At 39.2% G+C, this 57,671-nt stretch carries 56 protein-coding genes, 4 tRNA genes and 2 pseudogenes (1 of these 62 running past the window's edge); 34 read left to right on the top strand and 28 right to left on the bottom strand.

Translation table 11 applies throughout. The annotated features are described in order from the left end of the window. Both AMD27_RS11570 and AMD27_RS11565 read left to right on the top strand, forming a co-directional pair. Window positions 1-1,209: the 3' portion of a vWA domain-containing protein gene (locus AMD27_RS11570; RefSeq protein WP_416202818.1), read on the top strand. It extends 483 nt beyond the left edge of the window; 1,209 of the gene's 1,692 nt are visible here — the last part of the coding sequence; the start codon falls outside the window, past its left edge; it ends in the stop codon at window positions 1,207-1,209. Window positions 1,210-1,354: 145 nt separating this feature from the next. Further along, on the top strand, window positions 1,355-1,666 hold the full coding sequence (locus AMD27_RS11565) for a DUF5713 family protein (protein ID WP_067660637.1): 312 nt from the start codon (window positions 1,355-1,357) through the stop codon (window positions 1,664-1,666). Window positions 1,667-2,051: 385 nt separating this feature from the next. On the opposite strand, the gene AMD27_RS11555 is transcribed toward AMD27_RS11565, so the two are convergent. Beyond that, a tRNA-Leu gene (locus tag AMD27_RS11555) sits at window positions 2,052-2,137 on the bottom strand. Between the two features lie 206 nt (window positions 2,138-2,343). On the opposite strand from AMD27_RS11555, the gene AMD27_RS11550 reads away from it, so the two are divergent. After that, window positions 2,344-4,110 (top strand): alkaline phosphatase D family protein, encoded by a 1,767-nt coding sequence (locus tag AMD27_RS11550; RefSeq protein WP_067660631.1) that lies wholly within the window; start codon window positions 2,344-2,346, stop codon window positions 4,108-4,110. A 77-nt stretch (window positions 4,111-4,187) separates the two neighbouring features. On the opposite strand, the gene AMD27_RS11545 is transcribed toward AMD27_RS11550, so the two are convergent. The 3 genes from AMD27_RS11545 to AMD27_RS11535 form a co-directional block, all read right to left on the bottom strand. Then, window positions 4,188-4,919 carry a hypothetical protein gene (locus AMD27_RS11545; RefSeq protein ID WP_067660629.1) on the bottom strand — a complete coding sequence of 244 codons (732 nt, stop codon included), beginning with the start codon at window positions 4,917-4,919 and terminating at the stop codon, window positions 4,188-4,190. Window positions 4,920-5,034: 115 nt separating this feature from the next. After that, window positions 5,035-5,120: transfer RNA gene (locus tag AMD27_RS11540), tRNA-Leu, on the bottom strand. 12 nt (window positions 5,121-5,132) lie between these two features. After that, window positions 5,133-5,206 (bottom strand) — tRNA-Cys (locus AMD27_RS11535). 152 nt (window positions 5,207-5,358) lie between these two features. On the opposite strand from AMD27_RS11535, the gene folD reads away from it, so the two are divergent. Beyond that, a complete protein-coding gene (gene folD / locus AMD27_RS11530; RefSeq protein ID WP_067660626.1) occupies window positions 5,359-6,207 on the top strand; it encodes a bifunctional methylenetetrahydrofolate dehydrogenase/methenyltetrahydrofolate cyclohydrolase FolD in 849 nt (282 codons plus the stop codon). A 133-nt stretch (window positions 6,208-6,340) separates the two neighbouring features. Further along, complete coding sequence (locus AMD27_RS11525) at window positions 6,341-7,021, top strand: class I SAM-dependent methyltransferase (RefSeq protein ID WP_067660623.1); 681 nt, start codon at window positions 6,341-6,343, stop codon at window positions 7,019-7,021. Window positions 7,022-7,098: 77 nt separating this feature from the next. Here the strand turns inward: AMD27_RS11525 and AMD27_RS11520 are convergent, their stop codons facing one another. From AMD27_RS11520 to AMD27_RS11510, 3 genes are all read right to left on the bottom strand, one after another. Beyond that, the gene (locus tag AMD27_RS11520) at window positions 7,099-7,530 is read right to left on the bottom strand and encodes a hypothetical protein (protein WP_067662992.1); all 432 of its coding nucleotides are present in this window, start codon (window positions 7,528-7,530) and stop codon (window positions 7,099-7,101) included. 143 nt (window positions 7,531-7,673) lie between these two features. Beyond that, window positions 7,674-8,999: an MFS transporter gene (locus AMD27_RS11515; RefSeq protein WP_171254803.1), complete on the bottom strand. Its 1,326-nt coding sequence runs from the start codon at window positions 8,997-8,999 to the stop codon at window positions 7,674-7,676. A gap of 359 nt (window positions 9,000-9,358) precedes the next feature. Next, complete coding sequence (locus tag AMD27_RS11510; RefSeq protein WP_067660620.1) at window positions 9,359-11,188, bottom strand: phosphoenolpyruvate carboxykinase (GTP); 1,830 nt, start codon at window positions 11,186-11,188, stop codon at window positions 9,359-9,361. 405 nt (window positions 11,189-11,593) lie between these two features. On the opposite strand from AMD27_RS11510, the gene AMD27_RS11505 reads away from it, so the two are divergent. From AMD27_RS11505 to groL, 4 genes are all read left to right on the top strand, one after another. Continuing rightward, entirely contained in the window at window positions 11,594-12,532 is a 939-nt protein-coding gene (locus AMD27_RS11505) for a diacylglycerol/lipid kinase family protein (protein WP_067660617.1), read from the top strand. Next, window positions 12,513-13,283, top strand: a complete 771-nt coding sequence (locus AMD27_RS11500; RefSeq protein WP_067660614.1) for a metallophosphoesterase family protein — start codon at window positions 12,513-12,515, stop codon at window positions 13,281-13,283. Before AMD27_RS11505 ends, AMD27_RS11500 begins: the two co-directional genes overlap by 20 nt. 200 nt (window positions 13,284-13,483) lie before the next feature. Beyond that, window positions 13,484-13,774 carry a co-chaperone GroES gene (locus tag AMD27_RS11495; protein WP_067660607.1) on the top strand — a complete coding sequence of 97 codons (291 nt, stop codon included), beginning with the start codon at window positions 13,484-13,486 and terminating at the stop codon, window positions 13,772-13,774. A 79-nt stretch (window positions 13,775-13,853) separates the two neighbouring features. Further along, window positions 13,854-15,488 carry a chaperonin GroEL gene (groL, locus tag AMD27_RS11490; RefSeq protein ID WP_067660603.1) on the top strand — a complete coding sequence of 545 codons (1,635 nt, stop codon included), beginning with the start codon at window positions 13,854-13,856 and terminating at the stop codon, window positions 15,486-15,488. A 426-nt stretch (window positions 15,489-15,914) separates the two neighbouring features. Here the strand turns inward: groL and AMD27_RS11480 are convergent, their stop codons facing one another. Then, on the bottom strand, window positions 15,915-16,292 hold the full coding sequence (locus AMD27_RS11480; RefSeq protein WP_067660597.1) for a hypothetical protein: 378 nt from the start codon (window positions 16,290-16,292) through the stop codon (window positions 15,915-15,917). A gap of 337 nt (window positions 16,293-16,629) precedes the next feature. Between AMD27_RS11480 and AMD27_RS11475 the strand changes: the two genes are divergently transcribed. After that, window positions 16,630-16,899, top strand: a complete 270-nt coding sequence (locus AMD27_RS11475; protein WP_067660594.1) for a YadA-like family protein — start codon at window positions 16,630-16,632, stop codon at window positions 16,897-16,899. A 95-nt stretch (window positions 16,900-16,994) separates the two neighbouring features. Here the strand turns inward: AMD27_RS11475 and AMD27_RS11470 are convergent, their stop codons facing one another. After that, on the bottom strand, window positions 16,995-17,372 hold the full coding sequence (locus tag AMD27_RS11470; protein WP_067660591.1) for a diacylglycerol kinase: 378 nt from the start codon (window positions 17,370-17,372) through the stop codon (window positions 16,995-16,997). Window positions 17,373-17,478: 106 nt separating this feature from the next. Between AMD27_RS11470 and AMD27_RS11465 the strand changes: the two genes are divergently transcribed. Next, window positions 17,479-18,873 carry an MBL fold metallo-hydrolase gene (locus AMD27_RS11465; RefSeq protein WP_228140661.1) on the top strand — a complete coding sequence of 465 codons (1,395 nt, stop codon included), beginning with the start codon at window positions 17,479-17,481 and terminating at the stop codon, window positions 18,871-18,873. Between the two features lie 60 nt (window positions 18,874-18,933). Here the strand turns inward: AMD27_RS11465 and AMD27_RS11460 are convergent, their stop codons facing one another. Then, window positions 18,934-20,067, bottom strand: coding sequence for a glycerophosphodiester phosphodiesterase (locus AMD27_RS11460; RefSeq protein WP_067660588.1), 1,134 nt, complete (start codon window positions 20,065-20,067; stop codon window positions 18,934-18,936). Window positions 20,068-20,348: 281 nt separating this feature from the next. On the opposite strand from AMD27_RS11460, the gene AMD27_RS11455 reads away from it, so the two are divergent. The 3 genes from AMD27_RS11455 to AMD27_RS11445 all read left to right on the top strand — a co-directional run bounded on the left by AMD27_RS11455 (window position 20,349) and on the right by AMD27_RS11445 (window position 24,720). Next, window positions 20,349-23,447 carry a multidrug efflux RND transporter permease subunit gene (locus AMD27_RS11455; protein WP_067660585.1) on the top strand — a complete coding sequence of 1,033 codons (3,099 nt, stop codon included), beginning with the start codon at window positions 20,349-20,351 and terminating at the stop codon, window positions 23,445-23,447. A gap of 294 nt (window positions 23,448-23,741) precedes the next feature. Continuing rightward, window positions 23,742-24,314, top strand: a complete 573-nt coding sequence (locus tag AMD27_RS11450; protein WP_067660582.1) for a DUF4112 domain-containing protein — start codon at window positions 23,742-23,744, stop codon at window positions 24,312-24,314. Window positions 24,315-24,348: 34 nt separating this feature from the next. Continuing rightward, the gene (locus tag AMD27_RS11445) at window positions 24,349-24,720 is read left to right on the top strand and encodes a hypothetical protein (RefSeq protein WP_067660578.1); all 372 of its coding nucleotides are present in this window, start codon (window positions 24,349-24,351) and stop codon (window positions 24,718-24,720) included. 126 nt (window positions 24,721-24,846) lie between these two features. Here AMD27_RS11445 and htpX read toward each other — a convergent pair whose 3' ends face one another. Further along, on the bottom strand, window positions 24,847-25,752 hold the full coding sequence (gene htpX / locus AMD27_RS11440; protein WP_067660575.1) for a protease HtpX: 906 nt from the start codon (window positions 25,750-25,752) through the stop codon (window positions 24,847-24,849). A 122-nt stretch (window positions 25,753-25,874) separates the two neighbouring features. Further along, on the bottom strand, window positions 25,875-26,750 hold the full coding sequence (locus AMD27_RS11435; protein WP_067660572.1) for a lytic transglycosylase domain-containing protein: 876 nt from the start codon (window positions 26,748-26,750) through the stop codon (window positions 25,875-25,877). Window positions 26,751-27,246: 496 nt separating this feature from the next. On the opposite strand from AMD27_RS11435, the gene ttcA reads away from it, so the two are divergent. Next, window positions 27,247-28,170 carry a tRNA 2-thiocytidine(32) synthetase TtcA gene (gene ttcA, locus AMD27_RS11430; protein ID WP_067660569.1) on the top strand — a complete coding sequence of 308 codons (924 nt, stop codon included), beginning with the start codon at window positions 27,247-27,249 and terminating at the stop codon, window positions 28,168-28,170. 357 nt (window positions 28,171-28,527) lie between these two features. Then, window positions 28,528-28,911 carry an SCP2 sterol-binding domain-containing protein gene (locus tag AMD27_RS11425; RefSeq protein ID WP_067660566.1) on the top strand — a complete coding sequence of 128 codons (384 nt, stop codon included), beginning with the start codon at window positions 28,528-28,530 and terminating at the stop codon, window positions 28,909-28,911. Between the two features lie 64 nt (window positions 28,912-28,975). Here the strand turns inward: AMD27_RS11425 and AMD27_RS11420 are convergent, their stop codons facing one another. Then, window positions 28,976-30,088, bottom strand: a complete 1,113-nt coding sequence (locus AMD27_RS11420) for a transglycosylase SLT domain-containing protein (RefSeq protein ID WP_067660563.1) — start codon at window positions 30,086-30,088, stop codon at window positions 28,976-28,978. 367 nt (window positions 30,089-30,455) lie between these two features. Here AMD27_RS11420 and greB point away from each other — a divergent pair, with 367 nt between their 5' ends. The 9 genes and pseudogenes from greB to AMD27_RS11370 all read left to right on the top strand — a co-directional run bounded on the left by greB (window position 30,456) and on the right by AMD27_RS11370 (window position 36,448). Further along, a complete protein-coding gene (greB, locus tag AMD27_RS11415; RefSeq protein ID WP_067660560.1) occupies window positions 30,456-30,950 on the top strand; it encodes a transcription elongation factor GreB in 495 nt (164 codons plus the stop codon). A 90-nt stretch (window positions 30,951-31,040) separates the two neighbouring features. Beyond that, window positions 31,041-31,130: transfer RNA gene (locus tag AMD27_RS11410), tRNA-Ser, on the top strand. Between the two features lie 228 nt (window positions 31,131-31,358). Then, the gene (locus tag AMD27_RS11405; protein WP_067660558.1) at window positions 31,359-31,769 is read left to right on the top strand and encodes a hypothetical protein; all 411 of its coding nucleotides are present in this window, start codon (window positions 31,359-31,361) and stop codon (window positions 31,767-31,769) included. A 7-nt stretch (window positions 31,770-31,776) separates the two neighbouring features. Beyond that, the gene (locus tag AMD27_RS11400) at window positions 31,777-32,106 is read left to right on the top strand and encodes a DUF2513 domain-containing protein (RefSeq protein ID WP_067660556.1); all 330 of its coding nucleotides are present in this window, start codon (window positions 31,777-31,779) and stop codon (window positions 32,104-32,106) included. Continuing rightward, window positions 32,069-32,796, top strand: a pseudogene (locus AMD27_RS19295) (IS3 family transposase); the annotation flags it as partial. The gene AMD27_RS11400 and the pseudogene AMD27_RS19295, both read left to right, overlap by 38 nt. Continuing rightward, window positions 32,782-33,544 (top strand): annotated as a pseudogene (locus tag AMD27_RS18460) (hydrolase or metal-binding protein); the annotation flags it as partial. The pseudogenes AMD27_RS19295 and AMD27_RS18460, both read left to right, overlap by 15 nt. Window positions 33,545-33,821: 277 nt before the next feature. Then, window positions 33,822-34,586, top strand: coding sequence for a hypothetical protein (locus AMD27_RS11380; RefSeq protein ID WP_067660553.1), 765 nt, complete (start codon window positions 33,822-33,824; stop codon window positions 34,584-34,586). A gap of 2 nt (window positions 34,587-34,588) precedes the next feature. Beyond that, window positions 34,589-35,380 (top strand): hypothetical protein, encoded by a 792-nt coding sequence (locus AMD27_RS11375; RefSeq protein WP_067660550.1) that lies wholly within the window; start codon window positions 34,589-34,591, stop codon window positions 35,378-35,380. Between the two features lie 120 nt (window positions 35,381-35,500). Next, entirely contained in the window at window positions 35,501-36,448 is a 948-nt protein-coding gene (locus tag AMD27_RS11370) for an IS5 family transposase (protein WP_067660547.1), read from the top strand. A gap of 277 nt (window positions 36,449-36,725) precedes the next feature. On the opposite strand, the gene AMD27_RS11365 is transcribed toward AMD27_RS11370, so the two are convergent. Beyond that, complete coding sequence (locus AMD27_RS11365; protein ID WP_067660527.1) at window positions 36,726-37,616, bottom strand: LysR family transcriptional regulator; 891 nt, start codon at window positions 37,614-37,616, stop codon at window positions 36,726-36,728. 153 nt (window positions 37,617-37,769) lie between these two features. On the opposite strand from AMD27_RS11365, the gene AMD27_RS11360 reads away from it, so the two are divergent. Further along, the gene (locus AMD27_RS11360; protein WP_067660524.1) at window positions 37,770-38,192 is read left to right on the top strand and encodes a GlcG/HbpS family heme-binding protein; all 423 of its coding nucleotides are present in this window, start codon (window positions 37,770-37,772) and stop codon (window positions 38,190-38,192) included. Then, complete coding sequence (locus AMD27_RS11355; RefSeq protein WP_067660521.1) at window positions 38,189-38,968, top strand: SDR family oxidoreductase; 780 nt, start codon at window positions 38,189-38,191, stop codon at window positions 38,966-38,968. The genes AMD27_RS11360 and AMD27_RS11355 overlap by 4 nt, the downstream gene beginning before the upstream one ends. Before the next feature lie 300 nt (window positions 38,969-39,268). Here AMD27_RS11355 and AMD27_RS11350 read toward each other — a convergent pair. The 5 genes from AMD27_RS11350 to AMD27_RS11330 all read right to left on the bottom strand — a co-directional run bounded on the left by AMD27_RS11350 (window position 39,269) and on the right by AMD27_RS11330 (window position 43,960). Beyond that, window positions 39,269-40,020, bottom strand: a protein-coding gene (locus tag AMD27_RS11350) for an IS5 family transposase (RefSeq protein ID WP_416202790.1) whose coding sequence is annotated in 2 segments (ribosomal slippage) — window positions 39,269-39,807 and window positions 39,807-40,020 — 753 coding nt in all. Because the reading frame shifts where the segments join, the coding sequence is not laid out codon by codon here. A gap of 242 nt (window positions 40,021-40,262) precedes the next feature. Next, window positions 40,263-41,222, bottom strand: a complete 960-nt coding sequence (locus AMD27_RS11345; RefSeq protein WP_081405971.1) for an IS5 family transposase — start codon at window positions 41,220-41,222, stop codon at window positions 40,263-40,265. Window positions 41,223-41,430: 208 nt separating this feature from the next. Then, on the bottom strand, window positions 41,431-41,616 hold the full coding sequence (locus AMD27_RS11340) for a hypothetical protein (RefSeq protein ID WP_067660516.1): 186 nt from the start codon (window positions 41,614-41,616) through the stop codon (window positions 41,431-41,433). A gap of 210 nt (window positions 41,617-41,826) precedes the next feature. After that, a complete protein-coding gene (locus AMD27_RS11335; RefSeq protein ID WP_067660513.1) occupies window positions 41,827-42,516 on the bottom strand; it encodes a pirin family protein in 690 nt (229 codons plus the stop codon). Between the two features lie 208 nt (window positions 42,517-42,724). Further along, window positions 42,725-43,960: a L,D-transpeptidase family protein gene (locus AMD27_RS11330; RefSeq protein WP_067660510.1), complete on the bottom strand. Its 1,236-nt coding sequence runs from the start codon at window positions 43,958-43,960 to the stop codon at window positions 42,725-42,727. A 204-nt stretch (window positions 43,961-44,164) separates the two neighbouring features. On the opposite strand from AMD27_RS11330, the gene hemE reads away from it, so the two are divergent. Next, window positions 44,165-45,238, top strand: coding sequence for a uroporphyrinogen decarboxylase (gene hemE / locus AMD27_RS11325; protein ID WP_067660507.1), 1,074 nt, complete (start codon window positions 44,165-44,167; stop codon window positions 45,236-45,238). Window positions 45,239-45,264: 26 nt separating this feature from the next. Continuing rightward, window positions 45,265-46,062 carry a DUF817 family protein gene (locus tag AMD27_RS11320; RefSeq protein ID WP_067660504.1) on the top strand — a complete coding sequence of 266 codons (798 nt, stop codon included), beginning with the start codon at window positions 45,265-45,267 and terminating at the stop codon, window positions 46,060-46,062. A 103-nt stretch (window positions 46,063-46,165) separates the two neighbouring features. Here AMD27_RS11320 and AMD27_RS11315 read toward each other — a convergent pair whose 3' ends face one another. Beyond that, window positions 46,166-47,113 carry an IS5 family transposase gene (locus AMD27_RS11315; protein WP_067662984.1) on the bottom strand — a complete coding sequence of 316 codons (948 nt, stop codon included), beginning with the start codon at window positions 47,111-47,113 and terminating at the stop codon, window positions 46,166-46,168. A gap of 354 nt (window positions 47,114-47,467) precedes the next feature. On the opposite strand from AMD27_RS11315, the gene AMD27_RS11310 reads away from it, so the two are divergent. Genes AMD27_RS11310 through AMD27_RS11300 form a run of 3 tightly spaced genes read left to right on the top strand, consistent with a single transcriptional unit; the run spans window position 47,468 to window position 49,301 of the window. Continuing rightward, window positions 47,468-47,887 (top strand): YeeE/YedE family protein, encoded by a 420-nt coding sequence (locus tag AMD27_RS11310; RefSeq protein ID WP_067660502.1) that lies wholly within the window; start codon window positions 47,468-47,470, stop codon window positions 47,885-47,887. Next, window positions 47,884-48,324, top strand: a complete 441-nt coding sequence (locus tag AMD27_RS11305) for a DUF6691 family protein (RefSeq protein WP_067660500.1) — start codon at window positions 47,884-47,886, stop codon at window positions 48,322-48,324. The genes AMD27_RS11310 and AMD27_RS11305 overlap by 4 nt, the downstream gene beginning before the upstream one ends. Window positions 48,325-48,356: 32 nt before the next feature. Then, the gene (locus AMD27_RS11300) at window positions 48,357-49,301 is read left to right on the top strand and encodes an MBL fold metallo-hydrolase (RefSeq protein WP_081406020.1); all 945 of its coding nucleotides are present in this window, start codon (window positions 48,357-48,359) and stop codon (window positions 49,299-49,301) included. Here the strand turns inward: AMD27_RS11300 and AMD27_RS18185 are convergent. The 8 genes from AMD27_RS18185 to AMD27_RS11265 all read right to left on the bottom strand — a co-directional run bounded on the left by AMD27_RS18185 (window position 49,183) and on the right by AMD27_RS11265 (window position 55,108). Continuing rightward, a complete protein-coding gene (locus tag AMD27_RS18185) occupies window positions 49,183-49,647 on the bottom strand; it encodes an IS1 family transposase (protein WP_067656583.1) in 465 nt (154 codons plus the stop codon). The genes AMD27_RS11300 and AMD27_RS18185 overlap by 119 nt on opposite strands. Then, on the bottom strand, window positions 49,640-49,921 hold the full coding sequence (locus AMD27_RS11295) for a transposase-like zinc-binding domain-containing protein (protein ID WP_067656586.1): 282 nt from the start codon (window positions 49,919-49,921) through the stop codon (window positions 49,640-49,642). Before AMD27_RS11295 ends, AMD27_RS18185 begins: the two co-directional genes overlap by 8 nt. A gap of 386 nt (window positions 49,922-50,307) precedes the next feature. After that, complete coding sequence (locus tag AMD27_RS11290) at window positions 50,308-50,754, bottom strand: hypothetical protein (RefSeq protein WP_067660494.1); 447 nt, start codon at window positions 50,752-50,754, stop codon at window positions 50,308-50,310. A 357-nt stretch (window positions 50,755-51,111) separates the two neighbouring features. Further along, the gene (gene folE, locus AMD27_RS11285) at window positions 51,112-51,660 is read right to left on the bottom strand and encodes a GTP cyclohydrolase I FolE (protein WP_171254849.1); all 549 of its coding nucleotides are present in this window, start codon (window positions 51,658-51,660) and stop codon (window positions 51,112-51,114) included. Window positions 51,661-51,754: 94 nt separating this feature from the next. Then, the gene (locus AMD27_RS11280; RefSeq protein WP_067660488.1) at window positions 51,755-52,441 is read right to left on the bottom strand and encodes a Smr/MutS family protein; all 687 of its coding nucleotides are present in this window, start codon (window positions 52,439-52,441) and stop codon (window positions 51,755-51,757) included. A 193-nt stretch (window positions 52,442-52,634) separates the two neighbouring features. Continuing rightward, entirely contained in the window at window positions 52,635-53,441 is an 807-nt protein-coding gene (gene trpC, locus AMD27_RS11275; protein WP_067660485.1) for an indole-3-glycerol phosphate synthase TrpC, read from the bottom strand. Between the two features lie 19 nt (window positions 53,442-53,460). Continuing rightward, entirely contained in the window at window positions 53,461-54,507 is a 1,047-nt protein-coding gene (gene trpD, locus AMD27_RS11270; RefSeq protein ID WP_067660482.1) for an anthranilate phosphoribosyltransferase, read from the bottom strand. A 16-nt stretch (window positions 54,508-54,523) separates the two neighbouring features. Next, window positions 54,524-55,108, bottom strand: a complete 585-nt coding sequence (locus AMD27_RS11265) for an anthranilate synthase component II (protein ID WP_067660479.1) — start codon at window positions 55,106-55,108, stop codon at window positions 54,524-54,526. 581 nt (window positions 55,109-55,689) lie between these two features. On the opposite strand from AMD27_RS11265, the gene AMD27_RS11260 reads away from it, so the two are divergent. Then, a complete protein-coding gene (locus AMD27_RS11260) occupies window positions 55,690-56,634 on the top strand; it encodes a hypothetical protein (RefSeq protein WP_067660476.1) in 945 nt (314 codons plus the stop codon). A 110-nt stretch (window positions 56,635-56,744) separates the two neighbouring features. Next, window positions 56,745-57,269, top strand: a complete 525-nt coding sequence (locus AMD27_RS11255) for a GTP-binding protein (RefSeq protein WP_067660474.1) — start codon at window positions 56,745-56,747, stop codon at window positions 57,267-57,269. Window positions 57,270-57,671: the final 402 nt, after the last annotated feature.

Raw genomic sequence — 57,671 nt, 5'->3', positions numbered from 1 at the left:
GTCAAATCTGTACATCCTTTTACTCTAAACACCGAAACAGTGGATTCGCCTTGGCAACCCAATGCAAAGTTGATCCGCATTGGAATCAAAGCTACTGACGTAGAGTATAAGAAACTGCCGCCTGCAAATTTGGTCTTTTTGGTTGATGTATCAGGCAGTATGGATGAACCCAATAAGCTACCTTTGGTTAAAAAAACCTTAAGGATTTTGACGGAGCAACTCAGACCTCAGGACAAAGTGACCATTGTTAGTTATTCAAGTGGTGAGCAATTGGTGTTGGCGCCCACATCAGGAAGTGAAAAGGATCAAATTTTAAAAGCGATTAATCAATTGACTGCGGGTGGTGCGACCTCGGGTCAGCGCGCAATTCAAATGGCGTATGATCAAGCCAAGAAATCATTTTTTAAAGAAGGCATTAATCGCATCTTAATCGCAACCGATGGTGATTTTAATGTCGGAATTACCAACTTTGAGGCCTTAAAAGGTATGGTCGCTGAAAAGCGCAAGTCTGGAATTTCTTTTACCACATTGGGATATGGTACTGGAAACTATAATGAGCAATTGATGGAGCAGTTGGCAGATGCAGGTGATGGTAATTACAGTTATATCGACAATGAAAAAGAAGCGAAAAAAGTGGTACAGCGTCAACTAAACTCAACACTCGCTACCGTTGCACAAGATGTCAAAATTCAAATGGAGTTTAATCCAGCTACGGTCAAGGAGTACCGCTTGGTGGGTTATGAAAACCGCATACTGAAACAGGAAGATTTTAACAATGATCAAGTGGATGCAGGAGATATTGGCGCAGGGCATACAGTGACGGCATTGTATGAAATTATTCCTGTAGGTCAAGTTGGTTGGTTAAACGATTCACGCTATCAAAAAACTCAAAATGTTGACACAAAGTCTGGTGAATTTGGCTTTTTAAACTTGCGTTATAAGTTACCGGGTCAAAGTAAAAGTATTTTGTTCAATCAAGCGATTTCTAAAGTCAGTAAACCTCTGAGTCAAGCGACGCAAGATACACAGTTTGCAGTGGCGGTTGCAGCCTATGGTCAGCAGCTGAAAGGCGGTCAGTACAATGCAAAAATGGATTGGAATGAAATTCAACATTTAGCCAGTAAGAATGCCAAATCTGACGACTTCGGTTTAAAGGCGGAGTTGTTAGATCTGATTAAAGTGACAAAAAGTCTCAGTCAGGGAAAATGAGTATTTTAAGATTATGATTATGATAAGAATGACTTAGTTATACTGATTTTTTTTAATACGCGCTAAATCTTGTTTTGGGTTGGTTAATTGTTCACATTATGTTATACAAGCTCGGTTTTTGTTATTGCTACGTGTGAGCTTTAATATGTTTAATGATTTACTCCTCCCGATGTTTGATGATGAATATTATCCCGATATTCTTGTTGCTGAAGTTAAACAACTGATTGTGCAGTTTGCTAAAAAAATCGCGAAAGTGAATTCAGATTTTGATATTTACAAACTTGCCAGAGAAACAGTCTCTGAAATTAATGAAATGAAGCCTCAGTTTGAGGATTTAGATTCATCACTCGATGATACTGCTGCAGATTATATTGCTGAAGCTTTGATGATGGTGGTGCAAGATGAAGGTTATCTTGAAATAGAGCTTGAAGAATTGGTATCAAATAGAGAGTGGTAAGTCACTCTCTATTTTTTTTGTCTCTTAAAATTTTATAACTTTCGTTAATTGAATCAATATAAGATTGTTCCGTGTATATGTGTTGATTAAGTATGCTTTGAATTGAATATAAGTAGACCCTGATAGAGATAATACTATCATCTAGAGTGGGGAGTCGACTTAGGGGGTATTTAAAGTCATTAGCCTTCGAGTCAGTACGAGGGTTGAAGCTTAAGGTAAATTGTACAAAGCTATCATGTTGATATTTTTGGGGAATATCGATATTTTCAAAATCTCTAGTGTCAATTGTTCGCATTTTAGATCTTCTTTTTTTTATGAATTGTAAATAGAAAAAAACCAGCCTAAGCTGGAAATTTTATTGCACCATTTTTCTGTAGTAGAAAAATGGTGCCCGAGGCCAGACTCGAACTGGCACGCTTTGTGGGCGGGGGATTTTAAATCCCCTGTGTCTACCGATTTCACCACTCGGGCATGTGCGCAATCATAGAGGACGAAATAAAGCTTGGCAAGTCAAAATGTAGTTAAATGCTTTGTTTTTATTCAATTTGCGTATTTAGGGTTGAAATTTAATTCATTTAAAAGCAGTCTGAGCTGAATTGTCATCATATATTCATTAATTTGATATCAATCTTAAATAAATTTGCCCTAGTTTAAATGAAAATTAGGGGATAATTTTGATGACCATTAAACTTTCACGTCGAGCACTTATTCAAAAAACATTGGCCAGCTTTGGTGCTTTGTCTATACCTGTGGGTCTTACGGCATGTGGTGATTCAGAAAATGAAAATTCAATATCAAAGTTGAATATCCAGTTTTTACATGGTGTTGCTAGTGGTGATCCGCTTAAAGATCGAGTGATCTTATGGACTCGAATTACTGTGGACGATCAAACTGTCAGACCTGAAGTGATTTGGGATATTTCTTTAGATCAGAATTTTACCCAAATCATCAATACAGGGAAGGTGCAAACATCACTTGCTCAAGATTTTACAGTTAAGGTGGATGCCAATAAGCTAAGATCAAACCAAAAATATTTCTATCGTTTTCGTTTTGGTAATGTCATTTCAGCGATTGGTCAAACTAAAACACTCCCAGAAACAACCTCCTCGGTAAAATTTGCGGTGTGTTCGTGCTCCAATTATCCAGCGGGTTATTTTCATGTTTATCGCGAAATGGCGAAACAAGAGGTGGATGTGGTTATTCATCTTGGGGATTACATTTATGAATACGGTCAAGATGGTTATGCCACAGAAGATGCAAAAAAATTAGGGCGTTTATTGGCTTCCGATAACAATAAAGAAATAATTAAGTTGGATGATTATCGTAAACGTTATGCACTGTATCGAAGGGATGTTGATTTACAAGCACTACATCAACGCCATCCCTTTATTGTGATTTGGGATGATCACGAATTAACCAATGATACTTGGAAAGAGGGCGCTGAAAATCATCAAGCCGATGAGGGGAGTTTTGTTGATCGTAAGTTGGAGGCATTACAGGCGTATTTTGAATGGATGCCGATTAGACCGATTGCCCAAAATGATCATTTGAATATTTATCGCCAATTTGATTTTGGTTCGCTGGTACAACTGAGTATGCTCGATACTCGAATTATTGCTCGAGATAAGCAGTTGGAATATTCCAATTACATGACTGCAGCAGGTTTAGATGTGCATAGATTTCAGACGGATTTAACCCTCCCAACACGGACTTTAATGGGCTATGCGCAACGTGAATGGTTACAGAAAAAATTAGAACAGTCTACCGCGATGTGGAATGTACTGGGACAGCAAGTATTGATGAGTAAAATGTTGGTTCCTGCTGAATTATTGATGTCTTTGGCAGCCATTACCTCAGGGAATGCAAGCGCTGAAGCTTTGTCTAAAATGAGTGCTCAAATTGCGGAACTGGTCAATCTAAAAGTTAGGTTGTTGAAAGGAGACCCAACATTAAGTGTGGGGGAAAAAGCACGTATCACCACAGTTGCTCCTTATAATCTGGATGCTTGGGATGGTTATTACGCTGAGCGCGAAATAATTTACGCAACTTTAAAAAAATTGAATAAAAAAGTCGTGGTTTTATCTGGGGATACGCATAATGCATGGTCTTCAGATTTACATACGCAGTCTGGTGATAAAGTGGGTGTAGAGCTGGCGACGAGTTCGGTTTCTTCGCCGGGAATGGAGAAATATCTCAATATTCCTTTAGCGCAATTACAACAATTCGAAATGGCATTTACCACCTTAATTGATGAGCTGAATTATACCAATTTGAATCAAAGAGGTTATTTAAAAGTGAGTTTCACAGAGCAAAGAATGCTGTCTGAGTGGATCTTTGTAAATACGATTAAAGATCAACAATTTCAGGTGGACACCAGTCGGAATTATATTCTGATTACTGACCCAAATTTAGTACAGATTCAAGATGTACGGAAAATCGCATAAATACCCTATTTATCAGGTGACTCTGCACATAAGCTTGGGGTTAAAACCAAGTTTAAACCCTTGGTTTTTTGTATGGGTCACATGATGTGATCGAGATATTGATCAATATCTAAATGCTTATGCGCAATACACAGGTTGTTTTCATAATTCATTAGTTCAACATGGAGGTCTACCAGTTGATTGCGCTCGTTGATGAGTGTCGTGTATTTTTCAGTGTCTTTTGGGGTGATCAAAAGTCGAGTATTGAGCTTGATGGATTGTTTGTAGGTCCAATAACAAATTCGGCGAATCTCTTGTAAATAATGATATTGCTCGGACGTGGTTTTCTCCTTAAACATATTTTCTTTATAGAATTTAATAAAGCCAAAACTCATTGCAAAGAAAAATAAAATCCCTTGCATGATCCAGCTTTCAATCCAGGCGATATTAACTGCTTGAAGTAAAATCAGGGCAGTGATTTTAATCGGGGTGTTTTTCAGTTGCGCATAAAAAGAAACACTGCTGTGTTTAATCTGTTTGAGCACCAAGGGGCAGACCAGCATCAAAAACAACATCACTATTAAACTGGCAATTGCACTGGCTTGAAAGGAGTCAAATTTTGGAAATAAACCGCCAATCCATTCAGACAGAACATAAGAGATGGGCACGAAAATCATTAAAGCCAAACCAAAAGGAATCAGCTCTTTGAGTTCATCGAGCAAACCCTTGGTTTTGATTTGCCCATAAAGAATAAAATTTCTTTTAAAAGCAGAAGGGTGGCGTTGTTGAAGCTGTTCAAGATAAAGCGCGGTCTGTTTATTGCTGATCATTCAGGGAGGAATATTTAAAAAGTAACTGTAATATATATGAATTATTAAATTTTAGGCATAAAAAAACCAGCATAAGCTGGAAATTTTATTGCACCATTTTTCTGTAGTAGAAGAATGGTGCCCGAGGCCAGACTCGAACTGGCACGCTTTGTGGGCGGGGGATTTTAAATCCCCTGTGTCTACCGATTTCACCACTCGGGCATTTTAACAAGATGGAGGCGGAGGTCGGAATCGAACCGGCGTACACGGAGTTGCAGTCCGCTGCATGACCACTCTGCCACCCCGCCATGTCTTGTTGATGCGTATATTAGCAAGCTATGAAAAAAAAACAATACTAGTGGCCGTGTATATGCACATAAAAACGGCATATAGAAGAAAATTGTTCAAATAATCATGTATTATTTGCAAAATTGTTTCATATCTACTCTGGAGATGTGCCGTGGCATTAGTTTTAGATGGTCGTGCATTAGCAAAACAAATTGAAGCTGACTTATTAATTCGCGTTGAAGCGTTAAAAGCGAAAACAGGTCGTACCCCAATCCTTGCGACAATTTTGGTCGGTGATGATGGTGCATCTGCAACTTATGTCCGTATGAAAGGTAATGCTTGCCGCCGTGTGGGTATGGAGTCGATTAAAGTTGAACTTCCGACTGAAACCACCACTGAGCAATTACTGGCTGAAATTGAAAAACTCAATGCCAATCCAGATGTTCACGGGATTTTGTTGCAACATCCAGTGCCTGCGCAAATTGATGAGCGTGCATGTTTTGATGCAATCTCGCTTGCAAAAGACGTCGATGGTGTAACTTGTTTAGGTTACGGCCGTATGGCGATGGGCGAAGCTGCTTATGGTTCTGCAACGCCTGCAGGCATCATGACGATTTTAAAAGAAAATCAGATTGAAATTGCAGGTAAACATGCAGTGGTCGTGGGTCGTTCTGCGATTTTAGGTAAACCTATGGCAGCAATGCTGCTTGAAGCCAATGCAACGGTCACCATCTGTCATTCACGTACTCAAGATTTGGCAAGTTTTGTTAAACAAGCGGATATTATTGTCGGTGCAGTCGGTAAAGCTGAATTGATTCAAAAAGATTGGATTAAAGAAGGCGCTGTTGTTGTTGATGCAGGTTTCCATCCACGTGATGGCGGCGGCGTAGGTGATATCCAGCTTGCAGGTATTGAAGAAATTGCTTCTGCGTATACACCTGTTCCAGGTGGCGTGGGTCCAATGACCATTACGACTTTGATTCGTCAAACGGTAGAAGCTGCTGAGAAAGCACTGGTTTAATTAAATCCTCCCCCAACCCTCCTTTTTAAAGGAGGGAGCTTTAACTTCTAATTTAGATGCAAGTTCTTCTCTTTCATAAAGAGGGGCTAGGGGAGATTCTTTAAAGATCTATATCTGAATTAAAAGAAAACCAATGAGCTGTACTTTCCAATTTCCTAAAGCCCCTGATCATTTGCTGAAAGCTTTGCATGATGTGATCCCTCATTGTCAGCTTCAAGCGCAGCAACTGCCTGAAACCCCGATTTCTCTGTGGCTGATTCCGCCTGTATTTCCTTCAGAACGCCTTGATGATGAAGTGATTCGTCGTATTTGGAATGATACACCGTATTGGATCTTCTGCTGGGCATCGGGTCTTGCAATGGCGCAGTGGCTGCTTGCTGAGCCATTGCATGTCAAAGACAAGGTTGTACTCGACTTTGGTGCGGGTTCTGGCGTGGTGGCGATTGCCGCGAAATTGGCAGGGGCTAAGCGTGTGATTTGTTGTGACATAGACCAAGTGAGTTTGGATGCTTGTCGTGCCAATGCAGAACTCAATGAGGTTGAGCTGGAATATTTAGATGATTTATATCAATTGGAACATACCACAAAACAAGTCGATGTATTATTGGCGGCAGATGTACTCTATGACCAGTGCAATCGCTTTTTCTTGGATGAATTTTTAAAATTTGCGCCAGATGTGTGGGTGGCAGACAGTCGGGTGAAAAACTTTAGTCATCCAAAATATCAAAAGCTGGATGAACGCAGTGCCACCACATGGCCGGACTTGGATGAGTCTCAAGAGTTTCGAAATGTGAGTTTTTATAAGACGCTATAAATAGCGTCTTTTTTATTTAAGCGATTTTGATCGTTATTTAAAGTATTTAGCACTAAGTAAGCATTAAGAACTCTTTATTAAGAACAAGAATAGCGAACCACTTGCAATGAACTTGGTCGACTCTCTAAAGCTTGGCGCGTGGCAAAATCTTCACTGCTGTTTAAACTTTGTGTATTGGATAATCCAAATGAGGTACGAGATTGGCCCAATTGCACCGCCTGCTGATTTTTTTGACCTCGGGACGGGTTCATAATTTCATTGATGCTCAAAATACTGATTTTATAGTTTTGTGTACTGCTCAGTACCTTTTGACAGGCGCGCTGTAATTTACTTTCATCAATTTTTTGATCAGAACGCGCTGCTAAGGTATACGCAAGTGTTGCGCTATTGGCGCTTTTATTTTCAATTTGATATCCAGTCATTCCATTAAATTGGCGGGGTGTAGTTTGACATGCTGCAATTGCAAGGGTCATCACAGTTAATCCGATAAGGCGCTGTATTTTTTTCATGATTAAATCTTCCTGACTGGCTAAATTTAAGTATGCCATAGCTGTGGCTATTTTTCGGTGCTTAAAAATGAAAAAAAGCTTTCCATATGTAGAACATATGGAAAGCTGAGTAAGTTTTAAGTTAAAGAGAATGAGTCGGATGTTTAGTCGTCCGTGATCATGCTGTGTTTCTTGGTGTCTTTCATGAAGATATAAGTGAGCAGTGAGAGTCCAATCATAAAGGTAATGTAGTAGAAGAAGTAATTTTCATGACCTGCATTTTTAAAGCTTAAAGCCACAAGCTCTGCCGTACCACCGAACAGTGTATTGGCAATTGCATAAGGAAGTGCAACACCCAGTGCGCGAATGTGCGCAGGGAAGAGCTCGGCTTTGACTACGGCATTGATTGCGGTATAACCCGTCACAATCACCATGCCACTCATACACAGCATGAATGCAGTGGTAGGATTGGTTGTAGAGCCAAGACCATTGAAAATCGGAATGGTAAATAAAACACCCAATACACCAAAGGCGATCATAATCGGTTTGCGACCAATTTTATCGGACAATGCGCCAACAAGAGGTTGTAATAGCATGAAGATAAAAATTGCAGCAGTGGTGATTTCGGTAGCGGTGGTTTTTTCAAAACCAGAGGTATTCACCAAATATTTCTGCAAATAAGTGGTAAAGGTGTTAAATGCCAAAGTACCACCCGCAGTCAACATAATTACAGTGAATGCTTGTTTTGGGTATTTGGTAAACAGTGCCAGCGCCCCTGATTTAGGGCCGCCATTTTTTGCTTGTTCTTGGGCTTGTTTAGATGACTCTGTTTCGACTAAACCGCGGCGAATCCAGAACACCACAATTGCCAGTAAAGCACCAATTGCAAATGGAATACGCCAACCCCATTCAGTCAATTGACCTTCAGTGAGCGTGCGCTGTAAAACAATCAGTACACATAGCGCAAGCAATTGACCTGAAATTAAAGTCACATACTGAAAACTTGAGAAGAAACCACGATGGTTCTTACCCGCCATTTCAGTCAAATAGGTAGCACTTGAACCATATTCACCGCCCACACTTAAACCTTGTAATAAGCGTGCAAATAAAAGCAAGGCAGGAGCAAGCATACCTACAGATTCATAAGTAGGTGCACAAGCAATAATCAATGAGCCGATACACATCAAAGATACAGATATGGTAAGCCCTGCTTTACGTCCTCTACGATCCGCATAAATACCCATAATCCATGCGCCAATAGGACGCATCAGAAAGCCGAGTGCAAATACGGCAGCGGCTTGAAGTAGCTTTACGGTGTCGTCGCCTTCAGGGAAAAATTGCGATGCGAAATACAGGGTAAATGCCGCGTAAACATACCAGTCGTACCATTCGACTAAGTTTCCGGCAGACCCGCCGAGTATAGATTTGACACGAGTTTTTCTATCAAGCTGCGGTGCTGCATCTTGAGGCAATGAGTTTGACACAACCATTCTCCAAAAGAATGTTGTTAAAACACATCCTTTTAAATTCCTTAGAGATGACAAAATTTAAAAAAATATATTTTAAAAATGGGGAGATAAAATTTATCTGGCTGTTATACGCCGATGCTTTCATGATTTTTATACGACTTTAGTCGAGTAAAATTACGCTCGTAATTTAAAGTATTTTAAAAACAATAATTTATTATTATTTAATTGGAGTTTAATGAGGATTCTGAATCTATTTGGTTGAATTTTACCAACTAAATAGTTTTTAGCTTAGATGTATAAGATCTTAATGAAAAGTTTAAGTATTGATTTTGAGATATAAAAAAAGGTCACCGAGGTGACCTTTTTGAGTGAGTTAAAGCTTAAACCGCTTTAACTGCTTCAAGTAATTCATTTTGACGTGTTTTAAGTGCAGCAGGTAAACGCTCACCTAACTTGTCAAATAATTCAGTGTGGCTTTCAAGTTCTTTAATCCACTGGTCTTTGTCTTGTGCAGTCACCAGATCAAATTGCGCTTTAGTGAAGTCAGAACCTGTCCAGTTTAACTGCTCATACGTTGGAACCAAACCAATTGGGGTTTCAACTGCATCAGCACGACCTTCACAACGATCAATGATCCACTCAAGAACACGCATGTTTTGACCGAACCCAGGCCATACGAAGTTGCCTTCAGCATCACGGCGGAACCAGTTTACGTTGTAGATACCTGGAAGTTTGTTGCCAGCAGCTTCAGCTTTGGCAGCAAGTTCTTCACCCATATCTAACCAATGAGAGAAATAATCAGCCATGTTGTAGCCTGCAAAAGGAAGCATCGCGAACGGATCACGACGAACAATACCTTGTTGGCCTACAGCAGCCGCGGTCGTTTCAGAACCCATGGTGGCAGCTTTATAAACGCCATCTATCCAATCAAATGCTTCAGAAATCAATGGCACAGTGTCCGCACGACGGCCACCGAAAATGAAGGCAGAAATTGGAACGCCTGCTGGATTTTCCCAGTCAGCATCAATAGAAGGGCATTGACCAGCAGCAACAGTAAAGCGCGCATTTGGATGCGCAGCTTTTTCCTCACCCGTGTGCGGTTGACCTTTCCAGTTAGTAAGGTTAGCAGGCACTTCCTTGGTCAGACCTTCCCACCAAACTTCACCATTATCAGTCACGGCAACGTTGGTATAGATCACGTCTTTAGTTAATGTTGCCATACAGTTTGGATTGGTTTTGGTGTTTGTACCCGGTGCTACACCGAAGAAACCAGCTTCAGGGTTAATCGCATATAAGCGACCGTCTTCACCTGGTTTGATCCAAGCAATATCGTCACCTACAGTTTCAATTTTCCAACCTTCATAACCTGCTGGTGGAATCAACATTGCAAAGTTTGTTTTACCACATGCAGATGGGAAAGCAGCAGCGATGTAATGTTTTTCACCTTGAGGGTTGGTTACACCCAAGATCAGCATGTGTTCTGCTAACCAACCTTGTTGACGCCCCATAGAAGATGCAATACGTAATGCCAAGCACTTTTTACCCAATAATGCATTACCGCCGTAACCTGAACCGTAAGACCAGATTTCACGTGTTTCTGGATAATGAACGATATATTTTTCAGGGTTGCACGGCCAAGCAACGTCTTTTTCATCGGCAGCAAGTGGAGCACCTACTGTATGTACACAAGGTACATATTCACCATCAGTACCCAATACGTCATAAACAGCTTTACCCATGCGCGCCATTTTAGACATGCTCACTGCAACATAAGGAGAGTCAGTGAGTTCGATACCGATATGTGCAATATGAGAACCTAAAGGACCCATAGAAAATGGCACAACATATAAAGTACGACCGGCCATTGAACCGTCAAACAAACCATTTAAGCGAGCACGCATTTCAGCAGGTGCTTCCCAGTTGTTGGTTGCGCCTGCGTCTTCTTTATTTTCTGAACAGATATACGTACGACCTTCAACACGAGCAACGTCAGAAGGATCAGAATTCGCTAAATAAGAACCAGGATGTGTTTCTTGGTTCAGCGCTTGCATGGTGCCGTTGGCGATCATCAAGTTAATATAACGTTGATATTCTTCTTCGCTTCCGTCACACCATTCAATTTTCGCAGGTTTTGTCAATTTTGCAATGTCTTCAACCCATGCAATAAGCTTTGGGTGACGAACGAATTCTGGTGCGTTCACTTGGGTCATGGTGAGGCCTATATCAAATGTGTACAATGTGCGTACAAATAACAATCCCAATATTGGATGACAATACCGAGATTTAAGTATGAAAAAAGTGGCTGTATTAAAGCATATTTTGATAAAAAAAATAAGACTAAAGGCTAAATAGCCAAATAGCCACATTATTTGATTAAGTTTTTGTTTCTTATCAGGTTAAATGTGGTTTTTGTGGTAAATGTTTATTATTGATTATATTGATGTTTAGTATTCATTATTTAAATAGATAACTAAATGAATGATTTAATAGTCACTTTTCAATAAAAAATTACATTGGAGTATTGAATCGCTGTGATTCGAATTTTACATAAATCTGCTATTAATTGTCTAGATATTCGACGAAATTAGAGTGATTACTTTAACGTAATCAAAGATATGACCAGATTCTTAAAACCACTTTCAATGATTTACAATGAAAAATCTGGCTTTCATGCAACTCAGAATGACGATATTTATGAGCAGCTTATGACAATTTGGTCTGAGCATGGTTTTGAAATTCAGGTTTTTGATCTTGCCTCTGAACCCAATATTCAGACTCTCATGCAAAAAGTTCTAACGCGTCATCAACAATTTAATGATGTCGGGGTTATTGTTGCAGCGGGCGGTGATGGCACACTCAACGCAGTGGCTTCACAGTTGCTACATCAAGATATTCCCTTAGGGATTCTACCGCTCGGAACCTTTAATTATGTGGCACGTGTCCTCAATATTCCGCTTGATCTGTTGGCCGCAGCTAACGTCATTGCGACAGGAGAGCCACGCTTATCGCATGTGGCAAAGATCAATGATCAAATTTATTTGAATAATGCCAGTCTTGGTCTTTATCCCCTATTTATCAAAAAAAGAGAACTCTATAACCAAAAATTCGGACGCTTTCCTTTACATGCTTATACTTCAGGTTTGGATGTGCTAATTCGAGATCGTAAAGAATTGAAACTGGAAATAGACGTCGATCAGAAGCGTTATCCAGTGAAAACACCTTTACTCTTTTTTGGAAATAATCAATTGCAGCTAAAGGAGATGAATCTTAAGATTGCTCAATGTGCTGCGCTAGGTGAAGTGGCCGGCGTTATTTTAGCAAAAACCGATAAACTGAGTTTGTTTAAAACCTTGGTTCAACTGATTCGCGGCAAGCTAGAACAAGCTGCAGATGTATACAGCTTTAGTGGGAATCTGGTGAATGTATATTCAAAAAAAGCAACATTAACAGTGGCCATTGATGGTGAAATCAAAGAGATGAGCACGCCTTTGCATGTTCATGTTGAAAAAAACGCTTTAAAAATTATGGTGCCTTATGATTCTGCATCTGTCTGATTTACATTTTGGTACCGAAAAGCCCGAATGTATTCGAGCGATTCAAAAATTTTGTCTTGATCATCAGCCTGAAGCGGTTATTGTCAGTGGGGATTTGACTCAGCGCGCACGTTATCAACAGTTTTATCACTGTAAACAATTTTTAGACAGCTTGAAAATCCCGTATTTGGTCGTTCCAGGAAATCATGATATTCCGCTCTATCATGTATGGAATCGGATTTTTAGTCCGTTTGCACGTTACCGTTTGTTTTTTGGGCAGCTTGAAGATGTGCTAGAAACTGAACATTTTTATATTGTGGGTGTGAACAGTATTCGTCGTCGTTATCATACCAAAGGGCATATTTCTGTTGAGCAGATTCAGCAGGTGAATTTGGCTTTAGAACGGGCACCACCCAATAAAATTAGGGTAATTGTGGCGCATCAACCTTTCTATACTCCGCCTGATCAAAATCATGGGGTAAAGGACTGTCCAATTTTGGGAAAAATGGCGTTGGAAACGTGGTCTAAAAATGGCTTAAATGCACTTTTGCATGGGCATCTGCATCAATCAGCGGTGTATGATTTAAATCAAGTCTATCAGTTAGATTCGCCTCATCCTGTTTTAGAAATCCATGCAGGTACAGCGACTTCTTATCGTTTGCATCATGGTTTACCCAATGGCTTTAACGTCCTTTTAAATGATGTCGATGTACAACACTATTATTTTTCAGAACCAGACCAAGATTTCAAAATAGATGAACGATGCGCATAAGCGACTGAAAATGAGAATATTGATTTAAAAAGATACAAAAAAACCATTTTTTTTTGATTTTCCCCTTGAAGCGTTTTTTTCCATCCCCACAACAGTGTCATCGAAATTAATTTCTTGATGATGACCCATGGAACAATACGCATAGAACCAGAAGTCATCGTCAATTCACTATATAAAGACTTAGTCTGTTGGAGTTTTCAATGAGCAATATTCGTCCATTACATGATCGCGTAGTTATTCGTCGTGTTGAAGAAGAAACTAAAACTGCTGGCGGTATTTTACTCCCAGGTTCTGCTGCTGAAAAACCAGCGCAAGGGGAAATCATTGCAATCGGGAATGGTCTTGTAACTGAAACTGGCGTTCGTCCTTTAGATGTAAAAGTGGGCGACAAAGTTTTGTTTGGTACATATGCAGGCACAACTGTGAAAGTACAAGGCGAAGAGCTTCTCATCATGAAAGAATCTGACATTTTAGCGGTACTTGAAGCTTAAGCTTTTAGACCTGCATACAGAGCTGTGAATAAGTAACAGTCTAAATTGTTTATAAATTTAATAAAATTCGGAGTTGAGCATGTCAGCTAAAGAAGTAAAATTTGGTGATTCAGCGCGTTCAAAAATGATCGCGGGTGTAAACATTCTTGCAGATGCTGTAAAAGTCACTTTAGGTCCTAAAGGCCGTAACGTTGTTATTGACCGTTCTTTCGGTTCACCGCACATTACTAAAGATGGTGTAACGGTTGCGAAAGAAATTACCCTTAAAGACAAGTTTGAAAACATGGGCGCTCAATTGGTTCGTGAAGTTTCTTCAAAAACCAATGATATCGCGGGTGACGGTACAACGACTGCGACTGTGCTTGCACAAGCAATCTTAAACGAAGGCATCAAATCAGTGACTGCGGGTATGAACCCAATGGACTTGAAACGTGGTATTGATCTTGCAGTTAAAGCAGTTGTTGAAAACATTAAAGCAACAGCTAAACCTGCATCTGATACTAAAGCCATTGAACAAGTTGGTTCGATTTCTGCAAACTCTGACACCACTGTGGGTAAGCTGATTGCTGAAGCAATGGAGCGTGTGGGCAAAGAAGGCGTGATCACGGTTGAAGAAGGTTCAAGCTTCGAAGACTCACTTGATGTTGTTGAAGGTATGCAGTTTGACCGTGGTTATATCAGCCCGTATTTTGCCAACAAACAAGAGACTTTAACTGCCGAACTTGAAAATCCATTCATTCTTCTTGTTGATAAAAAAATCAGCAACATCCGTGAATTGATTTCTGTCCTTGAAGCTGTGGCTAAAACGGGTAAACCGCTTTTAATCATTGCTGAAGATGTTGAAGGCGAAGCACTTGCAACTTTGGTTGTGAACAATATGCGCGGCATTATCAAAGTATGTGCTGTTAAAGCACCTGGTTTTGGTGACCGTCGTAAAGCAATGCTTCAAGACATCGCGATCCTAACGGGTGCGACAGTGATTTCTGAAGAAGTGGGTATGTCTTTAGAAACAGCTTCTATTCAAGATTTGGGTACTGCGCACAAAATTACCGTATCTAAAGAAAATACCGTGATTGTTGATGGTGCAGGTGATGCAGCTCAAATTGCAGAGCGCGTTCAACAGATCCGTGCTCAAATCGAAGAATCTTCTTCTGAGTACGACAAAGAAAAACTTCAAGAACGTGTCGCTAAACTTGCGGGCGGTGTGGCTGTCATCAAAATTGGTGCAGCGACTGAAGTTGAAATGAAAGAGAAGAAAGACCGTGTTGACGATGCACTTCATGCAACACGCGCTGCGGTTGAAGAAGGTGTGGTTGCAGGTGGTGGTGTTGCACTTGTTCGTGCAGCTAAAGCACTTGATGGCTTGGTTGGTGCGAACGATGACCAAAACGTGGGGATTAACATTCTACGCCGTGCAATCGAAGCGCCACTTCGTCAAATCGTATCAAATGCGGGCGATGAGCCATCTGTTGTGATCAACGCGGTGAAGAACGGTGAAGGTAACTTCGGTTATAACGCTGCAACTGGCGAATATGGCGATATGCTTGAAATGGGTATTCTTGACCCTGCAAAAGTAACTCGTTCAGCGCTTGAACATGCTGCATCTGTTGCTGCACTTATGCTGACGACTGAATGTATGATTACCGACATTCCAGAAGATAAAGCTGCAATGCCAGATATGGGTGGCATGGGTGGCATGGGCGGTATGATGTAAGTCATACTGATCTTAGGATCATCATAAAAAACCCTCGCTTCAAGCGGGGGTTTTTTATGTAACTAAAATTTGATGTAATAGTGTTGTAATTTGATTTGTAGAGTAAGATACTCATCCAATAATTAAATAAATTTATAAAATACAATGACTTGTATTTAATCATTAATGCAATAAATAGTAAATTAAGGTTTTCTTATTAAGGTTGTGTAGAAGAATAGTTTCTAGTTGTATCAACTAGAAATTTAAATTGAAACATGCAAAATTTAATAAAAATTGATAATAATCTACAGGGCTCTAATGATCTAATTCTTATTTCAAAAAAGGAACTTAGATCACTCTACAGAAAAATAATCGAATGTGAGAAAATTATTGAAGAATATAAAAATAAAGAAAAAATGCAATCAGAACAACAAAAAACGTTATCTATTAACGAGTAAACTCATCAATGAGTGAATTTAATATCTGTTTTTGAATAGGACTGAGTTTCTTAAATTTTGATACGATTCCTAAATCTTGAGCAGATAATGAATTTGCATAATTGTGATTAGTCTTATCTGACTCTTCACCAAATCTAAGCCATTGACTCGATACATTCAGCCAAATCGATAAGATCAATAGTTTGTCTTGATTTGGAATTGCCTTGCCGAGCAACCAATTGTTTGCAGATTGAACACTAATCGCTTGACCGTCATAACGATTGTTAAATTCATTAGCTAGGTATGTAGGGCTGATAGGGTGTTGGTTATCCACGAGTACTTTTTTTAGTCTCTTGGCAAAACTCATCTTTTCGGACTGATTGGTCATGTGTATCGATAAAACATAAGGTTCCAATATTCTAAATCTTATTATAATGCTTAATATTAATTTTTTTTTTTTACGTGACTTAGGAGATTTGGTAGTGCATGAATACGACGTGATAAAAATAATAAGTTATTGATATTAAAATATATAAATGAATTATTACACGTTGGTATTTAGCACTACCGGAGATTTTATCTCTTTTTTATTGTTTAGTCATTATTATAAGTTTCTGTTGTTAATTTTGATTTAAGAAGATTAGTTTTTTTGAAAGTTATTACATGAATAGTTCCTGTTATATCAATTAATAATTGATAAATTTAAAACAAGAGTATTATTTAAATTGAACTCAAGTGTTGATAAAGTTGAAGAAACAGCTTACCGCGGTGTTGCAATTGCTTTGGCAGCTCAACAAAACGTGCCTAATCTAGGTGCAGGTCAAACTGCTGTATTTGGTGGTGTAGGTCACTACGAAAGCGAATCAGCATTTGCAATGGGTCTTGCAACTGTACTTAAAGACGGTCGTACTTCTATCAGCGGCGCATTAGGTGTTGCTGGTGGTAGCGAAATCGGCGGGCGTTTAGGCGTAGCTTACGTGTTCGGCGGTAAATAATTCCATTGTCAGGATGGAGTAAACAAAGAGTCCCCGCGTAAAGCGGGGATTTTTTATGGTCTATCAAAACATTGTTATTGACCGCTTAAATGCTTTTATTCAGGTAATAAAATCACTAGCCAAGTGATAATAATGATGCACTGTGCGACAAACTGCGCGGCACTACCCATATCTTTGGCATTTTTAGAAAGTGGGTGTTTGTCAAGTGATACACGGTCAACAACAGCTTCAATAGCAGAATTAAACAGCTCAACAATCACGGCCAATAAACATACTGTGATCAAAACGGCTTGCTCAAGGCGTGAGACATTCAGCAAGAAAGTTGTAGGGATAAGACAGGCATTGATCAGCACAATTTGTCGAAAAGCGGCCTCATGTTTAAAAGCAGCTTTAAACCTAGCAAGCGAATATCCTGTGGCATGAAGAATGCGTTTTAGACCCGTTTTGCCTTTTAAGGAAGAATACTCATTCATAACTTAAACTTTGTTAAATTTTCAGGCAAAATACGATAACAAATTTAAAATACAATTAATTTAACTCTTTAATCGTGATTAAAACCAAATTCTAATGAGAGAAAAAATGAAAGTCTTGTCTTTAGCGGTAATGTTGGCTCTTGGGGTAGTGCAAACGGTTCAGGCCAATGAAATCAATACAGCGACAAACCCAAGTTCTGCCCATTCGGGCTTTAAAGTCCAGCAATTTGGACCTTATAAAATAGTGGCATTACTGGATGGTCACTTAGCATTAGATCGTGAACTGTTTCATAAAAATATAGATCAAGAAGAACGCGTTAAATTATTTACCCAATTAGGCATTACTTCGGCTTTAAAAACCCCTGTGAATGCATTCTTAATTGATGATGGTCAATCTGTGATGTTGGTGGACAGTGGTGCAGCGAGCTGTTTTGGTTCGAATTTAGGTTCTATTGCCAGTAATATTGAAGCGGCAGGTTATAAGCTAAGCAATATCAAAACTGTGTTTTTAACGCATCTGCATCCAGATCATACTTGCGGCATTACCAAAGACGCTAAAGCGGTATTTCCTTATGCTTCACTTTATGTTCATGAAGATGAAGTGGCGTATTGGTTAGCGCCCAACGCCATTAGCAAGATTCCTGTTGCTCAGCAAGCCAAATTTAAAACCACGGTTGCACAGATTGAACAGGCAGTTGCACCCTATAAGCAGTTTATGAGTTTCCGTACCTTTAAAGATGGCGCGATGATTAATGGACTTGAAGTGGTCAATACCCAAGGACATACGCCGGGTCATCGTAGCTTTAAACTGAGCCATGGACATGAGCAGCTCGTTTTCTTGGGCGATGTGGTGCATTCACATCAATTACAGTTTGAACAGCCAAGATTGTCGGTAGATTTTGATGTAGATGCAGTTAAAGCCGCGGATACACGCGTGGCTTTATTTAATCAGCTTGCGCAGAAAAAAACCCTAGTTGCTGCTGCACATTTACCTTTTCCAGGTTTAGGTTATATTCAGGAAAATGGAGCTTCAAAATTTAAGTGGGTCAGCGTAGCATCGCCTGTGACGCCTGTGACGCCTGTGACGCCTGTGACGCCTGTGACGCCTGTGACGCCTGTGACGCCTGTGACGCCTGTGACGCCTGTGACGCCTGTGACGCCTGTGACGCCTGTGACGCCTGTGACGCCTGTGACGCCTGTGACGCCTGTGACAGCCAAGCCGCAAGCAGATCGTAAAAGCCCGCCTGAAGTAGTGATCGTACCCAATGGTTTAGGTCCTGAAACGACTGCTGAAATAGTTCCTGAAGTAACGTCGATTGAAGCGCCAATAGTACCCAAAACGGTGACGAAGGAAGAAATTACGCCGAACATCCAAATTAAAGAGTCGATAAAGCCCGTTACACCAACGGTATCACAAGAAGTTCTTCCTTCTGTTGAAGCCGCTATAACGCCAAGTGCCACGGCACCTGTGGTCAAAGCACAGCCGATTCCACGAAATTAAGTCATAGGCTTAAACCAACAAAGGCTCAATATGAGCCTTTGTTGGTTTTTAAAAGGTGATTTATTTTTTGGGAAGAGTGCTTAAATATTGATTAAGCGCTTTACGACCTAAAGCCGGATCATCGGTAAAGACGCCGTCCACACCGGCTTTAAAGAAAATCTCATATTCTTGAAGTGCACCCGCTTCACAGCGCTGTTCTACTTGTGCGCTACAATCTAAATAATTCGGTAAAAATTCGTTTTCTGGGCGTAGCGTATATGGATGTACTTTCAAGCCTACAGCATGGGCATCTTTGACAAACGATGTCGGCGTGGCAGGCTGAGTATTCGGCAGGATATAGGTTTTACTTGGACCTACACCATCTGCGTAAACGGCAACATTTTTAAGACCACTTGCTGTCGCCATTTCCCCATAAGTTTGAGTTGAGCCATCTGCAGGAAAATTAGTTTTACTGTCAAAGAGCTGAATAATTTTTGCATGCTTTAAGCTTTTGTGTAGCTTGAGCTGTTCGCTTAAGTATTTTAAATTTTTGACTTCAAAAGATTGTAAATAGACCGGTGCGATATCACGGGTATAGGAATATTTGGATAAAGTGCTTAATAATTTGTCTTCCATTGCCAAATTAATTGAAGGCTGGCTGAAATAACTAGGGTGTTTGGTTTCGATATACAGTCCCACGATTTTGCCTGTTTTTTTATAATGTGCATCCGCCAGTTCAATAATTTGTTCTAAAGTCGGAATATTATAAAGGTCGTTGTACTGGGTGTTTTGTGGGCGAATTTTAGGAATTCGTTCCCGAGCTTTGATTAAATTTAACTCAGCCAAAGTGAAATCTTCAGTAAACCAACCCTTTATAATGACCCCGTCAATACTCTTGGTCTTTTCACGATCTGCAAATTGGGGCAGTGTACTGATATTGGACGTGCCACCGATTTCATTTTCATGCCGAGCCACCAAGTAACCATCTTTGGTTGGCACCAGATCTGGTTCAATAAAATCAGCACCATCATTCATCGCTTTTTGATAGGATTCAAGCGTGTGTTCAGGGCGTAACGCACTGGCACCGCGATGCCCCACAATCATAATCTCAGGTTTTTTTATTTCAGGTTGAGTAGAGTTGTTGCTGTCATTGTCATCATTACATGCGCTTAAAGAGGCAAGAATGGCAAGACTACATAGGGTTCTTTTTATCATCATGGAGCTCAAGATTTCTTATTTGAAGCTTGAGTATCCTAAGCAATTTTTTCATTTGGATGACATTTGTAGGCGCCGATGTTGATTAATGAATTATGAAGCAACCATTTCATTGAAATAGACCACATCTTTATCTTCACAGTTTCTACATAATCGATTCAATCTGAAAGGTTTCTGTTATTAAAACTTGTTTTTTGGATGCGTGTCACGGAAGATCAGTCTGAATGTTATATTTTGTATAAGTCTAAATTTTCTTTTCATCCAAGAATGAAATAAATCGAATGCTATCTAAGTTTTTTATTGAGCGACCTATTTTTGCTGGTGTGTTGGCGATCATTGTGATGGCCATCGGAATTTTTGCCGTCAACAGTTTACCAGTTGAGCGCTATCCTGACATTGCACCGCCTCGCATTACTATTTCTGCAACGTATACGGGCGCAGATGCTGAAACTGTAGAAGAAAGTGTCACGCAAGTCTTAGAACAACAAATTAAGGGCATTGATCATCTTCTCTATTTCAGTTCAAGCAGTAATTCATCTGGCAATAGTCGCATCAGTTTAAGTTTTGAAAATGGCACAGACCCAGATACTGCACAGGTGCAAGTACAAAATAGCATTAATGGGGTGATTAATCGGTTACCTGAAGATGTGCAGCGCCAAGGCGTGAACGTTTATAAATCCTTAGGGGATACTTTTATGGTGGTGGGTTTATACGACACCACCAATAAAAGTAACAATATTGAACTGTCAGATTATTTGGCAGATCATATAGAACAAGAGATTGCACGGATTGAAGGTGTGGGCGAGGTCGATGTGTTTGGTTCTCAATATGCCATGCGAATTTGGTTAAATCCGAACTTACTCACCCAACATGCCTTAATGCCAAGCGATATTCGAGCGGCGATTGAAGCACAAAATACACAAGTGGCGGCAGGAGGTGTGGGTGATTTACCTACAGTGCAAGACCAATATCTAAATGCCAAAGTGACTGCCGGTTCAAGGCTCAGAACTGTAGATGAATTTAATCAAATTATTGTCAAAGCCACGCCCAATGGCAGTTTTGTTTATCTTAAAGACGTGGCAAGGGTTGAACTGGGTGCAGAAAACTACCAGGCCTTTAACACCATCAATGGCTTTCCATCGGCAGGACTTGCGGTTTCTATGTCCTCGGGTGCAAATGCGTTGGCAACTTCAGCCTTAATTAAAGCCGAGCTTGCCGAGATTACTAAAAAACTGCCACCAGGCTATAAAATTGTTTATCCACGGGATAACACCCCGTTCGTGCAAGAGTCGATTAAAGAGGTGGTTAAAACCCTCATTGAAGCGATCATCTTGGTGGTTTTGGTGATATTTATCTTTTTACAAAGTTGGCGGGCCACGCTTATTCCAACGCTGACTGTGCCGATTGTGATTTTAGGGACATTTGCGATTTTGTATGGCCTAGGCATGACCATCAATACCTTGACGTTATTTGCCTTGGTGTTGGCGATTGGTCTGTTGGTTGATGATGCGATTGTGGTGGTTGAAAACGTTGAACGGCTAATGCATGAACAAGGCATGACCCCGAAACAAGCTTCGATTGAATCGATGAAGGAAATGACGGGCGCATTGATTGGAATTACTGTGGTATTGACCGCGGTGTTTATTCCAATGGCATTTTTTAGTGGTTCAACTGGCGTGATTTACCGTCAGTTTTCCATTACGCTCATCTCCGCGATGTCCTTATCGCTGTTGGTGGCGTTGGTGCTGACGCCTGCCTTATGCGCGATTATTTTAAAACCCAATGTAAAACCGCAGCGCTGGGCAGTGTGGTTTAACCTAAAAATGGAAGGTCTCAAAGCCAGTTACTTAAAACTGATTCAAAAAAGCTTTGCGCTGAAATGGGTGGTGTTGGTTCTTTTTGCGGGATTAATCACCGTGTTTGGACTGATTTATAAGTCACTGCCGACCAGTTTTATTCCCAGTGAAGATCAGGGTTTTATTAGCGTCCAGTTCAGCTTGGTCGAAGGCGCACCCATGAGCAACAGCCGCGTGGTGGGTGAAGAGATTCGTGAATACTTTTTAGAGCATGAAAAAGACAATGTTGAATTGGTGCAAATTCGGTATGGACGTAATTTTTCAGGCACAGGGCAAAATCTAGGTACCGGCTTTGTCGCGTTAAAACATTGGAATGATCGTGCAGGTGATGAAAATTCAGCGCAATCGATTCGTGAACGTGCCATGCAACATTTTAAAAAGCATGCAAATGCAAGGATTATGATCAGTTTACCGGGTTCTGTGAGTGGTTTAGGCGATACCAATGGATTGGAGTTTTGGCTTCAAGATCTAAATGGTCAAGGTCGTCCTTATTTGGAGAGTCAGTTTAAAGTGCTTGAACAAAAAGCCATTGATTTCACCAGTTTTGAAAATATCGCCAAACGTTCTAATCCAGATAAAGCCAAGTTGAAAGTGGATATTGATCAAAAGCTGGCCATGGTCAATGGACTCTCTCAATCTGCCATTAACAGTACCTTGTCAAGTGCTTGGGGTGGCTCATATATCAATGACTTTATTGATCGTGGGCGGATTAAACGCGTGATGATGCAAGGTGAAGCTGAATACCGCTCGAAACCTGAAGATCTTAATGCATGGTCGGTGCGTAACAATCTCAATCAAATGATTCCGTTTAGTAACTTCGCCACCATATCTTGGGAAGGTGGACCCGATGTGGTCAATCGCTTCCAAGGCTATACCGCATTGCAAATGGAAGCAGATACGGCAAAAAATGTCAGTTCAGGCGACGCCATGCAAGACATTAAAGCCTTAGTGGATCAATCTGAAGGTGTAGGTCTGGCATGGAGTGGACTGTCGTATCAAGAACAAAAGTCCAGTACGCAAGCTGTGTGGCTGTATCTGATATCGGTTGGATTTATCTTTTTGTGTCTGGCAGCATTGTATGAAAGTTGGACTATTCCGTCTGTGGTGCTTGCCGCGATTCCACTGGGCATTGGGGGCAATATCATCTTCAGTGGCATGGTCGGTTTTCCAAACGATATTTACTTCCAAATTGCATTGCTGACCACCATTGGTCTGTCCTGTAAAAATGCCATTCTCATTGTGGAGTTTGCTGCCGCGGCTCAAGAACGTGGTTTGACGGCTATGGCAGCCGCAACTGAAGCGGCAGGGCTGCGTTTACGTCCGATTTTAATGACCTCGTTGGCTTTTGGGGCTGGCGTCATTCCTTTGGTGTTTGCCGTGGGTGCAGGCGCAGCAAGTCGCCAAGAGATTGGAGTCAGTGTGCTGGGCGGGGTTATTTTTGGTACGGTGCTGGTACTGATTTTTATTCCGTTTATGTATGTCCTGATTCGTTCACTCTTTCAGCGCAAAGCTAAGCAAAACTAAGCGAAGAAAAACTAAGCTAGATTAATTCGTGGTTGGTCTTGGATTAAACATCACAGGCTAAGATGATTTTAAAAGTCCTTGGGTCTTTCGATTTAAGGGCTTTAGGGTTCTAGAGTGTACTGGCAGAATTTATTTTGCTTATGTGAATATGCTGAACCTAATGTTAAAAGAGAAGTAGTTGCTGAGCGATTGACTCTGAAAATGAGGCTGACTGAGCTATGTATTGATCAAACTCATCTTGATTTTTTAAAATAAACAGGCTATTACACAAAGATTAATGTATAGATGAACGTCATGACACAACAAAAAAAACTCAGTCAAACTGAAGTCATTCAACTGGAACGCGATTTGGCGAAATTTGCCAATATGATGGATTCCATTGTACGTATCCCATTTACCAAACAAGGCGTCGGTGCAGATGCAGCACTGAGCACGATTCCTATCGCAGGTGATATCGCGGGTTTTGTATTGACCTGTTATGCCGTGTATAAAGCCAAACAAATTGGTGTACCACAGGCCAAGCTCAACGGCGTGATTAAATTGGCGATGATGGATGCTGTGGTCGGCTTTATTCCAGTTGCAGGCACCATATTTGACATTTTTATACGCCCTAGTCGTAAGGCTTTAGCAGTCGTACATGATCATATTCGTGAAGAGTATAATATAAAGACAGATCATCATGTGGTTCATCCATTTCTACATGAAAAATTAGAAAAGAAACAGCAAGACTCTGTTTTTTGGCGAAATTCTGTCGTAGCTTGGATTTGGCTACATATTCCCGATATTCTTGGACTTATATTCCTTGCGATTTTTGCTTTTGCAATTTGGATGGGGGGGAGTTGGTTATGGCAGTGGTATCAGCAATAGAGCTCACAACAAAAAGATTAGGTAGATTAAAAAGATGCAATTTAAAGGTAATATAACAGCGAACTTACCCGCAATTGATTTTACAGAAACGGAAAAATTTTATCATTTTTTAGGATTTTCCACTATTTTTCGGTCTCATGAGTGGACGATCTTAAAATTAGGTGAAATGTTGTTGGAACTTTTTCATCATCCTGAGCTTGATGCTCAAAACTCATGGCATAGTGCTTGTATCCGAGTACAGAATATCGAAGATTATTTTGATTATTGGTCAAAGCTTAATTGGTCTTTATTCCCACGTGCAAAAATGACAAAAATTAAGCAATTAGAAGAACTTAAGCTATTCTGTATCATAGATATCAACGGGAGTTTACTCCGCTGTATACAAGAGATGCATTCTGCTGAATGATTCAATGACTCAATGATTCTGAGTTAAGAGCTAGGATTTAGAGATTAGGATTCAAGGGTCATAGAATGAAAAAAGCCTTCAAAGTTGAAGGCTTTTTTGAATCAAATTTTAAATTTATTCAATTGCTTAACGGCAATCAAGTTGACGTAAAGCTGCAACACGTTGCTCAATAGTAGGGTGAGTTTGGAAAAGTGCTGCAAGACTGAACCCTTCTTCACGACCAGCAGAAATCGCAAATGCCTTCATTTCTTTTGGCATTTGATCAGGTATCTCAGATTCGCTTTGTAAACGTAGCAAGGCATTGATCATTGCATCTTTACCTGCTAAGCGCGCACCTGCTTCATCTGCACGGTACTCACGATAGCGAGAGAACCACATTACGATCGCAGAAGCCAAGATACCAAAGACAATGTCTAGTACGATGGTAATCAGAAAATAACTCCAACCCGGTGCTTCGCCGGCTTCACGCCCAAATACGTTACGATCGATGAAATCACCGACTACACGTGCAAAGAACATCACAAACGCATTGACCACACCTTGAACCAAAGCGAGTGTGACCATGTCGCCATTGACCACGTGACCGATCTCATGCGCCAGTACCGCACGCAGCTCGTCTTTGTTCATGCGTTCAAGTAAACCCGTAGAAACGGCAACCAAAGCATCGTTCTTGTTCCAACCTGTGGCGAAAGCATTGGATTGATAAGACGGAAAAATACCCACTTCCGGCATTTTAATACTCGAGCGTTGAGCCAATTGCGCAACTTCTTGTAACAACCATGCTTCCGCTTGGTTACGAGGTGCATTGGGATCAATCAACTCTGTACCTGTGGTTTTTTTAGCCATCCACTTTGACATCAGTAGCGAAATCATCGATCCCACCATACCGAACACAAAACAGATCACCAACAAATTGCCAAGATTCAAGCCACCCGCGCCATGGTAACTACCGACACCGAAGAGTGACAAGATTATGCCAGCTACCACCAGTACCGCGAGGTTGGTTAGCAAAAACAAACCAATCCGCATCATCGAGAAAATCCTCTTATAACTAAAAATTAATAAGGTTTTTGAATCGAAAAACCTGAATCAAATATGCGTTCTCTCGGGGCAAAATTCAAGTCTAAAATGCAAATTAAACCCAAAAAATCAACTTAGTTGGAAAAATAAATTTTTGCAGAGGCACTGGCATTGGACGTGGCATACGCACCTGGGGCATCGGTATAACTACCATCTGATGCCACAATAATTTGACGCTGTGCATATTTAGGTGTGTTGTTACTGGCAGGTTTTACAGGGGCAGGCGAATTATTTGCAGTATAATGTGCAGATTGAGCAATCACCTGAGCAGGTTGTGCTGTCGTATTACTTAATGTACCTATGCCATTAGAATATAGGTTATTGAAACGACTGGTTACGCGTTTGACATAGTCTTGCGTTTCACGAAAGGGGGGGATACCGCCGTATTTGGCGACGTTGCCTTCGCCCGCGTTATAGCCTGCTAACGCCAAATGTGTATTGCCATTGAACCGTTTTAATAGCCAAGCCAAATACTTTGCGCCTGCGAAAATATTTTGCTGAGGGTCATAAGCATTACTCACATTAAAGCGACGGGCTGTGGCTGGCATGAGTTGCATTAAACCTTGCGCGCCAACAGGGGAGCGAGCACTGACATTAAAACCCGATTCAGTATGCATGACGGCTTTAATCAGTCCTTCAGAAATGCCATGGGTTTGTGCTGCTTGACGAATATAGTGGTCAAAAGTGTTTTTATCCTTATTGTAGCTGGGTAAAACTGAGGCTTCAGATTTACCCCAATTGCTATAACTGTGGATATTACTGTCTGGATAATAGGTTTTCTTTTCAACTCTTAAGTTGCTGTTCGTGCTTTTTTTATTGGTGAGTAAGGTTGAACCGCTACTTTCTCTATATTGGTAAATGGTTTGACCAGCAAAAAGTTGCGGTGAAAATAAGATAACATTCACACACCCAAGTACACAGCCCCATTTCACTTTAACCGATATTTTCATTTTTTATTTTAAATTTTCATGCCCTAAGATGAAAATGCAGTTTAGCAAACTAATTGTTCAAGAAATACTAGCGAATGATTTTTAAAAATAGATTTGTAAAAAAGCAAGTCTAAATTGTTGGGATAATATCCAAAAAAAATATTTATTTTTATTTATATTTAATCTGTTGACATGATTAAGTCATTGAAAATTATGAGCTATAAAAGGTGATCAAAAAATGATCAATCTAAAGAGAAGTACCATCTAGCCTTGCCAAAAGTTTGTCAAGCCCTATTAAGTCCACAATTTTATCCACAGGTTTTGTGGAAAACTGTGGAAAAGTCCAAAATATAAGCGCTTGGCTTAAAAATTGAACGGAAGCGTACATTTTAAATGCGTGAATAAGACAGGAAGATGAAAATAAATCATACTTTTAAAAAATAAAAATTCTTTAGATGCGGTCAAGCATCGAATCGGATAAAATTACGCAGTATTTTTTTTATGGTTAATGTCGTCTATGTACTCGCCAGTTGAATCCAATCAAGGGTTTAATTTTAAGCCAGAACCTCCTACGAGCTCTGCATATTATCGCTTGTTGAAAAAACTCCGTCGTCAGGTGGGTCATGCAATACGTGACTACAAAATGATTGAGGAAGGCGATAAGGTTATGGTGTGTGTGTCTGGTGGTAAAGACAGTTACACCATGCTGGATATTTTATTGCAGTTTCAGCGCATCTCTCCGGTCAAGTTTGAAGTGGTTGCTGTTAACTTAGACCAAAAGCAACCGGGCTTTCCTGAAGATATTTTACCGCGTTATTTAGAAGAAAATAACATTCCGTATTATATCTTGGAAAAAGACACTTACAGCATCACCAAAAAGTTAACCCCAGAAGGGAAAACATATTGCGCTGTATGCTCACGTCTGCGCCGCGGTTCGCTCTATGGCTTTGCACAAGAGATTGGTGCCACTAAGGTTGCATTGGGTCACCACCGCGACGACATCATGGCAACCTTCTTCTTAAACCTGTTCCATGGCGGAAGCTTAAAAGCCATGCCACCGAAATTGTTGTCTTCAGACAAAAAGAACATTCTGATTCGTCCTTTGGCTTATGTTGAAGAAAAAGACATTATCAAATATGCCGAAATGCGTCATTTCCCCATTATTCCATGTAACTTGTGCGGTTCTCAAGAGAATCTACAACGTGCCATTATTAATGACATGCTACGTGCGTGGGACAAAGAGCATCCGAAACGTTTGCACAGTATTTTTGGCGCAATGCAAAATGTCTCTCCATCACAATTGGCAGATCGTGATTTATTTGACTTTGAAGCGTTGGACAGTCAGCGTGAAATCGATTTTAGCGGTAGCTGTTCAACCGAAGAGGGTGAAACACCGAATAACCGCATTAGTATGGTGAATTTAGGTTTTGCGGTTGAATAACTCGCTTTAAGTAAATGGTTTAAGAAAACACCTTAAATGTTAAGGTGTTTTTTTATGCATAAATGTTTAGGTTTAAAGATCAAAGTAGCTCTATTTTGATTGATCAATTGTGCCAAAATTTGGCTCGCATACGACATATAAAATCATTGACAAATTTGGCTTGAAATCGAGACAACACAAGGATTGTACAAATCAAAAAAATATTAAAAAAATGAGAAAAATTGAACATAGCGTACAAAATAATTTAGCCCATGTTAAAATTATCGTGCTATAACAATACGCAAGCATTATGCTTCATCATGTTGTTGTCTTGGACAGATAACACAATAAATTGAATAAATACATTGAGGAAAGAACATGCCTGCATTTTTAACTGATGATTGGTTTGCAAATGTTGAAAAATTAACAGCAGAAGCTGGTGACCTAAATTTACCGCCAGCACTTGCTAATTTAGCGTTGAATTTGGTTGTAACAGGTGGTGAAGGAACAACTGAACTTGCTTTAGACAGCGGTAAAATTGTCAAAGGCTCTTCAGCAAATGCAAAAACGACTTTGAACCTAGATGCTGATACCCTTCGTAAAGTATTCCTTGAGTTTGATATGGCTGCGGCAATGCAAGCATTCATGACCGGTAAAATCAAAGTTCAAGGTGACATGTCTCAATTGATGGCATTGCAAACGGCTAAACCAAGCCAAGAACAAAAAGATTTGTTTAAAAAAGTGCTTGAGCAAACCACTTAAGTCATTTTAAAGCAAAAAAAGCTTACCTAAGGGTAAGCTTTTTTTATGCAACATCATTAGGTCTTTAGATACTGAGCAGTTTTGGCGTGCTCTTAATATGTTCCAAATACGAGCGTATATGCGTGACATATTGAACTGCTTGACGGTAACGCCCATTACTGGCTTTGTTACGATTTAAAAAGTCATACAGCTGAATCCAGTCGTTTGGATTTTTACCCTGTGCTTTTAAGCGCTTCATAATCGAATCTGTTGCACCTGGTCCCATGTTATAGGCAACCAGCGCATACCAGTAACGGTCTTGAACTGGAATATGACTATATTTTGACATCATCTGATCAAAATACTTTGCACCGCCTTGAATGCTTTGTGCTGGGTCGACCCGATTCGACACGCCCATGGCACGGGCGGTGTTATTGGTCAGCATCATTATGCCACGTACACCTGTTGGTGACACTGAATCAGGCTTTAAAAAAGACTCCTGATACCCAATGGCTGCCAAGAAGTGCCAATCCAGATTGTACTGCTGAGCAGATTTTTTAAAACTGGCTTTATAGATCGGCATACGTGCACTTAGGTTGCGCTGTATCGTCGTCCAATCGTCTTTTTTAACCACATTACGATTATAAAAAGAAGCCATCTGTTGGATTGCACCATTTTGCTTACTTTGGCAAACGAAACCGCTTGCTGTTTCAGTTAATGGATCATCTGCGCGTTTAAATACCCAGTTGATGTCTGGATTTAAACCATTTTTGCTTAAACTGTTGAAGTCACCGCAGGAAGCCGAAAATCCTGTGAGGTGCTTGGCTTCAATACTATTGATTGAGGCTGTGGTCATGGCAAAGTTGGCTTTACCTTGCTGAACCATTTTCAAAGCTGCTTCATTGCTCGAAACAGTTTTAAACTGAAGTTTGACATTGAGGTTTTGTGCATAACTACTGACCAAGTCATAGCCAAAACCATGTTTAAAGTTTCCGTCTTTAAAAACCACAGTGGGGTTGGACACTGCGACGACGGTTAATGTGTTGCTATTGACCACCGTGTTGTACTGATTGGTCTTGGATGCATTGATCGTGTGGAACGGTATAAATGCGGTAGCAAGGACCAATGCTTTAAATGAGAGAGAAGAAGTAAATGAATGAAGGCAAAGCCTCGATCCAGACGTTGAACTACTGTGCATGTTGTCTCCGCTACAAGTAATTTATGCCCAAAAAAAGCAAAAGAAGTACCGCTTCAAAGCTTTAATTTAAAGTTGATAAATTCAATAAGGGTGGGCGTCATGAACGTCATTCAAAAATGACATGTGTGGGTAAAAAAAAGTGAAGAAAAAAATCTTCGTACAAAAAATAATCAAGCTAAAACATGAGCGCATAATAATGACGAAATTTAACAATGTCAAATTTCGCACAAAAGAATGATAAAATTTTAGACATAAGGTAGTGATTTTAAAATAGAAATTAATTTATATAACTTTTATATGTGGAAATTCGTCATTAAATATTGCAATGTGTAGCCACTTTGTAATTTAAATTGTGCATTTAAAAGGTATGAAATCGAATTTAATCACACGATCTGGACACGATAAATTGGTCGCAGAATTACAGCAATTATGGCATGTTGAGCGTCCCGAAATTACCCAAAAAGTAAACTGGGCGGCGAGTCTGGGTGATCGCTCAGAAAATGCAGATTACCAATACAATAAACAAATTTTAAGAAAAATTGACCGCCGTGTTCGCTACTTAGGAAAGCGTTTAGAAGAGCTTCGAATCATTGATTTTTCACCTGAACAAGCAGGAAAAGTATATTTTGGTGCTTGGGTTGAGATTGAAAATGAGCAAGGCGATATTCGGACTTTACGCATTGCTGGCGTAGATGAAATTTATGACCATCATCCGCAGCATATTTCGATTGATTCTCCGATAGCACGTGCGATGTTGTCTAAACAAGTTGATGACGAGTTTGAGGTGACCACGCCTTTAGGTAAAAAAATCTGGTTTATTAATTCGATACGCTATGAGATGCCTGAGAATTCATCAAAATAATTGAAATTGTTTTAAATTTGAACATCCACTTTAATTTTTAATGAAAAGTATTTGCCAAGTCGGTTTTTTATTTATATGATAGCCGCCATTGGAAGCGTGGCAGAGCGGTTTAATGCACCGGTCTTGAAAACCGACGAGGGTTTACCCCCTCCGTGAGTTCGAATCTCACCGCTTCCGCCAAATACCAATGACTTAGCCCTGACATCCTCAGGGCTTTGTTGTTTCTAGGGTTATGCAACGTAAGCCTGTAGTAAGCAAAAAATAAAATTAAAAATAAATATCTTTCATTAAATCAGTGTATTGAAGTTCTTGTCTATGGTAATTTACTTCGTATATTTTTTAGACTAAAGAAAATGATATGAAAAAAATAATTGTGAGTATTTAGCTTTTTCCATTTCTACTTTATCAATGGCTTATAAGCCACTAGTTGGCGACAGTAAAAGCATTTCAGTAGAAGTTCAAGCAACAAAGGAAGAAATATTTAAAGCATCTAAACGTGCTTTGGCTTTAGAGGGATACCAGATTACAAGTTCAGACTTAGACGCAGGTGTAATAACAACAGCTTCTAAGGATTATAGAATCGACCCGAGCTATGCTGATTGTGGAAAAGTGATGGGTATCGATTACCTTAAAGATAAGCGAACAAAAACCACAGTAGCGCAGAATATTATTATGGATGACAACTCTTTAAATATTAAAAGTAATATTCAAGGTGAATATAAAGTTGGAAGCACAACTTTTGATGTGACGCTAACTTGCCTGTCAAAAGGTTTAATTGAAGCAGATTTAGCAGAGAAGATTAAAAGTAATCTAAAGTAGGGTAGAGATGAAAAGAGATTGGGAAATTATTAGACAGGTTCTTATTGTTGTTGAAGAGGATAGATTTGATGAATATCTAGATAATGCCGAAAATCAAAAAATAGTAATAGATAATACTGTGCTTTTAATAAATGCTAATTTTATTGATGGAAATATACTGAGTAATTTGGAGACTGACGAAGATGTGCATGTGAAATGCTTAACATGGCAGGGACATGAGTTGTTAGACACAATGATGTATGCTGATAAAAACGGAGACTTTCACTTGGTAAACTATACATACTCATTAAGAGTTTACCATGAGCAAAAAACAGAAGTTTTACACAGCAAAATTTAAAGCTGAAGCAATAAAAGCCATTGAAGAAAACAAAGGTAATGTCTCAGAAACAGCAAGATAGCTTGGCATTTCAATGCAAACCCTTTCCAATTGGCACAATAAAGCCAAAGCAGGAACATTGGCGGGTACACAACAATATTCACCTGATCTCGTTGCTCTGCTTGAAGAAAATAAAAAAGTTAAAACAACAACTCAAAACTGCTGAAATGGAACAAGAATCCTAAAAAAGCAGCAGCGTACTTTGCCAAAGAAAGCCAGTAAGGTACGCATATATGAAACAGCACAGAAAAAGCATACCCAGTAGCAATGATGGCTAGCCTACTTTATGTTTCAGTTTCACAATTTTATGACTGGTTGAAGCGTGGCTTGAGTAAAATAGCTATTCAAAGGAATCAACAGACGATATTGGTTAAAATAGCTCATCAGGAAACCAAAGAAAGTTATGGCTATATTCGTTTAACTAAACATTTACAGTCTCAAGGATTAAAAATCAGTGAGTATGCTGTACGCAACATAAAGAAGTTTAATCAACTGTATTGTAAGCGTCATAACCGATTTAAAAGAACGACGAAAAGTAATCATAATCGAACTGTGTACAGTAAATTATTGGAACAAAAATTCAACATGCTCAGTCCAAACCAAGCATGGTCGAGCGACATAACCTACATGTGGACAAGTGAAGGATGGGTGAAACATCCTTTAGATGAACAGCTTCGAGCCAAAACACCGAATCAAAAGCGTAGAACTATTCCAGTGCGGTTGATCTTTAATGATCCTGAACTGAATCTCAGAGCCGAGTACAGTTTATTTGATCGACAAACTGGTCGCCCTATTTGTGTGGGCAATGGATAAACTTGTCAGCGAATCACCAACCAAGGTGTGGAACAACATCCATGCCCATCACCTGATTTATGCCCATTGGCTCAGGGTGGAAACTGTAAACCTTATGGCCGCTTACATGTCAATTTAGATGAGTCGGATGAACTGGGAACCTTCATTTTTAGAACCACAGGCTTCAATAGTATTCGAACCTTGGCTGCAAGACTCAGTTATTACCATGCAGTATCAAACGGGCTTCTTTCATGTCTACCGCTTCAACTAACTCTATAGAGGTAAATCTACGACTCAAAGCTATCGTCAGCCTGCGTATTACGTTGATCTCACTTTACGAGAAGGTGTCAGTTTGAATGAGGCCATTGTTCAAGCCAAGCAGATTGATGAACAGAGTAAGGCAGCTGGCTTTTATCAAGAAGCATTAGATCGTGTGGCAAGACAGGGTTTTGCCAATGCACGGTTCGAGGTGAACTCTGAGGAGGGCTTAGATTTGGTTGATGAATTTTGTACAGGTTCAGAGTTAGTTGAAGCAGTAACGCAAGTTGATAGGTTTGTTCAGGATATTCAGCAAGGGTTGCAGCAGAGTGTGAGAGCTGTGAATTAATGAGGAAAGGAAGTTTTTAACTTCCTTTCTTAGGCAGGATTTTTTTGTAAATTAGATGTGATCAAAATCACACATATATAGCTTTTTAATTAAAAATACAGACAGTTCTGTATGTTAAATATACAGAAGATAGTAATATGTAAAATACTTAATACTTAATACTTAATACTTAATACTTAATACTTAATACTTAATACTTAATACTTAATACTTAATACTTAATACTTAATACTTAATACTTAATACTTAATACTTAATACTTAAAAAAAGCATCAAAATGCACATTAATTTTACAATTGAAGATAATCAAAAAAATATTGGGGAAGGATTAATCCAAGTAGGTTGGTTTTTAACAGATGATAAAGCTTCAATTCTTTTTGAGCCGCCTTATCGTATGCGTTCACAATCGCAAACCAAACATGTGAAGTCTGCAAGCCGTTGCCCAGCGGTATTACAGTTGGAAAGTCGCTATTTTGTGATTAATTGTCCTTTTGATTTTCACCTTCGTTTTGATCGGGATCAGTCAGGTAAACCCACACTCATTAATGCCTTAGGTGATGCCTCACCTGTTCGAGGTAATAAACTGCGTGAATTACTGACTTTGGTGAATGAAAATGAATGGCGTATACCCAATGTTCCTATTCTTCAATTAAAACTTCCTTATTGTTTCATTGCAGACGAAGTGGTGTATATCACTCAGTTAGATGCATTTGGGCATTATCGTAAACATCCTTTACCGGGGACGATTTTTGGTGGTCGTTTCCCCATTCATATTTGGCCAAGACCTTTGATGTGGGCTTTTGAATGGCATGACAAGTCCAAGGATTTGATTTTAAAGCGTGGAGAGCCTTTATTTTATTGTCAGTTTGATGGTTTTGATCCATCACGTTCAGTTAAGTTGGTTCAAGCAGAAAAAACGCCCGAACTTTTACAATATATGGAACAGATTTCAGGTGTCGTGAATTATGTGAATCAGACTTTTTCACTGTTTGGTGAGGTGGAAAAAGTTAGACCGAAAAAACTCGTACAATTTGGAAAGTAAAAATGAAAAATCAAAAAATTAAAATTTCGATATCATTACTTTTATTATTAGTAGGAGGATGCATGGGGGAAAAAAAGCAAGATATTTATAAAATAGGAGAGACTGTAACTTGGAAGTTTAATGATGGGTTAATCATTAAAGCCCAAGTTGGGTCAAGAAGAATACATATTCCGTACACTCAATGTGAAAAATGTGAAGGAGAGTTTTATAGACCTGAATTACAACACTATCTAGGTCAATTCCCTATAAACTATAAATCTACGAAATATCCTGAACTTAACAAGATAGAAGCCAAAAAAATGCCACAAGCACTTACTGATGGCAGAGGATTTGAATTTAATCTTATGTTAGATGGCTCAACAGTACAGGCTACAGATAAAGGAGTAGATGGAGATTATACTTTAGACCATTCTGATCAAATCAAAGTTGTCATAAAAAGTTTAGGAGCTTCTACAAAAAAAAATACTAAAGAATTTTTTGATTCAGAATTAATAGAAAAAATAAATCTTCATTCAAAACAGACTCTTCAATCTGGTCTAGATTGTTATGAATTAAAAGACACTTCAGCTGGAAAAATATGTTTTGGATATTCAAAAAATAACTCTATTTCTGGTTTTTATTTTTATGTTTCACCAGACCAGAAATTGCAGATCAAAGTGCATTCGGAAGAATTGGTTTTTGGAGGAGTAATCATTGATTGGATTATAGATCAAAAGCATATTGATAAGGTTCAACTGGTAGATGAAAATATATGGAGGCTCATAAAAAATTGGAATATATCACCAATTAACTAGAATATATTAAAAAATAAATTTACATAAAGGAAATAAAAATGACAATTCAACTAACTGCAATTCAACGGCTTTGTTGCACAAACCTACCATTAGATGTTCATTCAGCAATATAATTTCTGAATGAACAAGCCTACGCCTAAAATTTATCGTACAACCAATTGGTCTTCCTATAATCGGACCTTAATCAACCGAGGAAATATCTCCATTTGGTTTGATCCTAACACTCAGTGGTATGCTCAGCCAAAAGCTAAACACGGTCGAAATCACACCTATTCCGATACCGCTATCCAATGCTGTTTGATGATCAAATCTCTATTTCGCCTATCTTTACGTATGGTCACAGGCTTTGTTCAAAGTCTGATTAAACTCTGTGGATTAGATTGGGCAGCACCAGATTATTCGACCATATGCAGAAGACAAAAGCATATTGATATCGCAATTAGCTATCAGAAAAGTAGTGATGGACTACATCTACTCGTCGATTCTACTGGTCTGAAATTTTTAGGTGAGGGTGAATGGAAACGTAAGAAACATCAGCCTGAATACCGTCGTCAATGGCGCAAACTGCATATTGGTATAGACGCTAAAACCCTACAAATACGGGCTGTTCAGTTAACCACAAACAATGTCAATGATTCGCAAGTACTAGGGGATTTACTTGATCAAATTCCACTACATGAGCAGATTGATTCTGTCTATACAGATGGGGCTTATGACACAAAATACTGCCGACAAGTGATTTCAGATCGACATGCACATGCTGTCATTCCGCCAAGAAAAAATGCGAAGCCTTGGAAAGATCAAACGCCGAGGTCTATGCAGAGAAATGACTCATTAAATACGATTAATCTTGCGAAGCAGTGCTTCTCAGGAAGATCCCTTTGGAAAAAGTGGTCTGGTTATCATCGTCGAAGTTTGGTGGAAACCAAGATGCATTGCATCAAATTATTAGGCGATAAATTAACGGCAAGGAGTTTCCCTAGTCAGGTGAATGAGATTCATGCACGCGTAGCAGTCTTAAATAAATTCACAGAGCTAGGTCGCCCTCATACCCATGTTGCCACTTAAATTTGGCTCAATTAGGGTAGCTCTGCCTTTCAAACCTTTGTGCAACAAAACCATTACAAGATGATGATTGGGCTATTTTTATTGATGGTCTAAATCAAAAATTACATATTAATTCAACATTAAAGAATACCTCGGCAAGGATCTTATCCAAAATATAGCTCCATTTTTTTGTAACTTTACAAAAGAAGATGATTAGCTTTAGTTATTCGTATTAACCTTGATAAAATAAAATGGACTATCAACTTGCTAATCTTAGTGCAGGAGGCGAGCTTATGGGTTAATTCAGCTTCTTCTGTATTAATTCAATGGCTTGTCTAACTTTTGCTGAAAGAAAATTTCTTTGAGGTGTCACTGCCCAAATATTCATTTTACCAATATTCCAATCAGGTAAGATAGGAACAATTTTACCGTTATACACAGACTCTTCTGCCTCAAATGTACTCAATGTGCATATCCCAAAACCTTGCTCGCACATTTCTCTTAATATATTGATATTATTAACTATATATTTAGGTATAATTTTAAGAGAATGATTTTTATAAGTGTCTGAATGTAAGAAAAATTTTTGTATTGGTGTTTTTATATTAGTTGATTGTAAATGAAGCCAATTCACATTCATTAAATCATTAGGGTGTTTAATTGTCTGATTATTTTTAATCCAAGAAGGAGATGCATATAATTTCATATGCATTTCTGAAATTTTACTTGCTACATATGAGGAATCTGGCATTTCTCCAACTCTTATAGCTAAGTCTATCCTATTTTCAACTAAATCAATATGTTGATCTTGAACATAAAGGCTAATGGTCAAATTAGGAAGGTGATTAGACCAATCTCTAAAACTACTTATAAAATAACTGGCCAATCCTACTGGAGCTGAAATTCTTAGCTCACCAAAAGGCTCTTTAACTTCTGAGTCTAAAAGAGCTTGAGCCTTTTCTGCTACTTCACATAGTTGTTTACAATAATAATAATATTGCTTTCCGGTCTCAGTTAAAGATAGCTTTCTCGTTGAGCGATGTAATAAAGTCACATTATTTTCTGCTTCTAAATAGCGGATTTGTTGGCTGATCGCGGATGGTGACATTTCTAATAGCCTTGCTGCTGCACTCATTGAGCCATGTTCTATAACTTTTGTGAAAATTGCCATGCGTTTGAGATTTTTCATTTTAAACTGTAGCTTCAATATCTTGTATAAAAAATACTACTAGTTACCAATAAATTGATCAAATACTATTTAAAAAGTTTCAGTTACTTATTTGACTTTTAATTAGAAATTATAAGTTACTGAAAAATTTATTTTTGAACCAAATGGGATGAAATGACATTGATTAAGCTATCCGAAGCAAGACAACTAGTTGATTTTTCTTTAGCGCTTTCTAAGCGCAATAATCTAAATATTTGTATAGCTATTTACGATCCCCATGCAAATTTAATGGCGTTTGAGCGAATGGATGGCTCAATGCTTGGTTCTATTGATCTAGCAATGCGTAAAGCCAAAACAGCCTGTTTATTCAGAATAGCTACGCATGTACTAGGAAAACTTTCTCAACCGAATATGCCAGTCTGGTCAATAGAATTGAGTAATGGGAATTTAACAACTATAGCAGGAGGTATACCTATCCGTTGTAATGATGAATTATATGGTTCTATTGGTATATCTGGTGGAACTGCTGAAGAAGATTACGAAATTGCAAAACAGAGTGTTGATTTATTCTTAAATAGTAAAGGCTTACAAAAATGAAAAGAGTATTAGTTACGGGTGCAGGAACTGGTTTAGGTAAATTAATGTCAATTGCCCTAGCAAAAAAAGGATATAAGGTTATTGCAACAGTTTATTCATTAGAGCATGTTGATTCCCTTAACAAAGTAGCTTTAGAAAATGATATTGAGTTTACAATTGAAAAGCTTGATATCTCAGATGCATATGATAGAGAAAAGGCTTTTGAATGGGATGTTGATGTATTAATAAATAATGCAGGTATTGCAGAAACTGGTCCATTGGCTGAAATTCCAATGGAATATTTCAGAAGAAATTTTGAAGTGAATGTGTTTTCTACATTAGCGCTTACACAAGGTATTGTTCAGGGAATGGTAAAGAGAGGTATTGAAGGTAAAGTTATTTTTATATCATCAATTGCTGGTATTATCACAAAGCCTCTCACTGGTCCTTACTGTGCAACAAAGCATGCACTCGAAGCAATTGCTGAGGTGATGCATGAAGAGTTAAAAGATTATAATATTCAAATTTCTTTAGTTAATCCAGGTCCTTATGATACAGGATTCAACGATGCTCAAATGAAAGAAATGAAAAAATGGTATGATTCTGAAAAAAACTTCACTCATTTAACTGAGGATAGTTTTAAATTTCCATTAGAACAGTACCAACCAGATGAGCTTATTGAGCGTGTAGTTAAAATAGTTTCTGGTGAATCTAATTTATTTAGAAATTTACTGCCAGAAAAATTCATTGATGTCGTAAAAGACTATCAATCAGATTTATGGGTAAAACAAATTTAAATTGATTTACCATCATACATTTCATAAACCTTCTCAATAGAACTAACATATTTATATTTTATAGACTTTGTTGCATAAATATTTTTTAAATCATTGATTTTAATAGGCTTATTAATTTTTAATGTAAAAAATAATCATTACAAATCAGTAGTTTAAATGTTTGTGCAACAAAGCCCATTTAACATAAAATCTTTTATGCGAAATATAGATAAAGATGACTATTTTTTAGGTAAGTTTTTCCTTTTTATGATTAAAAATTGTGCGTTTAAAAAGTAATTATAAAATTACTAGGGTCTGTCCTCATTTGGATTTACACCAAATGAATGAGCAAGCCAAAAATAACATTGACTTGTAATTACGAGCTAACTTTTCAAAACGAGTGGCAATACCCCGGAAATGTTTTAAGCGAGCAAACGCATTTTCAACGAGATGTCTTAATCCATAAAGATAATGATCAAATTCAACGTTTACTTTCTTACTATTAGATTTTCTTGGAATGATCGGAATCATATGATGATTTCGAGCAACTTCCCAGATATTCTCTGAATCATAGCCTTTGTCTGCAATCAAATACTCTGCTTCACCCACCAATTCAATTAATTGGCTTGCAACTTGACTGTCGTGGACTTCACCGCCAGTGATTTCAAAATCAATCGGATATCCACTCGCATCGACGGCAAGGTGAATTTTTGTAGTCGCTCCACCTCTTGATTTTCCAATTGTGCTTTCTTCACCATGCCGAGCTCCACTTGCATGCTGATGCGCGCGGATATAGCTTCCGTCAATGAATACCCATTCTTTATCCAATACGCCTCGTAATTTAAAAACAAATTCTCCCAGAGCCCTTTGTTCGCCCAACGATTAAACCGGTTGTAAGCCGTTTGCCATGGGCAAAGATCTTCAGGAACATCACGCCAAGGAGCACCAGTGCGAAGCTTCCATAGGATGGCTTCCATAATATTCTTACTATTACGTGAACGATAACAGCCATAAAATTGCATAGTTTGTTGGATTTGATTCCAAATTTCGTCTGTGATGACTCTACGTGACATGATCTGAAGCTTAATTCTAGACAACGAGTTAAGCTATTTTAATAGAATGAAACTGATGAGTGAAATATATACTTCAAATGAGGACACGCCCTAAATAAAATCCATATATTAAAGAAACGGTTAAAAAAATACCAACCACATAGCCTATTACATAAGAAGACATTGGAATATCTTGAATTCTTATAAAAACGGCTTTGTTGCACAAAGGCTTGAAAGGCAGAGCTACCTTAATTGAGCCAAATTTAAGTGACAACTTGGGTATGAGGTCGACCTAATTCTGTGAATTTATTCAAGACTGCTACGCGTGCATGAATCTCATTCACCTGACTAGGGAGACTCCTTGCTGTTAATTTATCGCCTAATAATTTGATGCAATGCATCTTGGTTTCTACCAAGCTTCGTTGATGATATCCAGACCATTTTTTCCAAATGGCTCTTCCTGAGAAGCACTGCTTCGCAAGATTAATCGTATTTAATGAGTCATTTCTCTGCATAGACCTCGGCGTTTGATCTTTCCAAGGCTTTGCATTTTTCCTTGGTGGTATTACCGCATGTGCATCTCGATCTAAAATGACTTGTCGGCAGTGCTTTGTGTCATAAGCACCATCCGTATAGACAGAATCAATCTGCTCATGTAGTGGAATTTGAGCAAGTAAACCTTCTAGTACTTGTGAATCACTGACATTGTTTGTGGTTAACTGAACAGCCCGTATTTGTAGGGTTTTAGCGTCTATACCAATATGCAGTTTGCGCCATTGACGACGGTATTCAGGCTGATGTTTCTTACGTTTCCATTCACCCTCACCTAAAAATTTCAGACCAGTAGAATCGACGAGTAGATGCAGTCCATCACTACTTTTCTGATAGCTAATTGCGATATCAATATGCTTTTGTCTTCTGCATATGGTCGAATAGTCTGGTGCTGTCCAATCTAATCCACAGAGTTTAATCAGACTTTGAACAAAGCCTGTGACCATACGTAAAGATAGGCGAAATAGAGATTTGATCATCAAACAGCATTGGATAGCGGTATCGGAATAGGTGTGATTTCGACCGTGTTTACCTTTTGGCTGGGCATACCACTGAGTGTTAGGATCAAACCAAATGGAGATATTTCCTCGGTTAATCAGTCTTCGCAGTATACTGCTCATATAGGAAGACCAATTGGTTGTACGATAAATTTTAGGCGTAGGCTTGTTCATTTAGAAATTATATTGCTGAATAAGCATCTAATGGTAGAGTTGTGCAACAAAGCTGATTTCTTTGGCATATCATTATTCACCCCACAACCTACCCCTCATAAAATACTGGAAATGATTGGATTTGACAAGACTAGTTAGGATAGGTAATATTTTAAATAATTGAAAAATATACATTTGTTGTATTTTATTAGATTGCCTAGGACTGCTGTTAGACGGACACCGCTTCCGCCAAATTTGAAAAACCCTGATCATTGGTCAGGTTTTTTTTTATGCGAAAGCGAAAGTCTAATGATGGCTTTAAACCTTTAAGAGATGTAAAAAATGCAGGACACATCGGTGAAAAACGCTTGCGTACATTTATCGCTTTAAAGGTCAGTCTTTTTAATTCACTCACTTGTAAAAGCCTTTAATTCTGCGCTGTAATCACTGGTGATGATTTGGAGATATAGACACAACACTCAGATTCATGACTTAGATCCAACACTTAGACCCATGACTCAAGCCCAATAATCAGATTTAATCATCGAAAACGTACAACTGTTTGAGGCTGAGTTCATAAAAAAGCCCCGTAACTAGACGAGGCTATTGAATGTCAGACATTCATTTACGCAGGCAAATCAAACCAAATCACTTGCGCTTGATTGAGTGCTGTTAAAGTTGCAGACTCATCAAACATATAGGCATCTCCAGCTTTAACCTTTTGACCCGCAATCTCAATTTCACCTTTAATCACATGCACATAATTGAATTTTTTGCTCAGTTGAATGGCAAGTTCATGACCCGCCTCAATCACCGCTGTTTTCACTTCTGCATTTTGACGTAAATGCATGTGTGCATTGGCATTGGGTCCTGCAATCACATGCCATTGATTGGGCATATCATGCGGATCAAGTTGAATCTGTTGATACGTCGGTATTGCATCTTGCTCATTGGGTATAATCCAAATTTGTAATAAATGCACATCCTGATCATATTGATTCATTTCGCTATGACGTACACCCGTACCTGCACTCATCAATTGCCACTCACCGGCTTTAATGTCTCCGGCATTTCCCATACTGTCTTTATGTGAAATTGCGCCTGAGAGCACGCAGGTTAAGATCTCCATATTGTCATGGCCATGTGTACCAAAACCATTGTGTGCAGCAATATGATCGTCATTAATCACACGCAGTGGTCCAAAGCCCATTAGCTCTGGGTTATACCAGCTACCAAATGAAAAACTATGACGGGTATTTAACCAACCTGCTTGTACATGACCCCGATCTTCACTGCGATGTAAAAAAGTATTCATGATGTGATTCCAATTTTTATCATTCAATGTGGCTAGTTTAATGTGCCCATAGCTTGAGATAAATGCTGATGTAGAAACGTATTGTCTTATTAATGCAACGATGAAAAGCCTTGAAAATGAACCCTATGTTTTACTTCATCTGAGAATTTAAACTTATAAAAAAACCTGCTCGAAAGCAGGTCTTAAATATCATTAAGAGTATTTTGGATTATTCTAAGAATTTCACTGTTACACCTGATTTTACTTTTTTGCCCAGATCATTAGCATCCCAGTTGGTCAAACGAATACAACCATGAGATGCAGTTTTTGAAATGAGTGATGGATTCGGTGTACCGTGAATACCAAAGGACTTTTTGCTCAGACCAATCCAGATATTACCCACTGGGCCGTTTGGACCAGGTGGCAACGAAAGTGGCTTGTTATTTTTACCTTGCACAAAGTTACTTGGAGAATAGCTATACCAAGGATTCGGTGCAACGCCAGTCACTTTATAAGTACCTGCGGGTGAGGGGGTATCTGAACTACCAATGGTTGCAGGGAATGAGCCGACCATTTGGTTTTGTTGATTAAATAAATACAGCTGTTTTGCACCTTTGTGCGCCACAATCAAATGAATGTTTTCAGGCAATTCATTGCGAATGCTGGTTACAACAATTTTTTCACCCACTTTATTAAAGGTTGCATTTGGGTTGAGTTTCTTTAAGAAACCTTCATCCATATGGAACTTTTCAGCGAGCATTTCAGAGCTACGGGTGTAATACAAACCCTTCATTTTGGCTTGTAGTGCATAGTCACCCGGAATAGATTTCGCATACGGACCTTTTAAGTCTTCCGCGGTAATGGTGTAAGTCACAAAAGCTGGTTTGCCACCTTGTTTAGCCACCAGTGCATCCCAAGTTTCTTTGGTCAGGACACCCGTTGCTTTTAATCCATTGATTTGTTGGAATGAAGCAATCGCTTTTAAGGTGTTCTTACCACTGGTACCGTCAATAGCTCCCGGTGAAGCATGGGCATTATTGAGCATAACATGGGCGCGAGCATAAACAGGAAATTGACCTTTGCCAATATTGTCATACCAAGATGCATTGTTTAGACCATCAAGTGTCCATGATGCTTTGGCAGCAGGCGTAGCTGTTGATGTCGTGGTTGCAGAAGAGGCAGGCGCGCTCCCAATATCCGCTGTTTGATCTTCAGTATTTTCTAAGTTTTGCAAAGTATCAGCAGCACGATTTAAATCGTTTTGTTCTTGCTGAGTAATGTTAGCGTTAGTAGCCTGACTTGAGGCTGCAGATGCAGAAGAGTCGACCGCTAGAGGATCAATCGGATCTTCAATGGCAGACACTGGGCTTGGAGTTAACGGTTGTTCAGCAGTTGTATTAGCAGCGAATGCAGTACCAGTTAAAATGCAGCTTAAACTCAAAGCAAGTATTGAGCGAACGAACATGTAATTCAACCTTAAGAATTATTCATATTGATTTATAGAAACACAGGAAGTATTGCAGAAAAAAGGACATTGTGCAGTAGTTGTTTTGTTTTAATGAAATTTTTTCCGATGTTACTCATCTTTAAATTTAATCCCGAGAAATTATTAAATTGAAGCCCTTTTTGATATGATCGAGGGAATTTAAATTTAACACTGAGAAAGTAAATGACGACCTTAAAAAATGATCGTTTTCTACGTGCATTGTTACGTGAACCTGTCGATTGCACGCCAGTCTGGATGATGCGTCAAGCGGGTCGTTATTTACCAGAGTACCGTGCGACACGTGCAACCGCAGGTGACTTTCTATCTTTATGTAAAAATCAGGATTTTGCCTGTGAAGTGACCTTACAGCCTTTACGTCGTTATGACCTAGATGCGGCCATTTTATTTTCAGATATTCTGACCGTACCTGATGCTTTGGGTTTAGGACTGTATTTTGAAACGGGTGAAGGTCCTAAATTTCATAAGACCATCCGTACTGAGCAAGATGTGGCGAACTTACCCAAATTCGATGCCAAATCAGATCTCGACTATGTGATGAAAGCAGTATCGACCATTCGTTCAGCATTGGGTGGGCAAGTGCCACTCATTGGCTTCTCTGGCAGTCCATGGACGCTTGCAACTTATATGATTGAAGGCGGTTCGAGTAAGGATTTCCGTTATACCAAAAATATGATGTATGCACAGCCTGAAGTGCTCCATGCTTTGTTAGATCGACTGGCGGATGCCGTGATTGATTACTTAAATGCACAAATTGATGCGGGTGCGCAAGCCATTCAGATCTTTGACAGTTGGGGCGGGGCATTGGCGCACCGTGAATATCTTGAATTTTCGCTGAAATATATGCAGAAAATTGTCAATGGTTTGAAGCGTGAAAATGAGGGGCGTAAAGTTCCTGTGATTTTATTCACCAAAGGTGGCGGTCAATGGTTAGAGCCGATGATTGCAACGGGCGCAGATGCTTTTGGTTTAGATTGGACCACACCGCTGAATATTGCACGCCAAACAGTCAATGGACGCGCTGCACTGCAAGGTAACTTAGATCCAGCGACGCTCTATGGTTCGCCTGCAAGCATTGAGAAATCAGTGAAATTGATGTTGGATGATGCCTATGCTAATGGTGAAAAAACAGGTTATGTGGCGAACTTAGGTCATGGGATTACCCAGTGGGTGGATCCAGCCCATCCGACAGTGTTTATTGACACCGTGCATGAATACAGCGCGAAATACTTGGGTTAATCTAGGCGAATATTGTTGTAGACCCTATGAACCTATTGAAATCTATTTTTGAATTTCACTCTAAGGCAGCTTACGCTGCCTTATTTGGTCTTTTGCTGCTGATTGCCTTTGCTTTGACTGCGCCCATGGGCAATCATGAATATTACGGTCTGTTCCGTTATGATTATTTGCTGATTTATGCATTAATCATTCAACTGTGTTTACTGTTGCTTAAGCTTGAGTCTTGGGCGGAAGCGAAAGTGATTGCCATTTTTCATGTGATGGCGATGGTCATGGAAATCTTTTTGACCCATCCGCAGATTGCTTCGTGGCAATATCCGCAGCCCGCTGTATTCAAAATCATGACTGTACCGCTGTTTGCTGGCTTTATGTATTCGGCTGTCGGAAGTTTTTTCGCCCGATCACTGCGTTTATATCAGGTGTCATTTACAAAGTTACCGACCTTTGCCAATATGTTGTCGCTGGCTGTGTTGTCTTATTTAAACTTTATGACCAAATTCTTTATCAATGACTTTAGATACCTATTGTTTTTGTGGAGTGTGGTGATCTTTTGGGAGACCAAAGTCAGTTTTAGACTTCAACATCATCAAATGAATTTGCCGATGTTACCTGTCTTGATGGTGTTGGCATTTATTATTTGGATTGCAGAAAATATCAGTACCTTTTACAAAATTTGGCTTTATCCGTCACAAGTGGATGCTTGGCATATGGTGGGTTGGGGGAAAATGGGCTCATGGTATTTGCTATTGCTATTGAGCTTAGTTTTGGTTTTGAAAATATTGGGTCAGCGTGATCAAACCGGACGGTGGACTTTAAACAACTAATCGTGCCTATCAAGTGATGTAAAAGTGCATGTGACTTAAAGAGCAATTTGGGGTTTTGTTGCACAAAGGTTTGAAAGGCAGAGCTACCCTAATTGAGCCAAATTTAAGTGGCAACATGGGTATGAGGGCGACCTAGCTCTGTGAATTTATTTAAGACTGCTACGCGTGCATGAATCTCATTCACCTGACTAGGGAAACTCCTTGCCGTTAATTTATCGCCTAATAATTTGATGCAATGCATCTTGGTTTCCACCAAACTTCGACGATGATAACCAGACCACTTTTTCCAAAGGGATCTTCCTGAGAAGCACTGCTTCGCAAGATTAATCGTATTTAATAACTCATTCCGCTCTATAGACATCGCTTGCTGATCTTTCCAAGGCTTTGCATTTTTCCTTGGTGGTATTACCGCATGTGCATCTCGATCTAAAATGACTTGTCGGCAGTGCTTTGTATCATAAGCACCATCTGTACAGACAGAATCAATTTGCTCATCCAAGGGAATTTGAGCAAGTAAATCTTCTAATACTTGTGAATCACTGACATCATTTGTAGTGAGTTGTACAGCCCGTATTTGTAGGGTTTTAGCGTCTATACCAATATGAAGTTTGCGCCATTGACGACGGTATTCAGGCTGATGTTTCTTACGTTTCCATTCACCCTCACCTAAAAATTTCAGACCAGTAGAATCGACGAGTAGATGTAGTCCATCACTACTTTTCTGATAGCTAATTGCGATATCAATATGCTTTTGTCTTCTGCATATGGTCGAATAGTCTGGTGCTATCCAATCTAATCCACAGAGTCTAATCAGACTTTGAACAAAGCCTGTGACCATACGTAAAGATAGGCGAAATAGAGATTTGATCATCAAACAGCATTGGATAGCGGTATCAGAATAGGTGTGATTTCGACCGTGTTTAGCTTTTGGCTGAGCATACCACTGAGTGTTAGGATCAAACCAAATGGAGATATTTCCTCGATTGATTAAGGCTCGATTATAAGAAGACCAATTCGTTGTACGGTAGAGTTTAGGTGTAGGCTTATTCATTCCGAAATTATATTGCTGAATGAACATCTAATGGTAGGTTTGTGCAACAAAGCCATTCCAATCTGCAATTTCAGTTTGATCCGCAAAATGCTGTGCGTGTGGGCTGAGAATATCAATCTCAGCAGGGCGAGGCTTGGGACAAATGGAATTTGGCTTACGTGAATTTCTTTTAACAATGAACTAAAAAGAATCTCCTAAGCAGTGATGCTTTCAGACACAATGACTAAGACAACATTATTGAGAAATGTTTAAGCTGGAATACAACTAAGCTCAAATACAACGAAAGTCACTCGAAACATGCCGACAAAATAGGCATAATATAAGTATTAATGATGATTGATATCTTATTTTCTTATGAATGAATTGTGGCTGGCTTTCTTCGGTGGAACACTGCTGGGTTTATCGGTCGTAGGGTATTTATATATTCACGGTCGAATCGCAGGCATCAGTGGACTGATCGCGCAAATTTTAAATCCTCAAACCATTTTTAAAACGCCGGCACTGTGGTTTATTTTGGGTATTTTTATTGTGCCATTTTTCTTTAAAAATCAATGGAGTGATTCCATCGAATTCAATGCTTCTCCCATGCTTATGATCATTGCAGGTTTGTTGGTGGGCGTAGGTACACGAATGGGCTCAGGCTGCACCAGTGGTCACGGTATTTGTGGCATCAGTCGTTTATCCCAGCGTTCACTCATCGCGACACTGTGCTTTATGCTGACAGCAGGCGTGACCGTGTTTGTGATGCGTCATGGTTTTGGAGTGAGCGCATGAAAAATCTGATCGCATTTTTATTGGGTGGATTATTTTCTTTGGGGTTAATGGTTTCAGGCATGGCAAATCCTGAAAAAGTGCTGAACTTTTTAGATGTATTTGGAGATTGGGATCCTAGTCTGGCTTTGGTCATGGCAGGTGCTATAGGGGTGGCTTTGATTCCTTTTCAATGGGCGCTCAGCCACTCAAATACCACCACAGTCTATGGGGAAAAGATTGAACTGCCTCTGCAAACGAAAATCGATTCAAAACTGATAGCGGGGAGTGCTTTATTTGGCATCGGTTGGGGAATCGCAGGCATTTGTCCAGCCCCGAGTTTGACCTTAATTGGATTAGGATATAGTCAAGCACTGTATTTTATTACCGCAATGCTGTTGGGGATTTGGGGCTATGGCTTTGTTCAGCGCGCTGTCGATCGGAAACCTCATCAAAAGTGAAAGGGCTAAGCATGTCAGAACAGGTACCACACATGTCTATTTCAAATCAACGCTTAGGGGTAAGCAGACCTCAGGTTCAAGCATTTTTTGATGAGCAGACCAACACCTTTAGTTATGTGGTTAGTGACGCTGTGAAGCTGCAATGCGCGATTATTGACAGCGTTTTAAACTATGACGCCGCGGCGGTAAGAACCAGCACAACTTTAGCAGATCAGATCATTGATTATATTAAACTAAAGCATTTACAGGTTGAATGGATTTTAGAAACCCACGTGCATGCAGATCACTTGAGTGCTGCGCAATATTTAAAGTCAAAACTTGGTGGAAAAGTCGCGATTGGTCACCAGATTGAAACGGTACAACAGGTCTTTGCCACAATCTATGATATGGATGTAAACGCGTTGATTCAGCAGCAACCATTTGATTATTTGTTTAAAGCTGATGAAGTCTTTCAGATTGGTCAGTTGCAGGCTCAGGTGATTGCAACTCCAGGTCATACGCCAGCGTGTGTATCGTATGTGATAGGTGATGCAGTATTCGTCGGCGATACTTTATTTATGCCTGACTATGGCACAGCACGTTGTGATTTTCCTCAAGGGGATGCGGCACAGCTTTATGATTCAGTGCAACATTTATATCGCTTGCCAGATGAATATCGGGTGTTTTTGTGTCATGACTATTTGCCGGGGCATAGATCTGAATATCAATGCGAAACCAGCATGGGTGTGCAAAAAACCAAAAATATTCACATTCAATATGATTCAGATAAACAGAGCTTTATTGAGATGCGTAATCAACGCGATGCAAAGCTTTCTCTACCTAAAATCATGCTTGCTGCCATTCAAATTAAGGTAGTGTCTAAATATGACGTGTTAACCACTTATCTTTCATGTCTTGATTGTATTTTAATAAAAACATATGCAAGACAGCTTCATGATTTTCTTTCTTCTTCGAAAAGCTTAAAGTTTTCCGTGTAAAACGCCCTAAGCGATTTCTTAATGTGGCATTGAACCGCTCAACATGGTTCGTTAAACCTGTATGTTTACCTACAGAGCGATGGGTACCAGGATCAAACACCTCAGCATAACTTGACCAATAATCACTACATGTTGCTAAATTAAAGTAGCTTGAGGGAATACGGCAACGTAAATCTGTACATGTTTTATCATTGCGCTGACCACATACATAAGCGACGACCTGACGTGTACGACAGCATAGTGCAATCCAACTCCAAACCTTATGACGACGAGCTTTTACAAAGCTCCAAAGTTCATCCAGTTCTAGAACATCTGTTGGATGAGCATCAAGTAATTCGTCACTCAATTTCCTGTTGTTTACTTTTTTTTATCCATCCCATGAGCGTTTGAGGTGCAACACCAAATAGACGCTGCATGCCTCTTAAACTGCCTCGTTCAAGATAAGTATTGATGATGAGTTCTTTTTGCTCTTCGGTATATTTGATTTTAGGTTTGAGCACACTTGATCGACCGCAATCTTTACATCTGAACTGCGCATTCCCGCTTTTATTGTGTCCATTCTTATAAATATTTGCTGATTGGCAACGGGTACATAAGTAGCTTATCGTTTCTATGATCATGTTTAAGGTCTATTACTCAGGTATTTTTAAGTCTATTCTAGATTGAACCACGTTAATTTTGCACACTACCCAAATTAATATGAAAGCAGGCCAATTGCCTGAAGCCAATGCCAAGGGTCAGCGTTATTTGAAGCTGCCATTGAATCATTTTTAAATTTTCATTTTGGCCATGGTTTTGGATATATTGTTTAATCATCTAGGTCCAAGAAGTTTATATTTGACCTTGAAGTTGTTGAGACGTTGATGATCTTTAAACAATATAAGTAGATGATTCTAAAATAATTCTAAAATAATTCTAAAATGCTGCTAAAGGCGTAAATGAAGACAAAAAAATACCGTGATGCTGATGAGGAGTCAGCGTCACGGTATGGCTAAATCAGAGCAAATTATTTATCTTTGCTGCTTTTCGCTTTGCTGTTTTTGGCTTTGGTGGTTGATGCTTTAGCGGTTTTCTTTTCAGAGTCTTTGCTTTTGGCACTTTTGGCTTTCGGTTCAGCTTTCTCCTTTTTGCTTTTTAAGTCTTTAGTTTTAGTATCCTTTTCTTTTGTATCTTTGCTTTTAGATTCGGCCTTACTGGTTGATTTCGGTGCTTTGGTTTTTGATTCTTTGGTAGATTTTGACTCGTTTGATTTAGAGTCTTTGGCCTTGGTTTCTTTCGCCTTAGTTTCTTTGGCTTTAGTGTCTATGGTTTTGGTGTCAGCTTTGGCCTTGGTTTTTGCTTCAGGCTTTGCTTTCGCCGTGGTTTTTTTACTGTCTTTTTCAGCTGTTTCTTTTTGAGTATCTTTTGCTGCAGTTTTTTTTGCAGGTGTTGGTTTTCTCGTTGCTGTAGCCATATTTTTAATTCCTTTATTTTTCAAAAATTGTCATAAAGTGAAGGTGATAACCCACGCATTTGAAATGCGAAGACACATGTTTATCAATGGTCATGATTTAATGTAGTCTTAAATCAGTTTAAAAGCAGGGCATGAATGTTTCGAACTATGTCATTGTAAGAATTAAAATATGAGTAATTGATATGGCTCAAGTTTTATTTTGATTTGTAAGTTTTATTACAGGAAAGTGACATATTTAAATAATTTGAGATATTTTGCTACACATTGTAAAAGTGTATAGCTTAGAACTAGTTATCTAAAAAAGAGCAGGCATAAAGTAAAAAACCTCGAAATTCGAGGTTTTTTGATGATTTTATTTTAATAGCTTTCAGGTACAGCACTTAAAAACTCACGACGTTCTTCTTTATTGGTTTTAAAGTCACCGACAAAAGAAACGGTACGTGTCGTTGATTCCTGCTTGCCTACGCCACGCATCATCATACACATATGCGCAGAGTCAATCATGACTGCAACACCGCGCGCTTTGGTCACTTCAGCAACAGCTTCTGCAATTTGCTGAGTTAAGTTTTCTTGAATCTGTAAACGACGCGCAAACATTTCTGTAATGCGGGCAAATTTAGATAAACCCAAGACATTGCCTTCTGGTAAATAGGCAATATGCACACGACCATAAAACGGCAACAAGTGATGTTCACAAAGCGAATAGAATTCGATGTTTTTAACCAAAACCATTTCACGGTTATCAGAAGGGAAGACCGCATTATTGGTCACTTCTTCTAGTGTTTGGTTGTATCCTGATGTCAAATACGAAAAAGCTTTAGCAGCACGTATTGGTGTATCTTTAAGACCAGGACGAGTGAGATCTTCACCAACGGCGGTTAGAATGTTGGCGTAGGATTGCTGCATAGACATAAGACGTGTTCACTTACACTGATATTGAACAAGGACGGCATTGTATCAGAAAACAATTACATTGCCGTCGTTTGAAGGAAATTTCCGATTATGGATTGGACTTTGGATTCTTTTCTGTACGTTTGAGCAGAACCAAGACCGCACCCGTGCCGCCTTGTTTCTCTGGCGCACTAACAAAAGCCAATACATCACGGTGCTGACGCAGCCAACCATTTACATAAGTTTTTAAAATCGCATCTGGACCTTTGCCATGGACAATTTTGAGTACATTCTGATTTTCATCTTTGGCAATTTGAATAATTTGAAGCACCGCCATACGTGCATCTTCAATGGTGCAACCATGCAGATCAACCGCTTCAAACCAACGCAAATTACCTGCTTTTAAGTCTTCAAACACTTTATGTTGTAAGGTCGCAATGCGATAACTTAATGCCGCCTGACTCGCAACAGGGTTCAACATGGCTTGCGTGTCGGACAGCTCTGCGCCTTCAATCAGTTGCGGACCTTCGGCAGCCGCGCGTTTGGCTAAGGTTTGGCTATCAACTTTTTTAACACGTGGTTTTTCAATCTGTGCAATGTTTGAGGTGTCCATCTTTTTGACACCTTGCATGGATTTTGAAAACAAAGCAAAATCATCTTCCTCAGCGGGTTGATCTTGTACTTTTGATTCAGTAGCTTGAACAACGTGTTGAGAGTGAGGCTGAGCGATCTGTTTTTTAAATGATTTCAATAAGTCATACTGCGCTTTTGAAAGCGAGGAATCATGTTTACTCATAAGTTAAAGAAACATCGAGTGAAAAGGATTTGGCGAACATTATAGTCAGAAATCCAATCATTTTGAACTGAATAGGCTTCACATTTGTTTAGAGTTTAAGGTTTCAGGAATTATGTTCAGTATGATTTTTTTTAATTTTGATCTTAAATTAACCAGGAGAAGCGAACTTCTCCTATTTATTAAAAATTCCAGATTATATGGATTGAGGTTCACCAAACAAATCACGAAATGCATGGTCTGGTCGTGATTGCTTCATAAAACTTTCACCGACTAAGAAAGCATGAATGTCATTTTCTTGCATCATGGCAACATCGGCTGGCGTTGCAATCCCACTTTCGGTAACCAGTAAGCGTGAAGGCTCAAGCATATCTTTTAAACGCAGTGAGGTTTTTAAGTCCACGTCAAAGGTCTTTAGGTTGCGATTATTCACCCCTAAAATACAACGCTCAGAAAGCTGCATTGCCCGTTCAAGCTCTGCTTCATCATGCACTTCTACAAGCACATCTAAATTGTACTCAAATGCAGTTTTAGACATCTCTTCAAGTTGTTGATCTGACAACGACGCTACAATTAAAAGAATACAGTCTGCATGCAAGGCACGTGCTTCAATCACGCCGTAAGGATGAATTAAAAAATCCTTACGTAACGCAGGCAAAGCACAATGTGAACGCGCAATGTGAATGTTCTCATCTGCACCTTGGAAAAAGTCAACATCGGTCAGCACGGATAAACATGCTGCACCCGCAGCTTCATATTGCTCAGCAATTTCAGCGGGATTAAAGTTTTCACGAATCACGCCTTTAGACGGAGAGGCTTTTTTAATTTCAGCAATCACCGCAGGGCGTTTAGCCGTTAAAGCTTGCGCAAAACAACGCACAGGTGTCGCAGCCAACGCCAATTGTTCAACGTCATATAAACTGTGCTGTTTTAAGCGAATTTTAAATTCTTCGTGTTTACGATCTACAATTTTACCTAAAATGGTATTCTTAATATCAATCATGCGCATGGCTCCGTGCGTATTAGGCTTGGTATTGTTTAAGGGTTTTGGTAAATTCAGACAAAACACTTAATTTTTCCAAAGCTTGTCCACCATAGATAATGTCATGTGCGAGCGCCACCCCTTGTTTATAGCTGCTGGTCAGCCCTGAAACGTAAATACCTGCACCTGCGTTTAACGCGATCATATTCGCGGCTTTCTCACCGACAGCAGATTTTTTCTTGCCTAAGGCATTATTGATCAGCGCTAAACTTTGAGCTGAGTCTTCAATCATTAAACCGACTAGAGTTTGTGATTCGATGTCAACATTTTCAGGTGTAATTTCCCATTCAGTCACTTCGCCATTTTTCAGTTCAGCCACGTACGTAGTCGATGCAAGACTAATTTCATCTAAACCATCTTTAGAATGCACAACCATCACGTGTTCAGCACCGAGTTGCTTCATGACTTCTGCAATCGGACGACATAATTCGTTGGAAAAAACGCCAATGACTAAACGTTTTACCCCAGCCGGATTCGTAAGCGGGCCGAGTAAGTTGAAAATGCTACGGAAGCCTAATTCTTTACGTGGACCAACAGCGTATTTCATGGCTTTATGATGATTCGGTGCAAACAAGAAACCCACACCCATTTCACGGATACAGCGCTCAGTCTGAGCCATGTTGAGATCAAGATTGATGCCTGCGATTTCTAGCAAATCAGAAGAACCAGACTTGGTTGAAACTCCACGGTTGCCATGCTTTGCGATGGTTGCACCCGCGGCAGCAATCACAAAGCTCGATGCCGTCGATACGTTAAATAAGTTTTGACCATCGCCGCCTGTCCCGACGATATCGACCAAATAAGGCACATCACTAACATCAATTTTAATCGCATATTCGCGCATGACCCGTGCTGCGGCAGTAATTTCATCAATACTTTCGCCTTTTAAACGCAGACCCATCATCAGTGCGCCAATTTGTGCGTCTGTTGCTTCGCCATTCATGATCGTGCGCATCACATCTTCCATTTGCGGTTGAGTGAGTTCGATATTTTTTGTGATGTTATTTAAAGCTTGTTGAATATTCATAATCTGGTTCGCGCTCTTATGCGTAAATTTCTAAGAAGTTTTTAAAGATTTGATGACCATGTTGGCTCAGAATTGACTCTGGGTGAAATTGCACACCTTCAATTGGCAATGTCTTATGCTTCACACCCATAATCTCTTCCATCGAACCATCTTGTTCTTGCGTCCAGCAATTTACTTCTAAACATTCAGGTACACTGGTTTGATCGATCACAAGTGAGTGATAGCGTGTCGCTGAAAAAGGCGAAGGAAGATTGCTGAAAATGCCAGTGTCATTGTGGTACATATCGGACAAACGACCATGCATCACGGTTTTGGCACGGATAATTTTGCCACCAAAAGCCTGACCAATGGCTTGATGACCCAAACACACGCCAAGCAATGGAATTTTGCCCGCAAAATGTTGAATCGCCGGAATAGAAATTCCCGCTTCAGATGGTGAACAAGGACCTGGACCAATCACCAAATACTTCGGTTGCCATCGTTCAATTTCCTCTAATGTGACTTGATCATTGCGAACCACTTTTACTTCTTGATCTAACTCGCCGAAATATTGAACGATGTTATAAGTAAAGCTATCGTAATTGTCTATCATTAGAAGCATGAGACTGAACCTACTAACCTATTGAAATTTATGCACCGAATTGTGCTTTTTGTCATCCTTAATCGAATATGCCGCATCTGATCTTAAAACGTTGCTTTGCTTTTGGTTAAACCAGATGAAGGATATGATTGGAGATCATCATAGCAAAAAATCAACAATTTCAGCGCATTTATTTTATGGGGCTTTTTATCCGAGACATTGCACTCACTGGTTATCAGCGATTAGATGCAGCTCATAATGAAATGGTTAAATAAACCACGACAACATCAAGCTGAATAAGTTGATTTGAATATTAAAATGCTTGATATTAAGATCTCATTTTCAAATTCGCTTAAGGCTTTCAAAGACATTGTTCGGCCTGAATGAATCTAGCAACGTCCTTGGTAAAACATTTTAAACAGACAATATTGATTTGATTTTATAGATTAATGAGTTTAATGGCGTTAGAATCTGAAGCGTTCGAACAGTTTTCTAAGAACATTCAAAAGACTATAAAAAATCGAATTATTCGAAAAAGGCAGTAAATGCTTTCATTATAAAAGTATGCATCAAAACCATATACATTCGAGCTTGGGGGATATATGAAGGAACAGCTTAAAATTGCTATTTTTGGCTTGAGCCTGAATATTTTAGAGCATATCAAACAAGAAATTCAGTCAATTTATCCAGACATACACATTGCATGGGTGAATATTAGTGACCCTGCACTGGATGTATTGTTGGTCAATGAAATTTTTTTTAACGCTGATAGCATTCAACATATAGTCAACGCTAAACACGTGCCTTATTTAAGATTAATCACTGCGCATGAGAAAGCTGGCAGTATTGCTGATGATATTTTGTATCTCCCTTTTCAAATGACTGATCAAATCCGTGAATGGTTCAAAATTCATCTGACGTATACGTCGACTGATAAAACTGAACGTTTGACACGAGCACCTTATAAAAAAGCTGATGTTGATAAAGTCATTCAAGAATTTTTGAATGAGCGCAATGACAACATTCAAATCTTTGATGCCAGTGGCAATATTGGTTTGATGAACACGCGAACAGAACAAGTCTGGTTAGATCCTGAGCGTAAGTTAAAAGGCACCGATAGCTCAATTAACTATACTTATGCCACGATGCAAATGGCGCAAAGCGTGATCCATACTCAAGGCATGGATTTGCGTATCTGGCTATGGAATACCTTGTGGTACTCCAATGAACTTCTGAAATCTCATTCAAGCACGGATTTTTATAAATTAGTGTTTTGGCCACAACCTGATCCAATTGCTGATCGTAGAGAAATTTTTCAAATTGCAGCCTGTTTTGAAAAAGGTGCCAACATTCAACAAGTCGAACAAAATTTAGAGGTTTCTCAAGACCGAATTATGAAATTTGTTTCAGTCGCTTTAATGTGTGGTGCATTATGCGAGATTTCAATCGATGAAGCGCATTTAGTTCAGGATGATGCAGATGAAGCTCCAAGTGGACTCGGACGCTTTTTTCTTAAGATCAGATCTAAACTGGGTTTAGGCTCTTAAATTTAAAAACGAAATATAATCGACAAATTTGGAAATGAGGTAGATTCAGTCATCACTCATGCCAATCACAATTGAAACGCATCTAACACTAATGGAATGAGGGGGAGCGCATGATTTTACAGAAGTATAAAATCGTTTTTGGAGGTCCATTGGGATCAGGGAAAACCAATTCGATACAAACACTTACTGAAGTATCTATGTTGTCTATCGATGCCATAAATCCAGCGAAGAAATCAGATCCAAATAAAGTATCAAGTGTGAATATTGAATATGCTGAAATTGAACTCGATGAAGGTTTAATCGTGGGGCTATATGCAACCCCTACAGCACATTTAGATTCAATAGGGGCAAAGCTGTGTAAGGATGCAGTCGGCGCAGTTATTCTGATTGATCATTCTTTAAAAAGTGCAGTCGAAGATTTGGAATACTATGTCGATGCTTTTAAAAAACACCTGTCTAATATCGTGATCGGCGTGACACACCTTGATGAAGATCCGCAGCAATTATTAAAAAAATATCGTAACTGGATCAGTATGCGCAGTGAAACACTACCTTTATTTGCTATTGATGCTAGACAAAAGGATGATGTACTGATACTGATCGAGGCATTGATTGCACGCGCAGAGCAAGAATAGAGCTCGATAAATCAATAAAACACCATTTTGGTGCGTAAATTTGATGCTTAAATAGAATGAATTCTTGTAATTCGTTTATTTAATTTTTGAGGAATAATCTTGAAAAAGGGCTATTCTAATTTAATTTTATTCTCATTTTATCTTTTAATCTAAAGCAAGTCTTTCAATCTATTCAGCTTTAGTCTGAGCCTAAAATTAAATAAGGATGTGGCTAAAAAAATCAGATTTTTTTGATGGCACCAAATTGATGCGCCATAATGGTGCTCGAATGATTTGACCAAAATTAAAATAAAGTTCTGTGATTGAATATGGTGCATTTCAGTATTCACACAGTATAATAAAGGCATTTATAAACCGACTAAGCTTGTTTTCTTATAAGAATTTCAAGATTTTAGATTTGTT

It is taken from the genome of Acinetobacter sp. TGL-Y2 (genome assembly GCF_001612555.1).
Classification (GTDB): domain Bacteria; phylum Pseudomonadota; class Gammaproteobacteria; order Pseudomonadales; family Moraxellaceae; genus Acinetobacter.
This window is presented reverse-complemented; position numbering and strand designations above follow the sequence as displayed.

Coding starts and splice junctions, on each gene's coding strand:
- AMD27_RS11565 (WP_067660637.1), top strand. CDS start 1,355: ATGTTTAATGATTTACTCCTCCCGATGTTTGATGATGAATATTATCCC.
- AMD27_RS11550 (WP_067660631.1), top strand. CDS start 2,344: ATGACCATTAAACTTTCACGTCGAGCACTTATTCAAAAAACATTGGCC.
- AMD27_RS11545 (WP_067660629.1), bottom strand. CDS start 4,919: ATGATCAGCAATAAACAGACCGCGCTTTATCTTGAACAGCTTCAACAA.
- AMD27_RS11525 (WP_067660623.1), top strand. CDS start 6,341: ATGAGCTGTACTTTCCAATTTCCTAAAGCCCCTGATCATTTGCTGAAA.
- AMD27_RS11520 (WP_067662992.1), bottom strand. CDS start 7,530: ATGAAAAAAATACAGCGCCTTATCGGATTAACTGTGATGACCCTTGCA.
- AMD27_RS11515 (WP_171254803.1), bottom strand. CDS start 8,999: ATGGTTGTGTCAAACTCATTGCCTCAAGATGCAGCACCGCAGCTTGAT.
- AMD27_RS11510 (WP_067660620.1), bottom strand. CDS start 11,188: ATGACCCAAGTGAACGCACCAGAATTCGTTCGTCACCCAAAGCTTATT.
- AMD27_RS11505 (WP_067660617.1), top strand. CDS start 11,594: ATGACCAGATTCTTAAAACCACTTTCAATGATTTACAATGAAAAATCT.
- AMD27_RS11500 (WP_067660614.1), top strand. CDS start 12,513: ATGATTCTGCATCTGTCTGATTTACATTTTGGTACCGAAAAGCCCGAA.
- AMD27_RS11495 (WP_067660607.1), top strand. CDS start 13,484: ATGAGCAATATTCGTCCATTACATGATCGCGTAGTTATTCGTCGTGTT.
- groL (WP_067660603.1), top strand. CDS start 13,854: ATGTCAGCTAAAGAAGTAAAATTTGGTGATTCAGCGCGTTCAAAAATG.
- AMD27_RS11480 (WP_067660597.1), bottom strand. CDS start 16,292: ATGACCAATCAGTCCGAAAAGATGAGTTTTGCCAAGAGACTAAAAAAA.
- AMD27_RS11470 (WP_067660591.1), bottom strand. CDS start 17,372: ATGAATGAGTATTCTTCCTTAAAAGGCAAAACGGGTCTAAAACGCATT.
- AMD27_RS11465 (WP_228140661.1), top strand. CDS start 17,479: ATGAAAGTCTTGTCTTTAGCGGTAATGTTGGCTCTTGGGGTAGTGCAA.
- AMD27_RS11460 (WP_067660588.1), bottom strand. CDS start 20,067: ATGATAAAAAGAACCCTATGTAGTCTTGCCATTCTTGCCTCTTTAAGC.
- AMD27_RS11455 (WP_067660585.1), top strand. CDS start 20,349: ATGCTATCTAAGTTTTTTATTGAGCGACCTATTTTTGCTGGTGTGTTG.
- AMD27_RS11450 (WP_067660582.1), top strand. CDS start 23,742: ATGACACAACAAAAAAAACTCAGTCAAACTGAAGTCATTCAACTGGAA.
- AMD27_RS11445 (WP_067660578.1), top strand. CDS start 24,349: ATGCAATTTAAAGGTAATATAACAGCGAACTTACCCGCAATTGATTTT.
- htpX (WP_067660575.1), bottom strand. CDS start 25,752: ATGATGCGGATTGGTTTGTTTTTGCTAACCAACCTCGCGGTACTGGTG.
- AMD27_RS11435 (WP_067660572.1), bottom strand. CDS start 26,750: ATGAAAATATCGGTTAAAGTGAAATGGGGCTGTGTACTTGGGTGTGTG.
- ttcA (WP_067660569.1), top strand. CDS start 27,247: ATGTACTCGCCAGTTGAATCCAATCAAGGGTTTAATTTTAAGCCAGAA.
- AMD27_RS11425 (WP_067660566.1), top strand. CDS start 28,528: ATGCCTGCATTTTTAACTGATGATTGGTTTGCAAATGTTGAAAAATTA.
- AMD27_RS11420 (WP_067660563.1), bottom strand. CDS start 30,088: ATGCACAGTAGTTCAACGTCTGGATCGAGGCTTTGCCTTCATTCATTT.
- greB (WP_067660560.1), top strand. CDS start 30,456: ATGAAATCGAATTTAATCACACGATCTGGACACGATAAATTGGTCGCA.
- AMD27_RS11405 (WP_067660558.1), top strand. CDS start 31,359: ATGGCTTATAAGCCACTAGTTGGCGACAGTAAAAGCATTTCAGTAGAA.
- AMD27_RS11400 (WP_067660556.1), top strand. CDS start 31,777: ATGAAAAGAGATTGGGAAATTATTAGACAGGTTCTTATTGTTGTTGAA.
- AMD27_RS11380 (WP_067660553.1), top strand. CDS start 33,822: ATGCACATTAATTTTACAATTGAAGATAATCAAAAAAATATTGGGGAA.
- AMD27_RS11375 (WP_067660550.1), top strand. CDS start 34,589: ATGAAAAATCAAAAAATTAAAATTTCGATATCATTACTTTTATTATTA.
- AMD27_RS11370 (WP_067660547.1), top strand. CDS start 35,501: ATGAACAAGCCTACGCCTAAAATTTATCGTACAACCAATTGGTCTTCC.
- AMD27_RS11365 (WP_067660527.1), bottom strand. CDS start 37,616: ATGAAAAATCTCAAACGCATGGCAATTTTCACAAAAGTTATAGAACAT.
- AMD27_RS11360 (WP_067660524.1), top strand. CDS start 37,770: ATGACATTGATTAAGCTATCCGAAGCAAGACAACTAGTTGATTTTTCT.
- AMD27_RS11355 (WP_067660521.1), top strand. CDS start 38,189: ATGAAAAGAGTATTAGTTACGGGTGCAGGAACTGGTTTAGGTAAATTA.
- AMD27_RS11345 (WP_081405971.1), bottom strand. CDS start 41,222: ATGAACAAGCCTACGCCTAAAATTTATCGTACAACCAATTGGTCTTCC.
- AMD27_RS11335 (WP_067660513.1), bottom strand. CDS start 42,516: ATGAATACTTTTTTACATCGCAGTGAAGATCGGGGTCATGTACAAGCA.
- AMD27_RS11330 (WP_067660510.1), bottom strand. CDS start 43,960: ATGTTCGTTCGCTCAATACTTGCTTTGAGTTTAAGCTGCATTTTAACT.
- hemE (WP_067660507.1), top strand. CDS start 44,165: ATGACGACCTTAAAAAATGATCGTTTTCTACGTGCATTGTTACGTGAA.
- AMD27_RS11320 (WP_067660504.1), top strand. CDS start 45,265: ATGAACCTATTGAAATCTATTTTTGAATTTCACTCTAAGGCAGCTTAC.
- AMD27_RS11315 (WP_067662984.1), bottom strand. CDS start 47,113: ATGAATAAGCCTACACCTAAACTCTACCGTACAACGAATTGGTCTTCT.
- AMD27_RS11310 (WP_067660502.1), top strand. CDS start 47,468: ATGAATGAATTGTGGCTGGCTTTCTTCGGTGGAACACTGCTGGGTTTA.
- AMD27_RS11305 (WP_067660500.1), top strand. CDS start 47,884: ATGAAAAATCTGATCGCATTTTTATTGGGTGGATTATTTTCTTTGGGG.
- AMD27_RS11300 (WP_081406020.1), top strand. CDS start 48,357: ATGTCTATTTCAAATCAACGCTTAGGGGTAAGCAGACCTCAGGTTCAA.
- AMD27_RS11295 (WP_067656586.1), bottom strand. CDS start 49,921: ATGATCATAGAAACGATAAGCTACTTATGTACCCGTTGCCAATCAGCA.
- AMD27_RS11290 (WP_067660494.1), bottom strand. CDS start 50,754: ATGGCTACAGCAACGAGAAAACCAACACCTGCAAAAAAAACTGCAGCA.
- folE (WP_171254849.1), bottom strand. CDS start 51,660: ATGCAGCAATCCTACGCCAACATTCTAACCGCCGTTGGTGAAGATCTC.
- AMD27_RS11280 (WP_067660488.1), bottom strand. CDS start 52,441: ATGAGTAAACATGATTCCTCGCTTTCAAAAGCGCAGTATGACTTATTG.
- trpC (WP_067660485.1), bottom strand. CDS start 53,441: ATGATTGATATTAAGAATACCATTTTAGGTAAAATTGTAGATCGTAAA.
- trpD (WP_067660482.1), bottom strand. CDS start 54,507: ATGAATATTCAACAAGCTTTAAATAACATCACAAAAAATATCGAACTC.
- AMD27_RS11265 (WP_067660479.1), bottom strand. CDS start 55,108: ATGCTTCTAATGATAGACAATTACGATAGCTTTACTTATAACATCGTT.
- AMD27_RS11260 (WP_067660476.1), top strand. CDS start 55,690: ATGAAGGAACAGCTTAAAATTGCTATTTTTGGCTTGAGCCTGAATATT.
- AMD27_RS11255 (WP_067660474.1), top strand. CDS start 56,745: ATGATTTTACAGAAGTATAAAATCGTTTTTGGAGGTCCATTGGGATCA.